This window comes from Nicoletella semolina (assembly GCF_004345745.1).
GTDB classification, from domain to species: Bacteria; Pseudomonadota; Gammaproteobacteria; order Enterobacterales; family Pasteurellaceae; genus Nicoletella; species Nicoletella semolina.
In genome coordinates, this window is sequence record NZ_SLXJ01000002.1 from 229,036 (window position 1) to 273,896 (window position 44,861).

At 38.8% G+C, this 44,861-nt stretch carries 43 protein-coding genes and 1 rRNA gene (1 of these 44 running past the window's edge); 20 read left to right on the forward strand and 24 right to left on the reverse strand.

What is annotated here, in order from left to right:
- Positions 1 to 237, reverse strand: partial view of an SDR family oxidoreductase gene (locus EV693_RS02515; protein ID WP_132500818.1) — the beginning only. The gene continues 609 nt to the left of window position 1, outside the view; the window shows 237 of its 846 coding nt (coding positions 1-237); the start codon lies at positions 235 to 237; the stop codon falls past the left edge of the window.
- Positions 238 to 305: 68 nt separating this feature from the next.
- A complete protein-coding gene (locus tag EV693_RS02520; RefSeq protein WP_243694552.1) occupies positions 306 to 1,238 on the reverse strand; it encodes a TRAP transporter substrate-binding protein in 933 nt (310 codons plus the stop codon).
- 309 nt (positions 1,239 to 1,547) lie between these two features.
- On the opposite strand from EV693_RS02520, the gene EV693_RS02525 reads away from it, so the two are divergent.
- The 4 genes from EV693_RS02525 (at position 1,548) to uxuA (ending at position 5,537) form a co-directional block, all read left to right on the forward strand.
- Complete coding sequence (locus tag EV693_RS02525; RefSeq protein WP_132500820.1) at positions 1,548 to 2,039, forward strand: TRAP transporter small permease; 492 nt, start codon at positions 1,548 to 1,550, stop codon at positions 2,037 to 2,039.
- 10 nt (positions 2,040 to 2,049) lie between these two features.
- The gene (locus tag EV693_RS02530) at positions 2,050 to 3,351 is read left to right on the forward strand and encodes a TRAP transporter large permease (protein ID WP_132500821.1); all 1,302 of its coding nucleotides are present in this window, start codon (positions 2,050 to 2,052) and stop codon (positions 3,349 to 3,351) included.
- Between the two features lie 215 nt (positions 3,352 to 3,566).
- Positions 3,567 to 4,322, forward strand: a complete 756-nt coding sequence (locus tag EV693_RS02535) for an FCD domain-containing protein (protein ID WP_132500822.1) — start codon at positions 3,567 to 3,569, stop codon at positions 4,320 to 4,322.
- A 30-nt stretch (positions 4,323 to 4,352) separates the two neighbouring features.
- A complete protein-coding gene (uxuA, locus tag EV693_RS02540) occupies positions 4,353 to 5,537 on the forward strand; it encodes a mannonate dehydratase (protein WP_132500823.1) in 1,185 nt (394 codons plus the stop codon).
- Positions 5,538 to 5,650: 113 nt separating this feature from the next.
- On the opposite strand, the gene EV693_RS02545 is transcribed toward uxuA, so the two are convergent.
- The 5 genes from EV693_RS02545 to sppA all read right to left on the reverse strand — a co-directional run bounded on the left by EV693_RS02545 (position 5,651) and on the right by sppA (position 11,905).
- Positions 5,651 to 6,271, reverse strand: a complete 621-nt coding sequence (locus EV693_RS02545; protein WP_132500824.1) for a YfgM family protein — start codon at positions 6,269 to 6,271, stop codon at positions 5,651 to 5,653.
- A 10-nt stretch (positions 6,272 to 6,281) separates the two neighbouring features.
- Positions 6,282 to 7,562, reverse strand: coding sequence for a histidine--tRNA ligase (gene hisS / locus EV693_RS02550; protein ID WP_132500825.1), 1,281 nt, complete (start codon positions 7,560 to 7,562; stop codon positions 6,282 to 6,284).
- Between the two features lie 51 nt (positions 7,563 to 7,613).
- Entirely contained in the window at positions 7,614 to 8,723 is a 1,110-nt protein-coding gene (ispG, locus tag EV693_RS02555) for a flavodoxin-dependent (E)-4-hydroxy-3-methylbut-2-enyl-diphosphate synthase (protein WP_132500826.1), read from the reverse strand.
- Positions 8,724 to 8,766: 43 nt separating this feature from the next.
- Positions 8,767 to 9,762: a RodZ domain-containing protein gene (locus EV693_RS02560; protein WP_132500827.1), complete on the reverse strand. Its 996-nt coding sequence runs from the start codon at positions 9,760 to 9,762 to the stop codon at positions 8,767 to 8,769.
- Positions 9,763 to 10,036: 274 nt separating this feature from the next.
- Positions 10,037 to 11,905, reverse strand: coding sequence for a signal peptide peptidase SppA (gene sppA / locus EV693_RS02565; protein ID WP_132500828.1), 1,869 nt, complete (start codon positions 11,903 to 11,905; stop codon positions 10,037 to 10,039).
- A gap of 110 nt (positions 11,906 to 12,015) precedes the next feature.
- Here sppA and EV693_RS02570 point away from each other — a divergent pair, with 110 nt between their 5' ends.
- Together EV693_RS02570 and EV693_RS02575 are read left to right on the forward strand one after the other, a co-directional pair.
- Positions 12,016 to 12,591, forward strand: a complete 576-nt coding sequence (locus EV693_RS02570; RefSeq protein ID WP_132500829.1) for a nitroreductase family protein — start codon at positions 12,016 to 12,018, stop codon at positions 12,589 to 12,591.
- Complete coding sequence (locus EV693_RS02575; RefSeq protein ID WP_132500830.1) at positions 12,588 to 13,154, forward strand: elongation factor P hydroxylase; 567 nt, start codon at positions 12,588 to 12,590, stop codon at positions 13,152 to 13,154. Before EV693_RS02570 ends, EV693_RS02575 begins: the two co-directional genes overlap by 4 nt.
- Positions 13,155 to 13,192: 38 nt before the next feature.
- On the opposite strand, the gene ispB is transcribed toward EV693_RS02575, so the two are convergent.
- From ispB to EV693_RS02615, 8 genes are all read right to left on the reverse strand, one after another.
- Positions 13,193 to 14,188, reverse strand: coding sequence for an octaprenyl diphosphate synthase (ispB, locus tag EV693_RS02580; protein WP_132500831.1), 996 nt, complete (start codon positions 14,186 to 14,188; stop codon positions 13,193 to 13,195).
- 183 nt (positions 14,189 to 14,371) lie between these two features.
- Positions 14,372 to 15,643, reverse strand: coding sequence for an HlyC/CorC family transporter (locus EV693_RS02585; protein ID WP_132500832.1), 1,272 nt, complete (start codon positions 15,641 to 15,643; stop codon positions 14,372 to 14,374).
- 96 nt (positions 15,644 to 15,739) lie between these two features.
- Entirely contained in the window at positions 15,740 to 16,543 is an 804-nt protein-coding gene (locus EV693_RS02590) for a cytochrome C assembly family protein (RefSeq protein ID WP_132500833.1), read from the reverse strand.
- A 273-nt stretch (positions 16,544 to 16,816) separates the two neighbouring features.
- Positions 16,817 to 17,674 carry a phosphoribosylaminoimidazolesuccinocarboxamide synthase gene (locus tag EV693_RS02595; protein WP_132500834.1) on the reverse strand — a complete coding sequence of 286 codons (858 nt, stop codon included), beginning with the start codon at positions 17,672 to 17,674 and terminating at the stop codon, positions 16,817 to 16,819.
- 131 nt (positions 17,675 to 17,805) lie between these two features.
- A complete protein-coding gene (locus EV693_RS02600; RefSeq protein WP_132500835.1) occupies positions 17,806 to 18,630 on the reverse strand; it encodes a Dam family site-specific DNA-(adenine-N6)-methyltransferase in 825 nt (274 codons plus the stop codon).
- A gap of 3 nt (positions 18,631 to 18,633) precedes the next feature.
- Complete coding sequence (aroB, locus tag EV693_RS02605) at positions 18,634 to 19,722, reverse strand: 3-dehydroquinate synthase (protein WP_132500836.1); 1,089 nt, start codon at positions 19,720 to 19,722, stop codon at positions 18,634 to 18,636.
- Between the two features lie 28 nt (positions 19,723 to 19,750).
- Positions 19,751 to 20,272, reverse strand: coding sequence for a shikimate kinase AroK (gene aroK, locus EV693_RS02610; protein ID WP_132500837.1), 522 nt, complete (start codon positions 20,270 to 20,272; stop codon positions 19,751 to 19,753).
- A gap of 235 nt (positions 20,273 to 20,507) precedes the next feature.
- The gene (locus EV693_RS02615) at positions 20,508 to 23,087 is read right to left on the reverse strand and encodes a penicillin-binding protein 1A (protein WP_132500838.1); all 2,580 of its coding nucleotides are present in this window, start codon (positions 23,085 to 23,087) and stop codon (positions 20,508 to 20,510) included.
- Between the two features lie 148 nt (positions 23,088 to 23,235).
- Between EV693_RS02615 and EV693_RS02620 the strand changes: the two genes are divergently transcribed.
- From EV693_RS02620 to EV693_RS02665, 10 genes are all read left to right on the forward strand, one after another.
- A complete protein-coding gene (locus EV693_RS02620; RefSeq protein WP_132500839.1) occupies positions 23,236 to 23,985 on the forward strand; it encodes a hypothetical protein in 750 nt (249 codons plus the stop codon).
- Positions 23,967 to 24,503, forward strand: coding sequence for a hypothetical protein (locus tag EV693_RS02625; RefSeq protein ID WP_132500840.1), 537 nt, complete (start codon positions 23,967 to 23,969; stop codon positions 24,501 to 24,503). Before EV693_RS02620 ends, EV693_RS02625 begins: the two co-directional genes overlap by 19 nt.
- A complete protein-coding gene (locus EV693_RS02630; RefSeq protein ID WP_132500841.1) occupies positions 24,484 to 25,002 on the forward strand; it encodes a hypothetical protein in 519 nt (172 codons plus the stop codon). The genes EV693_RS02625 and EV693_RS02630 overlap by 20 nt, the downstream gene beginning before the upstream one ends.
- Positions 25,003 to 25,018: 16 nt before the next feature.
- On the forward strand, positions 25,019 to 25,459 hold the full coding sequence (locus EV693_RS02635) for a pilus assembly protein PilP (RefSeq protein WP_132500842.1): 441 nt from the start codon (positions 25,019 to 25,021) through the stop codon (positions 25,457 to 25,459).
- A gap of 52 nt (positions 25,460 to 25,511) precedes the next feature.
- Positions 25,512 to 26,807 carry a type IV pilus secretin PilQ gene (gene pilQ, locus EV693_RS02640; protein WP_132500843.1) on the forward strand — a complete coding sequence of 432 codons (1,296 nt, stop codon included), beginning with the start codon at positions 25,512 to 25,514 and terminating at the stop codon, positions 26,805 to 26,807.
- Positions 26,808 to 26,873: 66 nt separating this feature from the next.
- A complete protein-coding gene (nusB, locus tag EV693_RS02645) occupies positions 26,874 to 27,287 on the forward strand; it encodes a transcription antitermination factor NusB (RefSeq protein WP_132500844.1) in 414 nt (137 codons plus the stop codon).
- Between the two features lie 53 nt (positions 27,288 to 27,340).
- Complete coding sequence (gene thiL / locus EV693_RS02650) at positions 27,341 to 28,309, forward strand: thiamine-phosphate kinase (protein ID WP_132500845.1); 969 nt, start codon at positions 27,341 to 27,343, stop codon at positions 28,307 to 28,309.
- A 5-nt stretch (positions 28,310 to 28,314) separates the two neighbouring features.
- A complete protein-coding gene (locus EV693_RS02655) occupies positions 28,315 to 28,779 on the forward strand; it encodes a phosphatidylglycerophosphatase A family protein (protein WP_132500846.1) in 465 nt (154 codons plus the stop codon).
- Between the two features lies 1 nt (position 28,780).
- Positions 28,781 to 29,401, forward strand: a complete 621-nt coding sequence (locus EV693_RS02660) for a LysE family transporter (RefSeq protein ID WP_132500847.1) — start codon at positions 28,781 to 28,783, stop codon at positions 29,399 to 29,401.
- A gap of 26 nt (positions 29,402 to 29,427) precedes the next feature.
- Positions 29,428 to 29,988: an anthranilate synthase component II gene (locus tag EV693_RS02665; RefSeq protein ID WP_132500848.1), complete on the forward strand. Its 561-nt coding sequence runs from the start codon at positions 29,428 to 29,430 to the stop codon at positions 29,986 to 29,988.
- On the opposite strand, the gene EV693_RS02670 is transcribed toward EV693_RS02665, so the two are convergent.
- From EV693_RS02670 to tal, 5 genes are all read right to left on the reverse strand, one after another.
- Positions 29,972 to 30,646 (reverse strand): chalcone isomerase family protein, encoded by a 675-nt coding sequence (locus EV693_RS02670; RefSeq protein WP_243694547.1) that lies wholly within the window; start codon positions 30,644 to 30,646, stop codon positions 29,972 to 29,974. The genes EV693_RS02665 and EV693_RS02670 overlap by 17 nt on opposite strands.
- A gap of 298 nt (positions 30,647 to 30,944) precedes the next feature.
- Positions 30,945 to 31,958 (reverse strand): biotin synthase BioB, encoded by a 1,014-nt coding sequence (bioB, locus tag EV693_RS02675; protein WP_132500849.1) that lies wholly within the window; start codon positions 31,956 to 31,958, stop codon positions 30,945 to 30,947.
- A gap of 37 nt (positions 31,959 to 31,995) precedes the next feature.
- A complete protein-coding gene (gene rluB / locus EV693_RS02680) occupies positions 31,996 to 33,042 on the reverse strand; it encodes a 23S rRNA pseudouridine(2605) synthase RluB (protein WP_243694548.1) in 1,047 nt (348 codons plus the stop codon).
- Between the two features lie 44 nt (positions 33,043 to 33,086).
- Entirely contained in the window at positions 33,087 to 33,704 is a 618-nt protein-coding gene (locus EV693_RS02685) for an L-threonylcarbamoyladenylate synthase (RefSeq protein ID WP_132500850.1), read from the reverse strand.
- 87 nt (positions 33,705 to 33,791) lie between these two features.
- Positions 33,792 to 34,742, reverse strand: a complete 951-nt coding sequence (gene tal, locus EV693_RS02690; RefSeq protein ID WP_132500851.1) for a transaldolase — start codon at positions 34,740 to 34,742, stop codon at positions 33,792 to 33,794.
- Positions 34,743 to 34,972: 230 nt separating this feature from the next.
- Between tal and EV693_RS02695 the strand changes: the two genes are divergently transcribed.
- Positions 34,973 to 35,986 (forward strand): galactose-1-epimerase, encoded by a 1,014-nt coding sequence (locus EV693_RS02695; RefSeq protein WP_132500852.1) that lies wholly within the window; start codon positions 34,973 to 34,975, stop codon positions 35,984 to 35,986.
- A gap of 74 nt (positions 35,987 to 36,060) precedes the next feature.
- Here EV693_RS02695 and EV693_RS02700 read toward each other — a convergent pair whose 3' ends face one another.
- The 4 genes from EV693_RS02700 to xylF all read right to left on the reverse strand — a co-directional run bounded on the left by EV693_RS02700 (position 36,061) and on the right by xylF (position 41,048).
- A complete protein-coding gene (locus EV693_RS02700; protein ID WP_243694549.1) occupies positions 36,061 to 37,242 on the reverse strand; it encodes a XylR family transcriptional regulator in 1,182 nt (393 codons plus the stop codon).
- A gap of 104 nt (positions 37,243 to 37,346) precedes the next feature.
- Positions 37,347 to 38,474 (reverse strand): sugar ABC transporter permease, encoded by a 1,128-nt coding sequence (locus EV693_RS02705; protein WP_132500853.1) that lies wholly within the window; start codon positions 38,472 to 38,474, stop codon positions 37,347 to 37,349.
- Positions 38,475 to 38,476: 2 nt separating this feature from the next.
- Positions 38,477 to 39,988 (reverse strand): D-xylose ABC transporter ATP-binding protein, encoded by a 1,512-nt coding sequence (gene xylG / locus EV693_RS02710; protein ID WP_132500854.1) that lies wholly within the window; start codon positions 39,986 to 39,988, stop codon positions 38,477 to 38,479.
- A gap of 61 nt (positions 39,989 to 40,049) precedes the next feature.
- Positions 40,050 to 41,048: a D-xylose ABC transporter substrate-binding protein gene (gene xylF, locus EV693_RS02715; RefSeq protein WP_132500855.1), complete on the reverse strand. Its 999-nt coding sequence runs from the start codon at positions 41,046 to 41,048 to the stop codon at positions 40,050 to 40,052.
- 251 nt (positions 41,049 to 41,299) lie between these two features.
- Between xylF and xylA the strand changes: the two genes are divergently transcribed.
- From xylA to EV693_RS02730, 3 genes are all read left to right on the forward strand, one after another.
- Positions 41,300 to 42,619, forward strand: a complete 1,320-nt coding sequence (gene xylA, locus EV693_RS02720) for a xylose isomerase (protein WP_132500856.1) — start codon at positions 41,300 to 41,302, stop codon at positions 42,617 to 42,619.
- A gap of 61 nt (positions 42,620 to 42,680) precedes the next feature.
- On the forward strand, positions 42,681 to 44,126 hold the full coding sequence (gene xylB, locus EV693_RS02725; RefSeq protein ID WP_132500857.1) for a xylulokinase: 1,446 nt from the start codon (positions 42,681 to 42,683) through the stop codon (positions 44,124 to 44,126).
- Between the two features lie 659 nt (positions 44,127 to 44,785).
- Positions 44,786 to 44,861 (forward strand): 16S ribosomal RNA (locus EV693_RS02730); the annotation flags it as partial.

Sequence of the window (44,861 nt, forward strand, 5' to 3'; positions counted from 1 at the left end):
ACGAGCTGCTTGAAGACTATCAAGATCTAGTACATTCGTTTGGTAGGCTTTAGCGAGATAGCCAGCTTGGTTAATTTCATCAGCATAATCCTGTACCGCTTCGACATTAATATCCAGTAATGCAACTTTCGCCCCTGTTTTGGCGATTTCCTTAGCAAAATAAGCACATAACACGCCACCAGCTCCTGTAATGACAACGACCCTATCTTTAAAATGATGATTGTTTGTTAATGACATTTCTCAATTCTCCAAAATAGACTTTCTTGTGAAAGTAGAGGGCGTGAGATACACCCAGAAAAGTGTGCTTATCTTTTTGCATTAATTTTTTCTACAAACGGACCAATAATCGTATCTGCAAGAGCCTTATCGTGCATCGGTTTTACTGCATCAACAAAAGGTTGTTTGTCTACTTTTACAAACTCAACACCCAGTGTTTCTTTTGCTTTTTTCACTTCCTCAGCAATCATTTTTGTCCAAAGTGCCTTATGACTTATCATTGAATTATTGATGGCTTGTTTAAGTGCTTCTTGCTGCTTAGCGGTGAGTTTTGCCCAAGATTTTTCACTGATTAACAAGACGTCTGGAATCATTGTGTGTTCATCTTCGCTAAAGAACTTAGAGACTTCGCCGTGTCGCATTAAAGTGAGTGCAGTTTGATTATTTTCGGCGGCATCAACAACGCCTTGTTGTAGTGCTGTGTAAAGTTCGCCAAATGCTAATGGTGTAGGAGAAGCACCCATTAATTTCACCATCTCTAATGCAGTTGGACTAGGTTGAACTCGTACTTTTAAGCCTTTCAGATCGGCTGGTGTGTTAATCGGTTTTGCAGCATAAAAGCTACGGGAACCTGCGTCATAATAGGTTAGACCGATAAATCCTTTCCCTTTAGTGGAATCTAAGATTTTGCCGCCAATCGCAGGATCTTGTAATACTCTGTAGTAATGTTCCCTATCTTTAAATAAATAAGGTACGTTAAATGCACCGTATGCAGGTTCAAACGCTTCTAATTCACTAGCATTGGACTTTGCCATATCAAGAGAGCCTGATTGGATCAATTCCATTGATTCACGTTGATTACCCAATTGGCTATTTGGGTAAATACGGATCACCACCTCACCATGTGTTAATTTCTTCACTTCATCTGCCATATTTTGCATTGAGATATGAACAGGGTGGGTTTTGTCATTATTATGACTTAATTTCAATGTTGTTTTGGCTGATACAGATAATGAAATCATCGTTGCAAATAAACTGCTGATTGTAATCGCTAAGAGATGTCTTTTTGTATACATAGTTGAATCCTCTATCTTGATGAGATGAAAAGCAAAATAACTCTACTACTGAAATAGTGAGATAGTATTATTTTTCGCCAATAATGTTAGACCAATTATTTAATCTGTTCTAGACAATTTTCTCAATTTTGTGAAGTTGTTCACAAAATTGAGAAAAAAATCTGTTTTAATATTCAATTTAGGGTATATTTGGTTTACCAATTTTAATAAGATATTAAAGTAAGTCGTATTTTATTGTCTTTCAAGGGGGAAATTATGACTCGGATTATCGCTTTACTTGATCGAATATTAGCGGCATTTTGTGTTGTGTTATGTATCGGATTAGTTATTTCTGTAGTCTGGCAGGTATTTTCTCGCTATGTTTTAAATGATCCTAGTACGGTTACCGATGAACTCGCTCGATTTTTATTTATTTGGGTTGGGCTTGTTGGGGCAGCGTATGGGCTGGGTAAGAAAAAGCATTTAGCCATTGATTTATTATCAATGAAATTAGAAAAAAATCCTAAAAAATACCTTTTACTTCAATTTGTTATTAATGCAATCAGTATTTTATTTGTCAGTGTCATTATGTGCTATGGAGGTAGTTCTCTAGTCTTAAATACAATTGCTGCAGGGCAAATATCGCCTGTTTTAGGTATTCAAATGGGTCTGGTTTATCTTGCTTTGCCTGTCAGTGGATTTTTTATGCTCGTCTTTTTAATTAGAGAAGTGTTCACGGATATTCATCAACTTTCAACTCAACATTAAGGAGGCTATGATGGAATGGACAACTATTATTACATTAGTCGGCAGTTTTTTCGTCTTTCTTGCTATTGGTGTACCAATTTCATTTGCGATTGGTATTTCCTCATTTTTGACTATTCTGCTGGTGATACCGTTCGATTCTGCCATTGCGGTAATTTCTCAAAAAATGGCATCTGGTCTAGACAGCTTTTCCTTGCTTGCTATCCCATTTTTTATTCTTGCTGGCAATATTATGAATCGTGGAGGTATCGCGATTCGGTTAATTGCGTTTGCTAAGGTTTTAGGTGGACGCTTACCAGGCTCTCTTGCTCATGTAAATGTCTTGGCAAATATGATGTTTGGCTCTATTTCAGGTTCTGCGGTTGCAGCCGCAGCAGCTGTAGGGGGAACAATGGCACCACTTCAGAAAAAAGAGGGTTATGATCCTGCGTTTTCTGCTGCAGTAAACATTACTTCATCGCCAACAGGCTTATTGATTCCACCAAGTAATACTTTTATTGTTTATTCATTAATTTCTGGAGGTACATCTATCGGTGCATTATTTTTAGCAGGTTATGTTCCTGGTATTTTAATGGGCTTAGGCATTATGATCGTTGCGTATTATTTTGCTAAAAAACATCAATATCCCGTGTCGTCAAAACCGACATTTAAAGAAGTGGCATATTGCACCTTAGATGCATTACCTAGCTTGGGACTAGTTGTTGTGATTATTGGCGGCATTGTTGGCGGAATTTTTACCGCTACTGAGGCTTCTGCAATAGCGGTCATTTATACGCTAATTCTTGCAGTAGTGGTGTATAAAGAAATTAGTTTAAAAGAGCTGCCGAGCATTATTCTTGAGGCGATGACGACAACTTCTATTGTGCTATTGCTTATCGGTGCATCAATGGGAATGTCTTGGGCGATGGCAAACGCAGATATTCCTTACACCATTAGTGATGCATTGCTTGGTATTTCAGATAATCCGATTGTGATTCTGTTGATTATCAACGTTATTTTGCTGATTGTAGGAACATTTATGGATATGACTCCAGCACTATTGATTTTTACCCCTATTTTTCTACCTATTGTAACGGAATTAGGTATAGATCCTGTTCATTTTGGTATTTTAATGGTGTTTAATTTATCGATTGGAATCTGTACACCACCTGTTGGATCTACGCTGTTTATTGGGTGTTCTGTTGCAGGGGTAAAAATTGATAAAGTGATTAAACCATTATTGCCGTTTTATATGGTATTAATCGTTACTTTATTCATTGTTACTTTTGTACCGCAGTTAAGCTTATGGTTACCGCAGACGTTACTTGGTCATTAATAATAATGGGTGTTTACAATTGGTGGTAAAATTATGGTGTTCAAACAGAACCATCTACATGGATATTCATAGAAAGTAATTGAACATTCCGTTTATATAGTATTAAAAATGATCCATTCATTACTGATGAAACAAGACAGCTAATTATGAACAGCACTACCTTCATAAAAGATGAACTATTTTCATCAAATAATATTCTTCAAGAGAGTTAAAAAATGACAAAAAATGCAGATTTACGTTCATATAAAAAAATTGGTTCTATTTTGAAACAAGAATTAATTGATGGAGTTTACCAAGTGGGAGATCGGCTTCCTCCTGAACGAGATCTCGCAGAAAAATTAAATGTCAGCCGAACAGTTATTCGTGAAGCAATTATTATGTTGGAACTGGAAAATCTTGTTTCAGTTCGTAAAGGATCTGGCGTTTATGTTATTCGCCAACCGCTGTTTGAAGCACAAAATGATGCGATTTATGAATATGAAGATGTTGGTCCATTTGAACTACTACAAGCTCGACAGCTATTAGAAAGTAGCATTGCCGAATTTGCCGCCATTCAAGCGAATAGAAATGATGTATTAAGATTAAAGGAAATTTTAAATCAAGAGCGTATTACGCTAGAAAAAAATGACGAGGATTATTCTGCCGATGAAGAATTCCATAGTGCGATAGCCGAAATGACACAAAATGAAGTGCTAATAAAAATGCAAAAAGAGTTATGGAAATATCGAACAAATTCAATGTGGAAAGGACTACATACACATATTTCTGATCAAAAATATCGCCAACAATGGTTAAAAGATCACGAAAATATTTTAAATAGCATTCAGCGTAAAGATCCAGCGTTAGCAAAAAAAGCAATGTGGCAACATTTGGAAAATGTTAAACGAAAACTCTTCGAATTATCCGACGTAGAAGATCCTGATTTTGATGGTTTTTTATTTAATGTTAATCCTGTTGCAGTTGGTCTTTAAATTACAGTAAAAAAGATTAAGGAGTTTCCTATGGAACAAACGTGGCGTTGGTATGGTCCTGACGATCCAGTTTCACTTTCAGATGTTCGTCAAGCAGGTGCAACGGGAATTGTGAGTGCTTTACATCACATTTCAAATGGACAAGTTTGGACAGTTGAGGAAATTAAAAAACGTAAGGAAATGATTGAGACAGCAGGACTTGTTTGGTCTGTTGTTGAAAGTGTGCCTGTTCACGAAGAAATAAAAACTCAAACAGGCAATTATCAAGTCTGGATTGATAATTATAAACAAACGATCCGTAACCTTGCTTTATGTGGCATTGATACAGTATGTTACAACTTTATGCCTGTATTAGATTGGACTCGCACCGACCTTGCCTACGAAGTTTCAGACGGCTCAAAAGCTCTTCGATTTGATTATATTGCTTTTGCTGCCTTTGAATTATATATCCTAAAACGCCCCAATGCAGAAAATAGCTATACTGAATCAGAACGTAGACAGGCAAAACGCTATTTTGAAAATATGACAGAGAGCAATATTGCTACATTGACAAGTAATATCATTGCAGGCTTACCAGGGGCAGAAGAAGGTTACACTCTAGAAGCATTTCAAATGCAACTTGATCGTTACAATGGAATTACACCAGAGATTTTCCGCACCCACTTAGCTTATTTTCTAAATGAAATCATTCCTGTTGCTCAAGAGGTTGGAATAAAAATGGCAGTACACCCTGATGATCCGCCTCGTCCAATTTTAGGATTACCTCGTATTGTCTCCACAATTGAAGATATGCAGTGGTATGTAGATACTCAACCGTTACCCGCAAATGGCTTCACAATGTGCACTGGTTCTTATGGTGTTCGCTCTGACAATGATCTTATCGAAATGACAACACGTTTTGCAGACCGTATTTATTTTGCACATCTGCGTGCAACCCAACGAGAAGAAAATCCGTTAAGTTTCTACGAAGCTGATCACCTTGCGGGAGATGTGGATATGTTCGGTGTTGTTAAAGCCCTATTAAATGAAGAATATCGTCGTAAAGCGAATGGTGATTCTCGCTTAATCCCAATGCGTCCAGACCACGGTCATCAAATGTTAGATGATCTACATAAAAAAACCAACCCAGGGTATTCCGCTATTGGACGCCTACGAGGCTTAGCAGAATTCCGAGGTTTAGAACTTGCATTGAAAAAAGTCTATTTTGAGAAATAATTTCTCCCCTTTGAAGTGGGATTAGACCAGCTTATCGATAAAAAAACCTGCATTAAATTTTAAAATGCAGGTTAGTAGTTGTTGAAATCTATTTTTGAATAGCGTTAATCAAGTTAGAGATTATTTAATTTTAGTTCAATTAAGAGGGCGTCTTGTGCGGTAGCGTGTGTTTTTGCTTGTTCGTAGGCACGTCTTGCGGCTGTTTTATCACCTTTTGCAGATAAAATATCGCCTGTGAGTACCTGTTTTTGTAAATCCCAAGCTTTACTTTGTATTTGGGATAACGTTTCCATAGCTGAGTCAAATTCAGTGAGTTGATAATGAATATTTGCTAAACGAAAACGAATGACGTCTTGTAAAACATTGTCATTTGTTAGGGCTAAGGCATTTTGCAGTGCTATCTTACTCGCTGTGAAATTATCTTGAACAGCGAACTGTTTTGCTTGTTCTAGCAGAGCAAATACGGAATAAGTCGAGTGTGCATTTTCAGCAACAAATTTCTCAATAAGTGGTGCGTTTTCGTTTGGATTTTGCAAATAGTATTCCATCGTTTGCTGATATTTTGCTGAAGTCTGTTGTGCTGTTTGTAATTGGCGATTCTGCCAGTAATTCCAACCGAATACTGCACTAGCCGCCAATAAAATAGCCACTAAAATCGGTACGCCATTTTGTTTAAACCAATTTTTAGCTTCTTCAAATTGCTGTTCTTCGGTTTTGTTTAAATATTCGTTCATTTTTATTTCCTTATGCAAGACGGGATTGTAGTTCGTTAATCAATTCAGATTGGGGGATTGTTATTTGTTCTGCCTCGCCAAATAAATCTTTGACTACTACGGTTTGGTTTTCTACTTCGCTTTCACCTAGCACTAACGCCAGCTTAGCACCTGATTTATCTGCACGTTTAAACTGTTTTTTGAAGTTTCCGCCACTGCAATGTAACATAATGCGTTGCTGCGGTAGTGCGTTTCGTAGTGTTTCGCTTAACTGAAAAGCAGCCTCGGTCGTTCCTTCGCCAGAATAGACAATATAGATATCCACTGGGCGTGGTAGAGTAACATTTGGATTAACTTCTTGGACGAGCAATATTAACCGCTCCAAGCCCATTGCAAATCCTACCCCTTCACTGGCGTGTCCGCCTAATTGGGCAACTAAGCCATCATAACGCCCACCGCCACACACTGTGCCTTGAGCACCCAGTGCCGTTGTTACCCATTCAAAGACGGTTTTGTTATAGTAATCCAGTCCACGCACCAATTTTTGGTTTATCTCATACTCAATCCCCATCTGATCGAGGATTTGGCATAATTTTTCAAAATGTGCTTTGGATTCAGGATCAAGAAAATCGTGTAATTTTGGTGCGTGATTTAATACGTTTTGTAGAGCTTGGTTTTTGGTATCTAAAATCCGCAGCGGGTTAGTGGTTAAACGGCGTTCGCTATCAGGATCTTGTTTAAGTACGTCTAAATGATTTTGTAAAAATGCAACCAACGCTTGGCGGTATTGTGTACGCACTTCTAATCCGCCAATTGAATTGAGTTGCAATTTAACGTGTTGGCGAATGCCTAATTTTTCCCATAAACGTGCAGTCAGTAAAATTAATTCAGCATCAGCTTCAGGATTTGCAATACCAAAAATTTCTACACCTGCTTGGTGAAATTGGCGGTAGCGTCCTTTTTGCGGGCGTTCATAACGAAACATTGGACCAATATACCATAAGCGTTGCTCTTGGTTGTAAATCCAACCATTTTGAATTGCCGCTCGTACACAGCCAGCTGTACCCTCTGGACGCATTGTGAGGCTTTCCTCATCACGCACAAAGGTAAACATTTCTTTTTCAACGATATCTGTTGCCTCGCCAACACCACGTTCAAACAGTGCGGTAGCTTCAAGGATTGGGCTACGAATTTCAGCATAGCCGTAGCTGGCAAATGTTTGACGAATTTGGGTCTCGACCCATTGCCATAAAAGTGTTTCTGTTGGGGAGCAATCATTCATTCCACGGATTGCTTGAATTGTTTTTGACACGTTATTTTCCTAATATTGCAAAATTATGATGAGATTTGACCGCTTGCAAAATTAAATTTGCTCAATTGCAATACGGTTATGTTGTGTGGCTACTTTTGCTCTGATTTTCGCCTCTAATTGGTCGATCAGCTTTTCATTATCAAATCGCTCTTTTTGACGAACACCATCAAGATAGTAACCGCTCATTTTGTTACTACCTGTTACGCCAAGATCAGAGACTAAAGCTTCTCCAGGACCATTTACCACGCAACCAATAATTGATACGTCCATTGGGGTAATGATATCTTCAAGGCGTTGTTCCAGTGCGTTCACTGTGCCGATAACATCAAATTCTTGACGTGAGCAAGTTGGGCAAGCAATGAAATTAATGCCTCGTGAACGAATACGCAAGGATTTGAGAATATCAAAGCCAACTTTAATTTCCTCAACAGGATCAGCGGCAAGCGAAACTCGTAGCGTATCGCCAATGCCTTCTGAAAGCAGTAGCCCTAAGCCTATTGCAGATTTGACTGAACCTGCTCTTGCTCCGCCAGCTTCGGTGATGCCTAAATGAATAGGTTGTTTAATTGCCTTTGCAAGTAAGCGGTAAGATTCGACCGCTAAAAATACATCAGAGGCTTTTACACTGACTTTAAATTGATCAAAGTTAAGTCTATCCAAAATTTCAACGTGTCGCAGAGCGGATTCTAACAACGCTTCTGGCGTCGGTTCGCCAAACTTTTCTTGAATATCTTTTTCTAGTGAGCCTGCATTGACACCAATCCGAATCGGGATATTTTTGTCTCTAGCACAATCTACCACGGCACGAATACGCTCCTCTTTGCCAATATTACCAGGGTTAATCCGTAGGCAATCTACGCCATATTCTGCGACCTTAAGGGCGATGCGGTAATCGAAATGAATATCTGCCACAAGCGGCACATTTACCTGCTGCTTGATCAATTTGAATGCTTCGGCAGCGTCCATTGTTGGCACAGAAACTCGTACGATATCTGCTCCAACTCGCTCTAATGCCTTAATTTGAGCAACTGTTGCATCGACATCAGTTGTACGAGTATTGGTCATAGACTGTACCGCAATAGGAGCATCTCCCCCTATAGGCACATTTCCTACATAAATTTTGGTCGATTCACGACGCTTAATGGGTGATTGGTGTAACATTATGTTTTTTGTCTTTATTTTTTGTCAATGTTGTGCTGGAAGGTTATTTAGCCAACGGTAATTTGAATCGGGCTACACGTCCATCAATTTGTAATGGTACATCTTGCCCTTGGTAATAAATTCTTACATTAATAGGGGCACCAATGATTAGCTGATATTGCTCATAATCATTAAAACTAAGCACGTCCCCCGCATTGTATAATTTTTCAGCTAGGCGTTTATTCTTGGTATCTTTAACTGAAATCCAGCTTTGCCCTTGTGTAATTTCAATGCGTAATTCATCAGTGATTACCGCTTTTTGAGTATCAACGGTATCCATTGTTGGTTCAGCCGTGGTTGATTGTTGTGGAATATCCTCAGATCTACTTGTCTCTGTTTGCGGAGTTTTTTCCTCTTGCACATTTTGCGAGGCATCTAGTGGTACAGATAAGGAGGGAGCAACAGGCGATACTTCATTGGTGTTAGCTGATGGAGCAGCGGTATCGCTATCTATCGTGTTATTGACCGATGAATCACCATTTGAGTTATTCACCAAGATATTGGAGTCTAGAATATTTACGCTATTATCAAGATCTACCATATTATATTCTTGGGTTCGTACGAGCTGATCACGGCTTTGTTGATCTTTTTGGTACTCTTGCCACCACCAAGTTAAGGTCATGCCCAGTGCAACAAGTAGCACTAAACTACTTAACCATTTTAACCAACGTGTTTGAGAACGGACATTGCTGATTTTAATTGGCGTGATTGGTTTCGCTTTTTTGGGAACTATAACCTCGCCATATTGCACAGAATGTATCCATTCTTCAGGCAGACGTAAAAAACGAAGATAGTTGCGAACATAACCTTTCACAAAAGCGGGTGGGACACGCTTTAAAATAAAAATATCATTTTCAAATGATTCAATGTGGCTTTTTTTTAGCAATGTCTTTTCAGCCACTTCTTCAACAGACAAATTAAGTACTTCACGAGCTTGTTTAAATTGCTGTCCGAGTGATAAGGTGTCTGTGAGAGGTGTATTGTCTGTTTCTTGAAGCATTTTGGTTCGCTCTAAATATTTAATAAAAGGGTGGAGCAAAGTTTAAAGAGGTCTAACAGCTTTTGCAATCATTGAATAATAAAAGAGAAACATAAATTATCCCAAAATTCCTCAATATGTTTGAATTTTGTCAGCATAGCGGTTGATTTTTGCAAAACATTTCCTTTTATCTTCAATCTTCCCCTACGGCGAGGTAGGGAGAGATCTATTTTCTCCTTCACGCCCTCGTTCACGGAAAAAGCATTAGTGGCTGTAGAGGGCGAAAAATCATAGCTTACTTAATTGTGCCGCAATTTAGGCAGTAAAGATAAGTCTGTTTTGGATCATTAAAGCGTGAAAGCAAATTGGCTGGCTTATTAGCTTGACTTAAAGATAATCCAGTCCATTCGCTAACGAGTGCTTGTAAGGTAGGGGCTTTGAATTGCAATTTCAAATCACGCATAATTTGTCCAAACACACTCTCATCTTCTTCAATAAACCACTGCACTTGATAGTTTGAGGCATTTTGAGGCTGTTCAGCTTGAAGCAGCTCAACGAGCATCTCGTAAGCGTCATTAAAATCCCCTAATTTATCTACTAGACCATTTTTTAACGCCATTTCTCCAAGCCAAACTTGACCTTGTGCAATCTTATCTACTGCAGCTTTATCCATTTTCCGACCACGGCTGACTAATTCTAAAAAACGATCGTAGCCATTTTCAATGCTGATTTGAATTAGCACACCTTGCTCTTTCGGTAAGGTTTTAAGTAAAGAGAGAGGGGCTAATTTTGAAGTTGAGATCCCATCTTGATTGACGCCAATCCCTTTAGCGGTTTTTTCAAAACTGACGGCTAAACCAAAAATCCCAATTGAGCCTGTCAATGTGCTACGGCTGGCAATAATTTTATTTGCCGTTGCTGCAATCCAGTAGCCGCCTGATGCAGCCATTCCGCCCATAGAGGCGACTACGGGTTTTCCTGCTTTTTGCAAGTTTTCCACCTCTTGGCGAATAAATTCAGAGGCAATCGCACTTCCACCAGGGCTATTAATGCGTAAAATTACCCCTTTTACTCTTTCATCTTGGTTTGCTCGGCGTAGTAAATGCACGATGGTATCGCTACCTGCCGTATCTTCACTACTTTCGCCTAACACAATCTCTCCTTCTACGTTGATGACCGCAATCTTGTTCGAGGCGTTGCGATAAAATCGACTTGGTAAATTTTCTAAATATTCAAAAAAGGAGATATGATTGTATTCGCCCTGGTGGCTTTTCCCAAATTGAGCGAGCAGAGCTTGATGGATTTGTTCATTGGTGGCTAAGTCTGTAACCAATTTTCGAGCCAAGGCGTATTCTCCATCATCACCTTTGGCTTGTTTATATTCATCAATATACTGCGATATGTTTGGAAGTACTCGCTCTGGTGTAATTTGACGATTGTCGGCGATGGTTTGGGTGATATTTCCCCATAGCGTATTGAGCCACAATTGTGCATTTTGGCGTGCTTCAGGCGACATATCATCACGGATAAATGGTTCTACTGCTGATTTGTAAGTACCGACACGGAAAATATGCGGAATGGCTTCAATTTTCTCAAACAATGTTTTGAAATATAGATTAGAGTAGCTTAAACCGTGTAGATCAACAAAGCCTGCCTTGTTCAGATAAATTTTATCAGCAAAACTTGCCAGATAGTATTGTGCTTGGCTGTAATATTCACCGATCGCAATGACAGGTTTTCCTGTTTCCTTGAAATATTGAATTTCTTTACCAATGAACTCCAAAGAAGGAAAATCGCCCCCTTCAAAATATTTTAGATCTAGCACTAATCCTGTGATTTGATCATTTGTTTTAGCGTGATGAATTGCGCGCACCACATCAAAAGTAGAGATTTTCAGGGGGACTTGGCGAGTGCCATTAAGCTCACTTTGCACAAAGCGGCTAAAATCGGCAAATTGATCGTGGTTATCTGCCAAATAGCCATCTAAATTAAGTGTTAACGCCCCTCTGAAATTAGGATCAAAGGTATTTTTTTGTGGTTTGCTCGTTTGTAGAAAACTTAATAATGATAAACAGAACAGCACAAACAAAATAAAAAATAGGTTAATGACACATTCACGAATACAGCGATAAATTCGATAAATTCCTTTAAATAAAGCTGACATTGCTTCTCCTTACAAAGCTAAAAATTGCGTGATAAACTACCACAAAATCACGAATAATTTAACAAAATATGCTATCCTTCCCCACCTTTTTTAGTGTGAGGAATTTTTTTATGGATGTGTTATCACTTCTGCCATACCGTCGATCAAGTAAAAAATTTGGTGAGATCGCCCCCAACGCAGAGCAGCTTAAAATAATGTTCCAATCCGCACTTAGAGTCCCTGATCATGGGCGTTTAAAACCTTATCGTTTTGTTGTCATTGAAAAGCAAGCGATGGGTTCACTTGAAGAGCTACTAAAGGCAAGTGCCAACGAATTTGAAATGGGCAAGGAAGCTCGACAAAAAGCGGAAAATCTATGTCAGCGATCGCCAATGATGATTGGCGTAGTGGCTAAAATTGCAGAAAATATCCCAAAAGTACCCGCTTGGGAGCAAATGATCAGTGCAGGGTGTGCAACTTATGCACTTCAGCTGGCAGCGAATGCACAGGGATTTGAAACCTGTTGGATAAGCAATCAATGGATCAAAGGCAGTGCGTTACGCCATGCGTTTCAATGTGAAGATGATGAGCAAATTATCGCTTTATTAATGATTGGCTCGCCTTGTGATAGCACTCAAATTAGCTTAGCGAGCCAGCCTGAAGAGATTGAAAATTTTGTCTATTATTTGAATGGAAGCCAACCATGAATCAAGATAACCACCATTATCAAGATCTAATTACTATTTTTAATCGCTGTTTTTTTGACAACTACAATACACGTTTAGAGCGTGGCGGCGATTACCCTATTTACTTGCCTGCATTCAGCCTTGAAGGCGGCATAAAATGTGAGCGTCCTTATCACGTCATTTTATTTGCACACGGTTTTTACAGCAGTGCATTACACGAAATTGCTCACTGGCTTGTAGCAGGTAAGGCACGCAGAGAGCTAGAAGATTTTGGTTATTGGTATGAGCCTGACGGACGTTCAGCAGAGCGTCAGCGTGAGTTTGAACAGGTAGAGGTTAAGCCACAAGCCATTGAGTGGATCTTAGCAATGGCAGCGAATTTCCGCTATTTTACTAGTGCAGATAATTTGACAGGGAACGTAGGCGATAATTCCGCATTTAAGCAAGCTGTCTATCAGCAGGTTAGACACTATGCTGAACACGGATTACCTAAACGTGCGGAAATTCTTCGTCAAGCATTAGCTGAGTTTTACCACACATCTAATAAAATCGAATTAGAAAAATTTGATATACACCGAATTTAAGCACAGAATGATTATAAAATGAGCATTCAATAAAACCATTAATAATGACGATCTACGGACAAATAGGCCAAGGAAATGAGAGCTTGTTTATAGTCGGAGTGAGGTAGAACCGCTAGACAATCTACTGCTTTTTGAGCCTCTTGTTTCGCTTTTTGCATTGTATAATCAAGAGATTGATGCTCAACCATCATTTCAAGCACCTTTTCCATCTCTTCACGCTTGCCTCCTTGCTCTATGGCTTGGCGAATAAAATTAGCCTGCTCTTGTTTATTGGCTTGCATTGCTGATGTCATCAAGTGAAGTAGAGGCAAGGTCGGTTTTCCCTCAACAAAATCATCGCCTATGTTTTTGCCTAATGCTTGTGCATTCGCTGAATAATCTAAAATATCATCAATAAGCTGGAAGGCTGTACCGAGATAGCGTCCATAATCACGCAGTGCATTCACTATTGTTGTATTTGCATTAGCGACTAGGGCAGCACATTGAGTGGCGGCTTCAAAAAGGCGTGCAGTTTTGCTATAGATAACCTGCATATAGCTTACTTCAGTCGTGTTTGGGTCATTACAATTCATCAATTGTTGCACTTCACCTTCTGCAATCACATTTGTTGCATCAGACATCACTTTTAATATTGGCAGATTATCAAGGCTTGTCATCAACTGAAATGCCCGAGTATAGATAAAATCCCCTACCAGTACACTTGCAGCGTTACCAAACAATGCATTAGCCGTTTCTTTACCTCTACGCATTTCAGATTCATCAACCACATCATCGTGCAGTAGAGTTGCAGTGTGAATAAACTCCACAAAAGTTGCACAAGTAATATGCTCACTTCCTTGATAACCTAATGCTTTTGCCGCCAGTATCGCAATCAGTGGGCGAATGCGTTTTCCACCACCGCTAATAATATAATGCCCCAATTGATTAATCAGCACTACATCGGAATTCAATTGCGAGAGAATAGCTTGATCAACGAGTTTCATCTCCGCCTTAACTAAAGCGGAAATTTGTTCCATAGAATATTGCGTAGTCATCAGAATATCTTAAAGTTAAAAATAAGATTGAATTCTACCTGAATGTGCCGTTCGCTTCAAAAGAAGAATGCTCCAAGCGGTCTATTCTATTTAGAATTTTGCAAAATTTATCCATAAAAAATGAGGCAAGCATCACACTTCCCTCATTTGTTCAATCTTACTTTAAACTTAGATGTTCAAGATTTAGCTTTCCCCAGACTGAGGCGGCTCAACTTTTGCGAGTTTGACCATATTTTCAGATACCTCAAGTACCGTAATATTTAAATCAAAGAGCTTAAATTGCGTATCTTCATCGGGAATTTTCTCAAGATGCTCTAAAATAAGTCCATTAAATGTACGCACTTCATCAACAGGCAAATTCCAATCAAATAACTTATTAAGATTTCGTAAGTTCGCTGATCCCTCAATCAACACCGAACCATCAGATTGCGGTTTCACTTCTTCATCAAGGGTTGGAGCGGAAGAAGTCGTAAACTCTCCAACAATCTCTTCTAAAATATCTTCCAGTGTAATTAACCCTTTAATATCACCATACTCATCAACTACCAAACCAATACGTTCTTTATTTGTTTTAAAATTCATTAATTGGGTAGTTAAAGGAGTCGATTCTGGAATGAAATAAGGGGCATCAACGGCGCGTACCAACATCTCTTTGGTAAACTCATTTCGTTCTAACATCAAACGAAATGCCTCACGCACACGCAACATACCAAGAATATTTTTATCCATATTCTCTTTATAGATCACCACTCTTGCGTGAGCTGCTCCTGTGAGCTGACGCATAATCGCTTTCCAATCATCATTAATATCAATACCACCAATATCATTGCGAGGTACCATAATGTCATCAACGGTGACTTTTTCCATATCCAAAATAGAAACTAGCATTTCTTGGTGGGAATTTGGAATAAATTTGCCTGCTTCAAGTACCACACTACGCAGTTCATCACTGTTTAATCCCATTTTTTCTGAAGGACGAATGCGTAATAATTTCATCAAACCACTGATGATGAGGTTCATCAAAAAGACCACAGGCATAAAAATTTTAATCAATGGCGTAAGAACATAGCTAAACAAAAAGCTAATCTTTTCTGGGTAAATTGCAGCAATCGTCTTCGGCAAAATTTCAGAAAACACTAACATTACAAGCGTCAATAATCCTGTTGCAATCGCAATACCCGCCTCGCCAGACAGTTGCATACCAATCATTGTTGCAATTGCTGATGCCATAATATTGACAAGATTATTACAAATCAAAATAAAGCTAAGCAATACATCAGTCCGAGTGAGAAGTTTTTCGGCAAGCTGTGCACCACGATGACCTTTTTCTGCGAGATGACGCATTCGATAGCGATTAAGAGATATCAGCCCAGTTTCAGAGCTAGAGAAAAATGCGGAGAGAATAAGAAGAAAAACAAGTGCAATAAATAAGCTACTCAGGGGGATACTTTCCAAAGTCAAATTCCTATACAAATTAATCATCAAGCGGTCAATTTTGCATAAAATTTTGCAAAATTATCACCATATCTGACCGCTCTCCTTATGGTGTAATCACACCATTCGACTACCAAAATAGGCAACCGTAAGCAGCATCATACCTGAAATCGAATAAATAAGCACTCGTTTTCCACGCCAATGTAGTTTCCATAGCCCTAATAATAAAATACCGTACACAACCCATGCGACAAATGAAAATACCGCCTTATGGATATGCTCAGAGGCAAAAAAATCGTGCAGATAGATCATACCCGTTATCAACACAAGCGTTAATAATCCTTGTGCCATTAAAGTGAGATAGAAAAAATGACGCTCGACTGTCATAAGCGGAGGCAAAAGAGGTGAAAACATCAACTGCTTAGTTTTCAACTTATAATTCAACCAATTAAGTTGCAACGCATACAACAAGGCAATGAAAAATAACGCATAAGAGAAAATAGCAATCGCAAGATGAAATAATAAGCCTGCATTTTCTGACAACTGTTTTATTACTGCTCCTGAGACAAAACTGGATACCGCAATATTGACCATACTTAAAATATAAATAATCGATAATGGAAACCAAATTGTTTTCCATCTAGGCAACGCAATTGTAACAAGCAAACTCATACTCAATGCCATCATCGACGCCACATTGGCAAGCGTAAAATTTTGTCCAGATTGTAAAAAAATAAGATGAGAAATATTCACCAAATGCAAAGCACAAGCTATGAGCCCCACGATAACGACAATATTTAGATTGATATTACCCTGAAAATTACGTTGCTTTTGAGAATAGCGAACAGGATTAATCCACAATAACGCTCCCAAATGTAGTGCAGCTAAATAAGCAATAATGGCCAACACAGCGAATAGCATAAAGTTCTCTTATTTAAGAATAATTTGCAATGCACATAAATTAGCAGTTTTAGATATTTTTTTCTATGAAAAATCACGCACTCCACACAATTTTCACTGAATTTATAATTTGGGCTAATTTATTATGTTATTTTTTACAAAAATTTGCTTATTTATTCGCTTATTTCTAGGAAACTTACGACTTGGAGCATAAGTTTTTTTATGTTGCTAAAGCTTCTTAATAAAAAACCACCTAAAAATGGGTGGTTTTCTGTCAGGAGTGAATCGGGGACGTTATTGCGTGAGTAAATCCAATGCTTCTTGGTATTTGGCAACGGTTTTTTCAATTATCTCAGTGGGGATTTTGGGGGCGGGGGCTTGTTTGTTCCAACCGCTATTTTCTAGCCAATCACGGATAAATTGTTTATCGAAAGAAGGGGGATTTGTACCTTCTTGATAACTGTTTACAGACCAAAAGCGACTGGAATCAGGTGTTAATACTTCGTCCATCAGTGTGAGTACACCATTTTCATCTAACCCAAACTCAAATTTTGTATCGCAAATGATGATGCCTTTTGTCAGTGCGTAATCGGCTGCTTCTTTGTAAAGGGCAAGTGCTGCCTGTTTTACTTGTTGAGCCAATGTTGCACCAATTTGGCGTTCGCATTCGGCATAGCTAATATTGATATCGTGGTCGCCCACTTCAGCCTTACTTGATGGGGTAAAAATAGGCTCGGGCAATTGGCTGGCTTCTACTAAGCCTTGCGGTAGTGCTAGACCGCAAATGGTGCCTGTTTGTTGGTAATCTTTCAGCCCAGATCCTGTTAAATAGCCACGCACGATAGATTCAATTTTTACTGGGGTTAAACGTTTACAGACAACGGCTCGGTATTGGATTGTTTGTGCTTCTGCTTTGGGAAGGACATCAAAAACAGACTCTCCTGTGAGATGATTTGGCATAATATGAGCTAATTTATTGAACCAAAAATGAGATATTTGCGTTAAGATTTCGCCTTTCTTAGGGATTGGGTCATCTAAGATGACATCAAAAGCGGACAGTCGATCTGTTGCCACCATTAGCATTCGTTTGTCGTCAATTTCATAAAGATCACGCACTTTACCTGAATAGATTTTTTTTAAACTAATTTGCATAAGACAATCCCATAATCAATAAAATAATATTGGTTGCGATTATAGCAAACTTACGCAAACGTTTGCGAATATGTGGAAATAATTTGTGTAAAATAGTGATGAAAAAAATGAGAGAAATTGACCGCTTGGGACTAGTCAAAGATCGCCATTAACTCATTTACTTTTAAACGAGCCTGTGATTTTTGGGCGATACTGCGTTGTACTTGGAATGTTTTAAGGGTTGCCCCTTGATAAAGCTCACGAGTTAATGGTGTATCGTGATTGGATATGATCACAGGGATATGGTGTCGTTGGGCTTGCTTGGCATAATTGGCAAGCTGTTGCTGTTGTAACAAGCTAAATCCTCCACCAGCATATTGGGTAAAATTGGTTGCTTGTATGAGTGGTGCATAAGGTGGATCGCAGTAGACAACATAATCATCAGACTGCTGGAAAATATAATCAAAAGTTTGTTGGAAATTGAGGCAAACAAAAGTCGCTCGTTGTGCTTTTTCGGCAAAAAAACGAAGCTCTTTTTCAGGGAAATAATGTGTGCGGTATTGACCAAAGGGAACATTATACTGCTGTTTACTGTTATAACGGCAAAGTCCATTAAAGCCAAAACGGTTTAAATAGAGAAATAAGACTGATCGTTGAAACATATCCTCAGAGAGGTTAAATTCTTGGCGGCGTTTATAATAAAAACTCGCACTGTTGGCTTCGGGGTGTGTGAAAAGCCGCTGGGTGGCTTGAATATAGCGATCGACATCAGTTTTGATGACGTTAAAAAGCTGGATTAAATCAGCATTAATATCTGCCAGTAGGTAGCGGTCAAAATCAGTATTTAAAAAAACTGATCCTGCACCAACAAAAGGCTCAACTAAACACGCTTTTTGGGGTAAATAGCAGTTAATTTCATCAGTGAGGCGATATTTCCCTCCCGCCCATTTTAAAAAGGCTCGCTGTTTAGTTGTCATAATTTATTGCTGTGTAATGCAGCGAATCGCACTCAGCACCTGTACTTCACTAGCTTGTGAGCTAACATAAGCCTTGCCAAGCGTTTTGAGTAGAACAAGACGCAATTCGCCATTTAGCACTTTTTTATCACGCCACATATAAGGTAAGTATTGTTCTGGCTGCATTCCATCGGGTGAAACAGTAGGTAAATTTGCTCTAGCAATGAGAGCTTCTAAACGTGCAACATCTTTGGTTTTGAGATCGCCGAGAAGATGTGAAAGAGCTGCTGCTTCTAGCATTCCAACAGCAACAGCTTCACCATGTAGCCAATTACCATAACCTAGGTGTGCTTCAATGGCGTGTCCGAAGGTATGCCCCAAATTGAGTAATGCTCGATCGCCTTTTTCGGTTTCATCACGCATCACGACATCAGCCTTTAATTGGCAGCAGCGTTGGATACAGTACTCTAGACTTGCTTGGTCTAGTTGAACTAAATGATCAATGTGTTGCTCAAGCCATTCAAAAAAAGCCAAGTCAAGAATTGCTCCATATTTGATCACCTCAGCCAAGCCTGCACTGACCTCACGCTGAGGTAGAGTTTGAAGCGTATTGGTATCAACAATGACAGCAATTGGTTGGTAGAAAGCCCCAATCATATTCTTCCCTAGTGGGTGATTAACTGCGGTTTTGCCGCCCACAGAGGAATCAACTTGTGCGAGTAATGTTGTAGGAATCTGAATGAAGCGAATGCCTCGCTGGTAAGAGGCGGCTGCGTAACCAGCCACATCGCCAACCACACCGCCACCAAGTGCAATCAGTACACTATCTCTGTTATGATTTTTTTCGAGCAGAGCGGTGAAAATGAGATCGAGGGAATCAAGGTTTTTGTACTGCTCGCCGTCAGGAATAAGGACGTGATCAACTTGACAGCCTAATTTGAGCAAGGTATTTGTCAATGTTGTTAGGTAATATTGGCTTACGGTTGGATTAGATACAATCATTACTTTATCCCCAGCTTTCAGTGAATGGAAGCTGCGAGGATCGGCAAGTAGCCCACTGCCTATTGAAATGGGATAGCCACGCTCTTTAAGACACACATCGACTTGCAACATTTTACCCTCTTAATCTCTAAATATTTTGTTATTGTAGGTTATCCATCATATCAATAATCTGCGTTGCAACTACTTTTGCACTCTGTTCATCTGTTTTCAGTGTGATGTCCGCGATTTCTTCATAGAGAGGATTGCGAATTTTGGCTAATTCTTGCAAAGTTTGATATGGATCTTCGGTTTGTAATAATGGACGTTTTCTATCTCGCTGGGTTCGTTCAAATTGTTTATTGATAGTGGTTTCAAGATAAATCACAATGCCTCTTGCGGAAAGCAAATTGCGGTTTTCTTTTGAAAGAATTGAGCCGCCCCCTGTTGAAAGCACCAAACCCTGTGATTGAGTGAGTTCATTAATAATGCGTTCTTCACGCTTACGAAACCCTTCTTCACCTTCAAGATCAAAGATCCAATCAATATCGGCACCTGCTCTCTCTTCAATGACAGTATCGGAATCTAGGAAATCCATATTCAGCATTTGTGCAAGCTGACGACCAATCGTGCTCTTGCCTGCTCCCATAGGACCAATAAGGAAAATATTACGTTTTTCAGCCATTTTATATCTATCTATAGTCTATTTAAAATTTAATGATTTGATTTGTGTAGAATTTTTGAAAAAACAGACCGCTTGTATATAAGCGGTCTGTTTGGCGTTAAATTTTACAAAAAGTGATGAGAGATCATACACCTATTACAATCTAATACACAAATTATACACAAATCGCCCAAAAGTAAAATTGGGGGGTATTATCTCAATAAATCGCCCCATTTTTCAACCTAAAACCGCATATTTAAAATAATTCTCTCATTTCATCGTTTGATCTTGTTGGTGACGATGGTTCAGATGGGGGTTGAAATGGATTTAAATAGCCTCTTTCGATAATATATCGCTTAGTAGGCTCTGTACCTTTAATGAAATATTCATTTAATGAATTGCCAAGTAAGCCACTACTTGAATCAATTTGAGCGATGATGATATTCGGTGGCAATTCCTCTGTTTGTATTGGTTTATTTTTAAGGGCTGTTTTCATATAGTTTATCCACGCAGGCAACGCTGTCTGTGCTCCTGCTTCTCCACGCCCTAATTCTCGTTTGTTGTCATCAAATCCAACGTAAACCGTGGTGGTGATATTCGCACCAAAGCCTGCATACCAAGTTACTTTCGCATTATTTGTTGTCCCTGTTTTTCCGCCAATATCTGTTCGTTTGATTTCCTTTTCTACTCGCCAGCTTGTACCACGCCAATCTTGATTTGGCTCTCCTGTAATCGCTGTTTTCAGCCCACTACGCATTAAAAAAGCAATCTCGCCACTGATAACACGAGGTGCATAGCGTATTTCATTACTATTAGACGACGCTTCTTCAGACATTAAACTTGGGACATCTTCTTTTTGAGTGATTTGAATATCTAACTCTGGCAGATAATCATCATCGTTTGTTATAGAATCTGTGGTTTTCTCTGCTTGGTCATCTTCTTCAATTTGAATAAAATCGGAATAACTTGGTTCATCGTAAACCACGGGAATATCGTGGCAGGTTAAACATGCAATAGCTGGGTTAGCTTTATATAACTCGTTTCCTTGACTATCTAAAATGCGATTAATAATAAAGGGTTCAATCAGGTAGCCTCCGTTATCAAACACTGCATAACCTCTTGCCATCTCAAGTGGTGTGAATGAGGCGGCACCCAATGCAAGAGCTTCAGTGGCTTGGTATTGATCTCGTGTAAAACCAAAGCGTTGTAAGTAATCAGCAACATATTCAACACCAGTCATTTGTACTGTGCGAACCATCATAACATTCTTGGATTTACCTAAACCCACCCTTAATCTTAGAGAACCCTCGTACACATTTGGAGAATTTTTTGGCGACCAAGGTTTCTGACCATATTTAGAAATAGTGATTGGTGTATCACTTAATGTGGTGGCAAGGGTTAATCCTTTATTCAATGCAGCGGCATAAATAAAAGGCTTTATCGATGATCCAACTTGTACCATTGACTGTGTTGCTCGATTAAATTTACTTTGCTCAAAACTAAAACCGCCCACAATGGCTTCAATTGCCCCATTATCACTATTGAGCGAGACGAGGGCGGAGTTTACTTCAGGAATTTGTCCTAACTCCCAATCGCCTTTTTTATTTTGACGTACCCAAATTTGGTTACCAACATCAATCACTTCTTTTACGGTTGTGGGTGCTTTTCCTTGTGCGGAGTCGTGAATAAATTTTCTTGCCCATTTCATTTCTGTCAGTTTAAGCTCAGCTTTATCGCCGTTCGCTAAGAGAATAGTCGCATTTTCTTTTTTTATATTTAGCACAGCAGCACTTACAAAAGGGTCGGAATAGGGTAATTTACTTAAGTGGTCAATAATTTTTTCTTCGTCCCAAGCCGTACCTTTTGCTTCCCATAACTTTTTTGCCCCTCGCCAACCGTGGCGACGGTCATAATCAATTAAGTTTTCACGAAGGGCAATTTGTGCTTCACGTTGATCGCTAGAAAGTACCGTGGCATACACTTGAAAACCTTTAGTATAAGCCACCTCTTCGCCATAGCGTTTAACCATCTCTTGTCGCACCATTTCAGTAACATAATCTGCTCGGAATTCAAGAGCAGAGCCGTAATATTTAGCTTTGATTGCTTCTGATTTTGCTTTTTCGTACTGCTCTTGCGTAATTTTGCCTACGGTGAGCATTCGATGTAATACCACATTACGGCGATTTTCAGCACGTTTTATCGAATACAATGGGTTCATTGTTGAGGGTGCTTTAGGCAGTCCCGCAATAATGGCGATTTCTGAAAGTGTTAGTTCATTTAAGTTCTTGCCAAAATAGGTTTTCGCAGCGGCTGCAACGCCGTAGGAGCGATAGCCTAAGTAAATTTTATTCAGATACAACTCAAGAATTTCTTGCTTGGTGAGATTTTGCTCAATTTCTACAGCAAGAATCATCTCTTTTAATTTCCGTTTAATTTTGCGTTCAGGAGAAAGAAAAAAATTTCGAGCAAGCTGCTGGGTAATGGTGCTTGCTCCTTCTCGATCACCTCGCATTGAGTTAATCATTGCCCGTGCGATCCCTTTTGGGTCAATCCCTTTATGCTGGTAAAAACGAGTATCTTCGGTGGCAATAATGGCATCAATGAGAGCTTGCGGCACATCATTTAATTTCACAGGAATGCGACGTTGCTCACCGACTTCACCGATTAATTTGCCATCAGCTGTGAAAATTTGCATTGGCTGTTGTAACTCAATATTTTTTAATTGATCCACATTTGGGAGATCTGTCTTTAGATAGGCATAGAGTAATCCGAGTGCAATTACACCTAAAATACATAGGGACAGTAAAGTGCTAAATATCATTTTTGCGATCTTCATCGAAAAATTCTCTTTATGTAAATGACGAAATGTTCATTTAAGGTCAAGATAGCCTTAAACACAAAATAGCCCAGTATAAGCGAAAAAACATAAAAAAACGATTTAATCTAGCGTGTCTTACGATAGAAGAGAAAATTAGAGGAGGAAAATGAGATTTTTGGGTCGAAAAGTTCTGTTTGGTAGAAAAAAGCAGCGTATACAGATAGGAATCAGTCAAAATGACAGGTATATCTGTCTAGTTTGTCAAGATGAGAGCGGTTTTCATTCAACTTGGTATGAAAAAATAGGAAAAGCAGAGCGTAAAAAATACGATCTTGACACACTAGTAAACAAAATAAGACCGCAAGCGGTGCGTTTTACTGAAAAAATTGCAATAGTCCATTGCATACCTTATGAATATATTTGGCGAAAGACATTATTTTTTCCAGTAAATCAGTCAAATGAAACATATTATCGGCAAATTATTCAATATTTAAAACAGGAAGTACCATTGAATATTGAAGATCTTTATTTTGATTATTACATGGAAAAGCTAGAAGAAAATAATGTAATAAAAGTCATTGTGTATGTTTTAAGAAAGGGATTTGCTGATAGTTTAAAGAATACGATTGGTGAGATCGTTTTAGATTGTGAAGCCTATTGCTTTATTCGTGGTATTCATTATTTACTTAGGAAAAATATTGAGTTTGATTTCAATTCAAATACAGAAGAGCGTTATTATAAATTTGGTGGAAAAATCATTCAGATTAATCACAATGGGGTAAAGTTATCTAATTGTACCAGTATTCGAAAAGGGGAATTAATTTCAATTGAGAAATATGCTTTTGAAAAAGACATCTTAGATCCACATCTTTACACTTTAGCACTAGGAGCGTGCTTATGGAATGGCAAGGGATAAATCTTTCTCATTATTACGAGAGAAAATGGGTAAGGAAAAATACGCTTTATTTATCAGGAGGTGGGCTAGTGTTGTTATTTTCTACTCTGCTCTTTTTTTTCTTACAAGTTATTATCGATGAGCGTGTCGAACAGATTCATCAACAAACTAAAATAATAGCAGAAAGACGTAATTTATTGTCTAAGCATAAAATAAATATTGAGCAATTGCAGCAGAAATATGTAAAGCAGAATAGCGATAATCAGCTACTATCACTTTCAAGTGTAGATTTCTTTATTCATTATTTAGAAAACTTTCCAGTTAAAGGCGTGGTAAGTTCTGTATTACTCTTTCATCAAGATGCAACAAAAATTAAAATTTCGGGTTCGTTTATTCATCAACAACAGCTGCATCTATTAGAAAATCAACTAAAGAAGAATATGCAAAAATACCATATTGATTATTTGCAAGGTAATCAAAATCATAAAATGGATTTTGGTGTAACTATTGAGGTTAATGATGAAAAAGTGGTTAATTAGCCTATATATTTCTCCTTCATCTATAGGGTATGTTTTTCTTATTTTTTTACAAAAATATTGGTGGGGGGTGTATGGTGTTTTGTGTCTTGTTATTATCTCATACCCACTTTATCAATCTATTTCTTATAGCCATAATATAGTGATAAATCAACAGGCATTAGATCAGTTAGAACAGGATATTCAACGAGAAGAGAAGCGACTTTTGGCATTAAATAAACATTATGTTAAAAATATTGATCAAGATAAGAATGTGGCAGATCTACATCATACAATTAATGAAATTATTATAAGAAATAACGCTAAAATTGAGCAGGTACAATGGTACGTAAACCGTAATTTAGAGGTGCAAATAAATGTACAACAAAAAAGTAAATTAATTTTAAATTTAATTCGTGATCTAAATCAGGTAGAAAATTTATCTTTTAAAGAGATTACTATCATAAGATTAAATAATCATCACCTTGTTCAATTAGATGCAATTTTAGTGGTTGCTGATTAATTTATGGAGAAATTCAATGAGAGTTATTTATTTACTAATCTTTTCCTGTGTAATGGGATCGACAAGTTATGCTTCTCCATTTTATGATGAAGAAGAATTAATTGAATTTTCTGATCAAACTACAACTAACCAAGAAAGCATTCGTCATAATCATTCTGTCGAACCTGCAGAAAAACAGAAAAAACTCACCGCTTGTAATTTACCTGATAATGTGAACATAAGGCAGATAAAAGATGATTTTGAGAGTCTAAGTTTAGTGGGAGTAGCAAAAATTAATCATATACCTCAAGCATTGTTTATTAATATGAAAGATAGACTAATTGGATTTAAAGTAGGTGATTATATTGAGAATGCATTTATTCAAATCGTAGATATCAATCTAAAACAAATCACTTATATTGATTGGGCTAATACACAAGATTGTCAATCACCTGACACGGTAACGATCAAATTATAGTGCTTTAGAAAAATGTGATTGGATAGGGAATAAAAAGGTATTGGAGAGATGTATGCGTTATTTTATCGTTTTATTGTTAATTTTTACTAATATAGTGAATGCAACACCGATTGCTTTAGTTTTGCGTAATGCACCCACTGCAGAGGTGATTTCTTATTTAAGTAATGAGCTTGAGAAAAATCTGATTATTGTTGATGAGATACCTGAAACAAAATTTATGCGAATAGAGGTCAATGATTTTAATGAAATGCTACATTCTTTTGCTAAATTACATAGTCTAGAGCTTAAGCAAGATAAAAATATCTATTATGTCCATCACAAGATTAAACAAGATCTAACAGAGATGGCATTTGAACCTGAACTTATTACAAAAACGATTCCTTTATATTATGCAAAAGCCTCGGAGCTAATTCATTCGCTGACAGAAGGTCAGGGAGGGGTAATTTCTGATGGAGGTTATATTCATTTTGATAACCGTAGTAATCGCTTAATTATACGAGATACGCCATATACAATTAAAAATATAACGGAATTAGTGAAACTTTTGGATAGACCGACAGAGCAAATTGCGATTGAGGCGAGAATTGTAACAATTAGTAGTGAAAATTTACAGGAATTGGGGGTAAGATGGGGTATTTTTTCACCTTCAGAATCACAACATAGATTTGCAGGCAGTTTGGAAGGAAATGGACGTGCGATAAATAATTTAAACATCAATTTTCCTGTTAGCCAAGCGGCTTCTGCGGTATTGCAAGTTGCGACAATAAATAGCCGTGTTTTAGATTTGGAATTAACTGCACTTGAAAGGGAAAATAGCGTTGAAATTATCGCTAGCCCTAGGCTATTGACGACGAATAAAAAGCAAGCCAGTATCAAGCAGGGTACAGAAATTCCTTATGCACTTTTAGATAAAAAATCAGAGATCAGTGATATTCAATTTAAAGAGGCGGTATTAGGTTTAGAAGTAACGCCACATATTGCAAAGGATAATCAAATTTTATTGGATCTGCTTGTAACACAAAATGCACCGAATAACCAAAATGGTATTAATCAATTAACGACAATTGATAAGCAGGAGTTGAAAACGCAAGTATTAGCAAAACACGGTGAAACCATTGTATTAGGTGGCGTATTTCAGCATTTGATTGCAAAAGGAGAAGATAAAGTCCCTATTTTGGGTAGCATTCCTGTGATTAAATATTTATTTAGCCAAAGTCGAGATAAAATTTCTAAGCGTGAATTAGTTATTTTTGTAACGCCTTATATTATTAAGCCTGATTTGCCAGTTTCCACTGAGAAAAATCAGCAAAAAGCTCGCCAACAAAGCTTACAGGCGAAACAAAAATAGTATGGAAAACTATAGGTGTATGCTAGAATTCTCGACTAACTTTGTTCTTTGATAAATTGAGGTTTTATGAAAATTTCTCCACGCCGCAGAGCTCGTGAATGTGCATTACAAGCACTTTACTCTTGGTATATTTCAAAAGATAGTGTTGAGCAAGTTGAGCTCGTATTTGTTGCTGATCAGGATATGAAAGGGGTGGATATGCCGTATTTTCGTAAATTATTGCGTGGTACGATTGAGAACATTGAGAGTGTTGATGATTTGCTACGCCCCCATTTTGATCGTTCAGAGACAGAAGTTGATCCGATTGAACGTTCATTGTTGCGTTTATCTGCTTATGAATTACGCTATGAGCTAGATGTGCCTTATAAAGTCGCCATTAATGAAGCCATCGAGGTCGCAAAGGTATTTGGATCTGACGATAGTCATAAATACATTAATGGTATTTTAGATAGACTTGCTCCAGCGTTAGGACGTAAGTAATTGCTTTTAGAAAAAGCAAAGAGGCAGAAGAAAATAGAGAACAGAGGTGAAAAATGGGTGAATTTGAACTAATTCGTACTTATTTTAAACAGTATGCAAAACAGCATTCTGATGTTATGTTGGGGATTGGCGATGATTGTGCGATTACATTGCTAAAACCTAATCAACGCCTTGTGACAACAACAGATATGCTTGTTCAAGGGACGCATTTTTTCCCTGATATTTCCCCTGCTGATTTGGCCTATAAAAGTGTTGCGGTAAATTTGAGTGATTTGGCTGCCATGGGGGCGAGGCCTCGCTGGATTTCTCTCGCTTTGTCTTTACCTCGAGTTGATTCGGTTTGGCTTGAGGCTTTTAGTCGTTCGTTATTTGAAATTTTAACGCAATATAATGTGGCATTAATTGGGGGAGATACCGTTAGAGGTGAATTATCTTTAACAATTACAGCCCAAGGCGTATTGCCGCAAGCGGTCGGATTATTGCGAAAAAATGCAAAAGTAGGCGACTGGATTTTTGTTTCTGGCTCGTTAGGCGAGAGTGCGGCGGGTTTAGATATTCTATTTCAATCGCCTCCGAAGCCACTGAGTGCCAGCCAGCAATGGTTAGTGAAACGTCATTTATCGCCTACGCCGAGGGTAGAGCTCGGGCAATTCTTAACTCAATTCTCTCAGTGTGCAATTGATATTTCCGATGGATTGCTTGCGGATTTAAGGCATATTTTGGAGCAAAGTCAGGTAGGCGCTGAAATTAGGCTTGAACAATTGCCACTGTCTGATGAGCTATTGGAAAATTATTCATTGGAACAAGCTGAAAAATTTGCTTTAACAGGGGGCGAGGATTATGAACTCTGCTTTACCGTTTCTGATGAACAAATGGCTTTATTTTCGCAGGCTGTGAAGCATTTTGATGTGTCTTGTCACTGTATTGGTCGAATCACGGCTAAGACAGGTAAGCTTGAGCTAACTAAGCAAGGAAAAGTGGTTTCAATTTCTTCTCAAGATGGTTTTCATCATTTTAATTAAAATCTATGAATTTAAAAAATCCTTATCATTTTCTAGCCTGTGGTTTTGGAGCAGGCTTGATTAAACCTGCTTCAGGTACTTGGGGATCATTGGTTGGTGTATTGCTTGCAATTTTATTGTGGAAACTCACCGCTTCGACATGGTTTTTTGTGTTATTAACAGCGTTATCTTTTTTATTCGGTTGCTATATCTGTCAAAAAGTGAGTGATGATATAAATAGCTATGATGATGGGCGGATTGTATGGGATGAAATCGTGGCTATATTCCTTATCTTCAGCTTTTTGCCAGAGCATAGTGGGCTGTTTTATTTACTCACTTTTATCTTCTTTCGGTTATTTGATATTGCGAAACCGTTTCCCATTCGCCGTGCAGATTTATCTCTAAAGGGCGGATTTGGCATTATGTTTGATGATATTTTAGCTGGCATATATACATTATTTTCTCTTTATCTGATTACTTGGTTAATTTAGTATGTGGACAATTTTTCTTTTACATATTGTAGGGCTAATTAGTCCTGGTCCTGATTTCTTTTATGTAACTCGCAAAGCAATGTCTGAAAGCTCTCGGAGTGCATTTTTTGCAAGTTTAGGTATTACATTAGGTGTTGGGTTTTGGACGCTGATTGTACTTTTTGGATTAGCTTTTATAAATAAAGTATTGCCTTCATTCCAATCTTTTTTGATGGTATTGGGGGGCGGCTATTTGGCTTATTCGGGACTAGGTATGGTACAAGTAAAAAAGAATGCAAAATGGGATAACAGTAGCTACACCGTCAAACATTACTCTGCTTGGGAGCAAATTCTCAAAGGACTAATGATTAATTTATCCAATCCTAAAATTGTTGTCTTTTTTAGTAGCGTGTTGGCAGGATATACTGCTCAATTAACTACTTTTTCTGAACTATTTGCTGTTTTATTTTTGCTTATATCAAGTTCATTGGCGTATTTTAGTTTGGTTGGCGTGTTATTTTCTCGCAAACCGATTCGAGATTTTTACGCTAAAAACAGCCGTTACCTAGATAATATTGCAGGTGTAATATTTATTTTATTTGGTTCAAAATTAATTTATGAAGGCTTTATCGCACTGATATAAAAAAGTAAAAATAGCAGGAGTTAAATGTGTTATTAATTATAGATAATCACGATTCGTTTACCTTTAATTTAGTCGATCTATTTCGGCAAATTGATGTCAAAGCACAGATTGTTTCTGTTGAGCAGCTAAATTTAGATGATGTAGATCAGTTTAGCCATATCTTGATCTCACCAGGTCCAGATGTGCCGAGAGCCTATCCGCAGCTATTTCAAATGTTAGAGCGTTATCATCAAAGTAAATCCATTTTAGGCGTATGCTTAGGGCATCAAACATTGTGCGAATTTTTTGGTGGTACGCTTTACAACCTCAATCAGGTACGCCACGGACAAAAGCGTCTGATTACACAGCACCAGCCTTTTCTCTTATTTAAGGGATTACCAACTCAATTTGAAGTGGGGTTGTATCATTCTTGGGCAATTTTGCAAAATTCACTCGAGAACTCACCGCTTACCGTAACTGCTACTTGTGATCAAAATGTCGTGATGGCGGTGAAGCATGATGAACTGCCGATTTATGGTGTTCAATTTCACCCTGAATCTTTTTTAACGGAATATGGTAAGCGTATTTTGCTTAATTGGTTAGCTTGAGCCTTGAAGCGTGAGGGATAAATGGTTGTGGATCGGCATTGGGTATAATTTCCATTTCAGGAATATCCCATTCCAGTCTTTCTAATTGACTTTCCTTTTTCTGTTCGTTTTTTGTCTCTTCTGCTTTTTCTTTCTCTTTTTCCAGCTCCGAGTGGCGAATTAAATCAAGTTGCTCTGGAGTAGGTTGATTAATAAGTAATTTACGTCCAATCTCTACACGAGGGTCGAGCCAAATAGCAAGAACGGCATCATTGAAATCTTGGTTAAACTCTTCTGGTATGACAGTATCATTCAAAATGAAATAGCCTTTTTCTTTGAGTGCGATGTAACTTAATAAATCATCTTTTTTGATATTAGGAATAATTTTGCGTAATCGATCAACAATATCGTCTTGCTCAGGCAATGTGATGCCTAGATTTGACCAAGAACGAGCAAGTGAAATAGCAAAATCACGTCCATCAACAGGTTTAGCATATTTTAACGTTAGCATTAAGGGGCGAGTATTCGGAGTATAACGCCCATCTTCGGAAAAGAGGGTGATATTGTAAATGGTGAATGGTCCCCAACTGTAGTCGGCGTCGTTAATTTTTTTCCAATTTGCAGAGACAATGCCGCTGCAAAATAGTAGGCATATTGCGATAATATTTGAATGAGACATTGTGAATCCGTTAGCAGAAAAAACAGAAAATGGGCGACCATTATAACGTGAATAATCGTTTTATTTTATTTCTTTTTCGGATTTAATTTTTTCTTTTGTGCCTTTCAGTAGATACAGGGAGGAAAATTTTTTGCAATTTTTTTCGTAAATTTTGACCGCTGCTGCTTGACAAAATGCGGGGGGGGGGGGGGATAATCTCCAGTTAAATCGGTATGTATTTGAAATACTGATTTTGTTTTTTCATAGAGTAAACCTGAAGCTCTCGCAAGTTTTCGCTTGTGAGAGCCTTTTTTCATTTTTAGCGGTTAGTTTTTTCAGTATTTTGCAGTGGTCTAAGATCGAGTTTTTTCATTAGCAGTTGGTCTTTATCCTCTTCTGGGTTTTCTGTGGTCAGCAGTTTATCACCATAGAAGATAGAGTTTGCCCCCGCCATAAAACAAAGTGCTTGCATTGCTTCAGGCATATCGCTTCTGCCAGCAGATAATCTGACATAACTTTTTGGCATCGTGATTCTTGCGACTGCAATCGTACGGACAAATTCTGTCCAATCTAAATTTGCGGCTTCCGCCAACGGCGTTCCTTCTACCTTGACTAATTGGTTGATTGGTACGCTTTCAGGCTGTGGGTCGAGATTGGCGAGGCTGGCGATAAGTCCTGCTCGCTCTGGACGTGTTTCGTTCATGCCGACAATCCCGCCGCAACAGATTTTTAAACCAGCATTTCGGACTTTGCCTAAGGTGTCCATTCGGTCATCGTGAGAACGTGTATGTACAATTTGGTTGTAACGTTCTGGGTCGGTATCCAAATTATGGTTGTAATAATCTAAGCCTGCGTCTTTAAGATTTTCTGCCATACCTTCTTCAAGCATACCGAATGTGCCGCAAGTTTCTAAGCCGAGATTTTTAACCGCGGTGATAATTTTTGAGACAACTTCAATATCTTTCGGTTTTGGTCCACGCCAAGCGGCTCCCATACAGAAACGGCTGGCTCCACGTGCTTTAGCAATCAGGGCTTTCTCAATAATTTCTTCGACTTCTAGCATTGTTTGGCGTTCCAGCCCTGTGTCATAGCGTGCGGATTGCGGGCAATATTCGCAATCTTCTGGGCAGCCACCTGTTTTAATCGAGAGTAGGGTTGAAAGCTGAATTTCCTGCGGATTAAAATGTTCACGGTGAATCTGTGCGGCTTTAAAAACTAATTCCATAAAAGGCATCGCAAATAGCTCTTCTACTTGGCATTTACGCCAGTATTGTGCGGTTGGGTGAGGGGTGAGTTCACTTTTTGCTTTAAGGCGAAGATTAAAAGTTGTCATTTTTTATCCTTTTCTTAGCAACACTTACCATACATCACTAGCTTCTACGGTATTTTGTATGCTGTTTTACTGCTTTTTTTATTTGGCGTGTGTTGGTGCGGCGGCGATTTTTAGATACATCAACTTTAGTTTCTGTTTCTGCATTTAAGCCAACGAGTTGTCGTAAATAGTTTACTTGCTCTAATCCCATTTCTTCCCAGCCGCCACGAGGTAAGCTTTTTTCTAATTTAATATTGCCGTAACGAATGCGGATCAGACGGCTGACCTGAATGCCTTGTGATTCCCACAAGCGGCGAACTTCACGGTTACGCCCTTCGGTTAAGGTCACATCAAACCATTGGTTAATGCCTGTTCCGCCCACCGCTTTAATTTGTTTAAATTGTGCAGTTCCATCTTCAAGTTGAACACCTTTGCGAAGGCGCTGCAGCATCGCTTCATCAACTTCTCCGAAGACACGGACGGAATATTCACGTTCGACTTCACGACTTGGGTGCATTAGGCGGTTAGCTAACTCACCGTCGGTGGTGAAAAGTAATAAGCCAGAGGTATTAATATCCAAGCGACCGACGGAAATCCAGCGTGATCCTGTTAAGCGAGGTAGACGATCAAAAACTGTTGAGCGTCCTTCAGGATCGGAACGGGTGCAAAGTTCTCCCTCAGGTTTGTAATACATTAATACTCGGCAGATTGCTTTTTGGGTTGGAATGAGACTAATTAGATTACCATCAATGCGAATTTTGGTGCTGGAGCTGACTTGAATTCGGTCACCGAGTGTCGCCATTTTTCCATCAACGCTAACACGTCCTTGTGCAATGACTTGCTCAATTTCTCGACGTGAACCTTGCCCTGCTCTGGCAAGGATCTTTTGTAATTTTTCACCAACAGGGCTTTTTTCTGTTTTTATATTCTTTTCCGTTTTTATATTTCTTGCTGCCGTTATTTTTTTCGCAGTCTGCACATTTTGCGAAGAAATTGACCGCTTGTTAGCCGTTCTTGATTTTGTGCTGCTGCGGCTGGCATTGTTGCTGTTACTGTTGGTGTGGTTGCTATTCGTGTTGTTAGTGTGATGACGAAATGTTTTCATTATAAAATTTCCTTATGTCGCTTTCACAAGCGTCAGATTTATGGTTATTCAAAAGGGCTTGGATCGCCAGAGCCTATGCGAATAATGTCAGGGTGAGATTGAGTGAGATCGATAACTGTAGTTGGAGATTGTCCTAGATAGCCGCCGTGTATAATAAGATCTACGGAATGTTCTAGACTCTCTCGAATTTCATCAGGGTTGGATTGTGTTTGTTCTTCGTTAGGTAAGATGAGTGAACAAGATAAAATCGGTTCGCCCAGTGCCTTTATGAGTGCTAATGCGATTAGGTTGTTTGGGACACGCAATCCAATTGTTTTACGCTTGGTGAGTAATCTGCGAGGGACGTCTTTTGTCGCAGGCAGAATAAAAGTGTAAGGATTAGGTACGTTATTTTTTATTAAGCGATAGGATTGGTTATCAACCAGTGCATAAGTTGAAAGCTCAGATAAATCACCGCAAATTAAGGTGAAATTATGGTTTTCAGGGAGCTTACGAATTGCCACTATTCTATCCATTGCGTGTTTATTGCCTAAGGCACAGCCTAGAGCATAACCAGAATCGGTAGGATAAACGATGACACCACCTTGCTTAATGATCTCGATTGCTTGGTTTATTAGACGCACCTGCGGATTGTCTGGGTGGATATAAAAAAATTGGCTCATAATTTAAGGTTGAAGATGACAAACAAATGGGAGAAAAATCAATGAAATAAGGACTAAATCAGCATTTAGTCCTTATTTGTTGTGATATTAAAGTTTTGCTGACAACATAGCTTCTAATTTTTCTTGATCAATCGCAAACTTGCGAATGCCTTCGGCTAATTTATCAACAGCCATTGGATCTTGGTTATGTTCCCAATAAAATTCGGCTTCTGTCAGTGGCGTTGGGCGAGCTTTTACTTCGCCTGTGTAGCTGAGTTTACGCTCAAGCGGTGCGTCGTTTTGTTGAAGCTCTTTTAATAATGCTGGTGCGATAGTGAGGCGATCACAGCCTGCAAGTTCGGTAATTTCACCAACGTTACGGAAACTTGCACCCATAACAATAGTGCTGTAGCCGTGTTGCTTGTAGTAGTTATAGATAGAGGTAACAGAAATTACACCAGGGTCTTGTGCAGGTTCATATTCTTTTTTATCGCTGTTTGCTTTATACCAGTCTAAAATACGTCCGACGAAAGGTGAAATTAAATAGACCCCAGCTTCTGCACAGGCACGAGCTTGTGCTTGTGAGAATAATAAGGTGAGGTTACAGTTAATGCCTTCTTTTTCAAGGATTTCTGCCGCTTTAATGCCTTGCCACGTTGAAGCGATTTTGATCAAAATGCGATCATTGCTGATACCAGCTTCGTTGTATAACGAGATTAATTTGCGTGCTTTAGCGATCGTTTTTTCCGTGTCGTAAGAGTAGCGAGCGTCCACTTCGGTTGAGATACGTCCAGGTACGATTTTCAAAATTTCTAAGCCGATATTCACGGCTAATTTATCTTCCGCATCAACTAATTGCTGTGCTTTGTCATCGCTCTTTGATTTTGCGTAAGCAATGGCTTCGTCAATTAATGAGGCGTATTGTGGCAATGATGAAGCACTTAAGATAAGAGATGGGTTAGTTGTTGCATCTTCGGGTTGATATTGTTTAATCGCTTCAATATCACCAGTATCAGCAACTACGACAGTCATTTGGCGTAATGTATCAAGTTGGCTCATATAATTTCCTCTTTGTATATGTAGAAAAGTTGGACACTATCATACCAGTAATTGCTTTAAAAACTCTAGAATTTTATGTCCTCAAATACGTTTTTGTTTCGTTTTCACTTTCTTTTTTCCCTGAAGAATGGCGAAAATGGTTGAAAGACGTAATTTGGGGGTAAAAAATAGTGTTGAGATAATATACAATGCCAGTGTGAATATTGGCAGCGATATGGCAGGAGGTGATGATGAATATCTTTGTCCTTGAGAATAGTTTTCTGCAATTAACCCTTTCTGATTTTGGTGCATCTTGGCTTTCGTGCAAGCTGAAGTTAGCCGCTGAGCAGCGAGAGGTGTTAGTGACGACCTCTGCAGAATATTGGCATAAACAGACCGCTTATTTTGGTGCGACGATTGGGCGTTATGCCAATCGTATTGCTCACGCCCAATATCAGTTAAATGGGAAGTGTTATAGGCTTGCTAAAAATAATGGTGAGCATAATTTGCATAGCGGTGGGCTGCATCTAGATAGCGGTCAGCAAGGGGCGGATCGCTGTGTATGGACGGTGCTGGAGCGATCCGCACAAGCGGTGAGATTTGGCAAAATTTTTGCAGAGGGTGAGCAAGGTTTTGGTGGAGAGGTTACAGCTACGGTGGAATATCGCCTTAATGGTAAGCAAGTGGAGATTTATTTCAATGCGGATACTAATGCCGACACGCCATTGAACTTGACCAATCACGCCTATTTTAATTTGCAAGGTTCGCCGACTGTACTGGAACATCAGCTTCAAATTTGGGCAGATTATTACTTGCCAGTGGGAACGGACGGCATTCCCAATGCTCCCCTTAGGGCAGTGGAAAATACTAGCTTTGATTTCCGTAAGGCGAAAAAAGTGGGAGCGGAATTACTTGCTGATGACGATCAAAAGGCGGTTAAGGGATACGATCACGCTTTTTTGCTTTCAAAGGTGGAAACATTTTCTGAAAATTCAACCGCTAGCCCTGCAAATGCGGTGTTGTCAGTGGCTGATTTAAGTCTTGAGCTTCGTACCTCAATGCCTGCGTTGCAGCTTTATACAGGCAACTGGCTGGCAGGGCAGCCAACACCAGCAGGTAAGCAATATGGTGATTATGCAGGTTTGGCACTTGAGCCTGAATTTTTACCCAATTCGCCAAATCAGCCTGAATTAGCCCAATTTGGTGGAATCACTAAAGCGGGTGAGCCTTATCAACATTTTATTTTTTATCAATTTAATTTCTAATTTTATTTTGCTCTCTTCGTTATGTGGCATTCTATTCGTCGATCTAGAGGAGAAGTGGTTTTTTATTCGACTTATTATTCAACGAACAAATTGCGAAAATCTTTAGGTGTGCCTAGATTTTCTTTGTGAAAAACAGCGTAGAGGTATTGTACTGATGGGTAGCCACAACTGTTGGAGACTTCTTGGATAGGCATATTGGTAAATTGCAACATATATTTGGCTTTTTCAAGTTTTTCTTCGTGGATTACCTGATGAATGGTTTTGTTCATTTCGGTGCGGAAGCGTTGTTCTAAATTGGAGCGGGAAACTCGCAGGTGATCTAATACTTGTTCGGTTTTAATCCCTTGGCAGGCTCGATGACGGATAAAGTGCATTGCCTGAATGACAAGTGGATCTCTTAATGAGCGGTAGTCGGTAGAGGCTCGTTGTTCCACTTTGTGCGGTGGTACGATAATAGATGTTTTACTAACCATTTTACCATTGAGCAACTGGTGCAGTAATTTTGCTGCTTGATAGCCGATTTGTTTCGTGCCTTGTGCCACTGAAGAAAGTGATACTCGAGAAAGAAATTGGATCAGTTCTTCGTTATCAATGCCAATTACACAAAGTTGGTCGGGAACAGCAATATTGAGGGCTTCGCAAGCTTGCAATAAATGTCTCGCTCGGGCATCGGTAACAGCGATAATACCTGTATGTGGCGGAAGAGATTTGATCCATTCGCATAGTTTGGCTTGCGTTTCGTCCCAATGGCTAGATTGAGTCTTTTCGCCTAAGTAAACAAAGCTCGGTAAATCGTGTTTTTGTATAAGTTGATTGAATGCATTAAGACGTTCATTCGCCCAATGCTTTTCGCTGTGAGTTAGTAAGCCATAAAATGCAAATTGGGTAATCCCTTTTTCTTTTAAATGCTGAAAAGCAAGTTCGACTAAGGCATAGTTATCGGTTGCTACATAGGGTACGGGAGGATAGTGGTTCGGATTTTGGTATGAACCACCTACAGCAACGGTTGGCACGTTAATATGCTTTAATTTTTCTACCGTTTCGAGATCGTCAAAATCAGCGATAATGCCATCAATTGCGAGACTTTCGATATTTTCTTTGTGGTAAACAAAATCATCTTCCACAAAAATATCCCACATACATTGCGAAACTTGAATATATTGCCCTATTCCTTCAATGACGCCACGATCGTAAACTTTATTTGCGTTAAAAAGTAAGGCAACTCGGAAAGTCGGGTTGTGAGCTTTTTCTCGCACGGCACGATTCTCCTCATTTATTTTATTTGTGAGATAACGAGAAAAATAGATAAAAGACTGCTCACCACAAAAAGAGCGGTCAGATTTTCCCTCATTTTTGCATATTAGGCTTTTTTCTTGCTCATCGTATCAGCCCATACTGCGAGCAACAAAATGCCACCTTTGACAATATATTGCCAAAAGGTTGGGACATCAAGCATACTCATTCCATTATCTAATAGGGCAATAATTAATGCCCCAATCACGACGCCATAAACAGAGCCGATACCGCCTGCTAAACTTGCTCCGCCGATGACACAAGCTGCAATCGCATCTAGTTCAGCATTTTGCCCAGCTGATGGAGCACCAGCACCAAGTCGAGAAGTTAAGATAAGTCCTGCAATAGCAACCATAAAACCGTTAATTGCAAAGATCATTAATTTTACTTTTTCAACATTGATACCTGATAATTTGGCTGCTTCAATGTTTCCACCAATAGCATAAATATGACGACCAAATGCGGTTTTTCTTGCCATAAACATTCCTGCTACAGCGAGAATCGCAAGAATTAGAACAGGGAATGGAATACCACGATAATCATTAAGTAAGTAAATTGCACCTAAAACACAAATTGCAAATAAACCATACTTCATAATTTCTTGGTTAATGGCTGGTATATTTAAATTTAAACGCTGGCGAGCTTTACGTTGGTAATTGCCCCAAAGAACGAAACATAAAATTGCCACGCCACCAAGCATTAAACCTATGGTGTCTGAGAGGTAGCTTTGCCCGATAGTTGTCATATCACTACTTACTGGTGAAATGGTCGTACCGTTGGTTAAACCAATGAGCATTCCCCGAAATGCGAGCATACCTGCTAAGGTAACAATGAATGATGGTACTTTTCGGTAAGCAACCCACCAACCATTCCACGTCCCGAGTAAGAAACCTAGTGCAAGTGTTATGATAATCGTAAGAGGTAAAGGCCAACTCCACCAAACATCAGCAATTGCAGCAAAACCGCCTAATAATCCCATCATTGATCCAACAGAAAGATCGATTTCAGCAGAAATGATGATAAACACCATGCCAATCGCCAAAACTCCTGTAATGGACGTTTGGCGAAGTAGATTTGAGATATTTCTTGCACTGAGGTAAGCCCCGTCGGTTGAGATTGTGAAAAATGCCATAATGACTACAATCGCAATCAGCATAATATAAACTTGCAAGTTTATTGATTTTAATTTTGACATAATTACTCCTTGAGTGCGACTTCCATCACTCTTTCTTGAGTGAGGTTATCGTTAATTAAATTCGCCTTTATCCGACCTTGGTGCATAACGAGTACTCTATCGCTAATGCCAAGAACTTCAGGTAATTCTGATGAAATGACAATAATTGCCACGCCTTCTTGAGCAAGGCGATTAATCAGTTTATAAATTTCATATTTTGCTCCCACGTCAATCCCTCGTGTGGGTTCATCTAAAATCAGAATTTGAGGTTTGAGTAATAGGCATTTTGCCAAGATAGCTTTTTGTTGATTTCCACCACTCAGTCGTCCAATAGCCAAATCAGGGGATGATGTTTTTACCTTTAATTTAGCAATGGATTGTTCAATAATGGTTTCTTCCAAGGCTTCATTAATCAATTGTTTACCAAAACAGTATTGCTTCAGTGAGGCAAGAGAGATGTTTTTGCCTACACTCATAATTGACACAATGCCGTGTTTTTTACGATCTTCTGGCACCATCACAATGCGATGAGCAATCGCTTGTGTACAGTTTTGAATGGTAATTTCTTGTTGGTTGAGGTAAATTTTTCCTCGCCACTTCCCTTGGTATGAACCAAATAAGCATTGCACCATCTCAGTGCGACCAGAACCAACAAGTCCTGCTACACCAAGTATCTCACCTGAATGTAGTGAAAAATTAGCATTGTCTACCCGCTTTATGTGAGTATTCACAGGGTGCCACGCTGTCAGATTTTCCACTCGAAAAATTTCATTACCAATTTGATGTGGTGCATGTGGGTAAAGTGAGGTAATTTCACGACCTACCATCATTGTGATGATGTCACCTTCACCCATTCCTGTCGCAGAACGAGTACCAATATGTTCCCCATCTCGAATAACACAAATTTTGTCAGAAATGGCTTTTACTTCATTTAATTTATGTGAAATATAGATACAGGCAATATTGTGTGCTTTTAAATCTTTAATGAGATTAAGTAAAATCTCCGTTTCTTTTTCGGTAAGTGAAGCCGTTGGTTCATCAAGAATAAGCAATCTAACTTGCTTATTAAGAGCTTTGGCTATTTCAACTAATTGTTGTTGCCCTAACCCTAATTCACCCACTTTGGTATTTGGATCAATATCAAGCTGTACTTGTTGTAATAATGTTTTACAACGTAAGTACATTTCATTGTCGTCAGTAATCCCCGAACGAGTCATTTCATTACCAAGGAACATATTTTCCAGAACACTCATATTCTTAACTAATGTTAATTCTTGATGAATGATTGAAATACCTTTTTCTTCAGTTTCCTTGATATTTTTAGCGGTCAGTTTCTCCCCTGAGAAATAGATTTCACCTTGATAATCTCTATGAGGGTAAATGGCACAAAGTACTTTCATTAAAGTTGATTTTCCAGAACCATTTTCACCACATAAAGAGAGGATTTCACCCATTTCTAAGGAGATAGAGATATTATTTAATGCGACAACTTCACCAAATTTTTTAGTGATTTGTTTCATTTCGAGTAAAGCCATATCTGACTCCTATTGGAAAGAGAGGACAGTGCGGTATTCCAGCCGCCCTTAATTTTGAAGATTATTTTTCAATTGCTTCTTTGGTATGGAAGCCATCTTTAATAATTGTGGCATCTACATTTTCTTTTGTAACTGCAATAGGCTCTAATAAGTATGATGGCACATCTTTTGAACCATTGTCGAGTTTCGCATTGCTTTCAGGTGTTTCACCTTTACCAAGCTGTACTGCTATTTCTGCTGCTTTATCGGCTAATTTCGTAATCGGCTTATAAACAGTCATTGTTTGTGTACCTGCTATAATACGTTTAATTGCGGCTAGGTCGGCATCTTGACCTGAAATAGCGACTTTACCAGACAAACCTTGGGCAGAAAGAGCTTGGATTGCACCGCCTGCAGTCGCATCATTAGATGCCACAACAGCATCAATGTTATTTTTGTTAGCGGTTAAGGCATTTTCCATAATTTGTAGTGCTTTTTCGGCTAGCCAAGAATCCACCCATTGATCGCCTACTACCTTGATTTTTCCGCTATCAATATGTGGCTGAAGCATATTCATCTGACCTTTACGGAAAAGTTTGGCATTATTATCAACGGGGCTGCCGCCCATCAGGAAATAATTGCCTGTCGGTTTTTGTTCAATGATACTTTTGGCTTGTAATTCGCCGACTTTTTCATTATCAAAAGACACATAAAAATCCAAATCCGCATTATTGATCAAGCGGTCGTAAGCTAACACTTTAATGCCTTCTTGTTTTGCTTCACTGATGATGTTACTTAATACATCGCCATTGAAAGGAATAATAACAAGTACATCAATGTTTTTATTGATCATATTTTCAATCTGAGAGATTTGGGTTGTGGCATCACCATTTGCAGATTGTACAAATACTTTTGCACCAAGACTTTCTGCTTTTTTCACAAAAATATCTCGGTCTTTTTGCCAGCGTTCTAAACGTAAGTCATCAATTGATACCCCAATAGTGAGATCTTTAGCTAATGCTGGTGTGCTGAATAAACTTAACGTAGTGATAGCTGAAAGTAAGGCTGTTTTCAGTTTCATAGAAATACTCCTTTCGAATATGCCATAAGAATTTGGGTGAGGATTAAAGATTAAACTCAATAATAGTTTGCAAGGGATAAATCACTTATTCAATTACGAGATTTTCTAATCTAATTATGTTTTTTCGTTTTTGTGAGCTAGCTCACATTAACGAATTAAGATAATCCAAAAAACAAAATTACATAATTGAACACAAAGTGAGATTGTTTGAGGATAACGCTGAAATTTATTTTGAATAGAGGAGAAAAACGATGGCTAGTTACTTCAATAATATTGCAAAAGTGAACTACGAAGGGGAAAGTTCTACCAATCCTTTTGCGTATAAACATTACAACTCAGAGCAAGTGATTCTTGGCAAAACAATGGCACAACACTTACGTCTAGCGGTCTGTTACTGGCATACTTTTTGCTGGAATGGGAGTGATATGTTTGGTGTAGGGGCATTGGATCGCCAATGGCAAAAAGTAGCAGATCCATTGGGCGGTGCAAAACAAAAAGCAGAGATTGCTTTTGAATTTTTCAGCAAATTAGGCTTGCCTTACTACTGTTTCCACGATGTAGATATTGCCCCAGATGCACCAACATTTAAAGAATATCAATATAACGTGAACACCATTGTGGATCTGTTGGCTCAAAAACAAGCAGAAACGGGCGTGAAATTATTATGGGGAACAGCAAACTGCTTTACTAATCCTCGTTATATGTCTGGGGCTGCAAGTAATCCAAATCCAGAGGTATTTGCGTGGGCTGCGGCTCAAGTTGTTAGTGCAATGGAAGCAACCAAAAAATTAGGTGGCGAAAACTATGTATTATGGGGTGGACGTGAGGGCTATGAAACTTTATTAAACACGGATTTAAAACGTGAACGTGAGCAGCTCGGTCGCTTTATGCAAATGGTGGTGGAACACAAACATAAAATTGGTTTCAAGGGAACCTTATTGATCGAGCCAAAACCGCAAGAGCCAACCAAGCACCAATACGACTATGATGTGGCAACGGTGTATGGTTTCTTAAAACAGTTTGGTTTAGAAAAGGAAATCAAGGTAAATATTGAAGCAAATCATGCGACATTAGCAGGACACACTTTCCAGCACGAAATCGCTTCTGCAGCGACCTTGGGGATTTTTGGTTCAATTGACGCTAATCGAGGGGATCCGCAATCAGGTTGGGATACTGACCAATTCCCAAATAGTGTAGAAGAAAACACGCTTGTGATGTATGAAATCCTCAAAGCAGGTGGATTTACCACAGGTGGTTTCAACTTTGATGCGAAAATCCGCCGTCAAAGTATTTATCCTGACGATCTTTTCCACGCACATATTGGGGCAGTTGATGTGTTAGCTCTCTCGTTTAAACGTGCAGCGAAAATGATTGAAGATGAAACTTTGCAAAAATTAGTCAATGCGCGTTATTCAGGTTGGGATTCTGATTTTGGTAAAAAAATTCTTTCTGGTTCAGCATCATTGCAAGATTTAGCGAATAAAGTGGCTGCGGAAGAACTTAATCCTCAACCTGTTTCAGGTCAGCAAGAATACTTAGAAAATCTAGTAAATAGCTATATTTATCGTTAATTGACAAGCGGTGTGATTTTTGCAAATTTTTACCAAAATCACACCGCTTTAAGGAGTACTTATGTATATCGGGATTGATCTTGGCACATCGGGCGTGAAAGTGGTGCTATTAAACGAGGAACAACAAATTGTGGCGAGTGCTAGCCAAAGTTTACCGATTTCTCGTCCTCAACCTCGTTGGTCGGAGCAAGATCCGCAAGATTGGTGGAATGCAGTTGATACGGCAATGTTGGCGTTATCACAGCGAACAGATTTGTCAGCGGTAAAAGCGATTGGCTTAACAGGGCAAATGCACGGTGCAACGTTACTCGATAAGGCTGATAACGTGATTTCACCCGCTATTTTATGGAATGATGGACGCAGTGATGTTGAATGTGCAGAACTGGAACAACTTGTACCAACCTCTCGTCAAATTACAGGCAATGTAATGATGTCAGGTTTTACTGCCCCAAAATTAAAATGGGTAGCGAAAAATCAACCTGCTATTTTCAGCCAAGTGGCAAAAGTGCTATTACCGAAAGATTACTTACGCTTAGCAATGACGGGCGAATATGGTTCGGATATGTCAGATGCTTCAGGTACAATGTGGCTTGATGTTGGCAAACGTGATTGGAATAAAGATTTATTGAACGCTTGTGGACTGGATTTAGATAAAATGCCTACATTATTTGAGGGAAATCAAATCACAGGCTATTTACGCCTAGAACTTGCGAGTCATTGGAAATTAAATACCGTGCCTGTTGTGGCTGGTGGTGGTGATAATGCAGTTGGAGCAATTGGCATAGGTTTACACCAAGCAGGGCAAGCAATGCTTTCGCTTGGTACTTCAGGGGTTTATTTTGTCGTGACGGATCAATTCCACGCAAATCCAGAAAAAGCGGTACATAGTTTTTGCCACGCTCTACCAAATCGTTGGCATTTGATGTCGGTTATTTTAAGTGCTGCATCGGCAGTGGATTGGGCAAAAAATATGACAGGTATGCCTGATGTGGCAACATTGTTCCAACAGGTCGAAAAAAATACCGCTTATTCTGAGGCAATTTTCCTACCTTATTTATCTGGTGAGCGAACACCGCATAATGATCCTTATGCGAAAGGTATTTTCTGGGGATTAGGGCATAATGATAATGCGATAACACTTACACAAGCGGTCGTGGAAGGCGTCAGTTTTGCAATGGCAGACGGTATTGATGTTCTGCACGAAACAGGTGTAAAAGCGGATAATATCGCTTTAATTGGTGGCGGTGCGAAAAGTGCCTATTGGCGACAGTTGTTAGCAGACATTACTGGGAAAACGTTTGAGTACCGCACAGGGGGCGATATAGGACCTGCATTAGGGGCAGCGAAATTAGCTCAAATCGCTTTAAATCCGAGTGTAGACATTGTCACTTTATCCCAACATCTCAATTTAGAAAGTGTTTATGAACCAAACTTGGTAAAAACGGCAATCTATGCAGAGAAACGAGCAAAGTATCGGGAAATTTATGCTAGATTAAAAGGGTTATAACCAAAGCGTTCTAAAATAAAATCCTTTTTACAAATAAAAATAGTCGAACCTTAGAATAGTGGTTCGACTATTTTTTATCAAGAATTAGGGTGCCTTCCATAAATTAGATAATTTTCGTAAAGCAATATATTGTTTTTTGTTAGTACTACAAAGGAAAAATAATTCTATAAATTATAATAGGAGGGATTTAGCAGGATTAGCATACCTAAGTATGCACGTTTCTTGATAGGAAAAAAGTAGCATAAGGGAGTTAAAACAGACTGCTTATAAAGCACCAAGCGGTTAGTTTTGTGTTAAAAGTTGTCAATTTGCTCAAAAATTGTATGAACAATAAATTTTTAATGTTTTTTTGCAAAAATAGGTTGCATAGATTTTGAATTTACCTATAATGCACGGCACACAACGACGCACTGTTGTGCTTGATGAGATTTGAGATAGCGGTGCGTCGTTGTTTTTTGCTCTTTAACAAAGAATCAGACAATCTGTGTGGGCACTTGTTTGGGTTAGTTTAGATATATAATTGAATATTTTGAATATAACTTAATAGGTGCTTGAACTAGAAATTCATATTTTATGTATGTTTATTGGTGTGTTTATACTATTGATAGATAATACATAGAAAAGATAATGTCAGGCAGATATTGAGCGATTGAACTTTTAAATTGAAGAGTTTGATCATGGCTCAGATTGAACGCTGGCGGCAGGCTTAACACATGCAAGTCGAACGGTAACAGG

Bases quoted from the DNA above. Each gene is read 5' to 3' on its own strand.
- EV693_RS02705 (WP_132500853.1), bottom strand. From the start codon at position 38,474: ATGTCAAAATTAAAATCAATAAACTTGCAAGTTTATATTATGCTGATT.
- EV693_RS02615 (WP_132500838.1), bottom strand. From the start codon at position 23,087: ATGAAGATCGCAAAAATGATATTTAGCACTTTACTGTCCCTATGTATT.
- EV693_RS02685 (WP_132500850.1), bottom strand. From the start codon at position 33,704: ATGAGCCAATTTTTTTATATCCACCCAGACAATCCGCAGGTGCGTCTA.
- EV693_RS02590 (WP_132500833.1), bottom strand. From the start codon at position 16,543: ATGCTATTCGCTGTGTTGGCCATTATTGCTTATTTAGCTGCACTACAT.
- aroK (WP_132500837.1), bottom strand. From the start codon at position 20,272: ATGGCTGAAAAACGTAATATTTTCCTTATTGGTCCTATGGGAGCAGGC.
- EV693_RS02620 (WP_132500839.1), top strand. From the start codon at position 23,236: ATGAGATTTTTGGGTCGAAAAGTTCTGTTTGGTAGAAAAAAGCAGCGT.
- nusB (WP_132500844.1), top strand. From the start codon at position 26,874: ATGAAAATTTCTCCACGCCGCAGAGCTCGTGAATGTGCATTACAAGCA.
- EV693_RS02600 (WP_132500835.1), bottom strand. From the start codon at position 18,630: ATGACAACTAAACAGCGAGCCTTTTTAAAATGGGCGGGAGGGAAATAT.
- xylA (WP_132500856.1), top strand. From the start codon at position 41,300: ATGGCTAGTTACTTCAATAATATTGCAAAAGTGAACTACGAAGGGGAA.
- EV693_RS02535 (WP_132500822.1), top strand. From the start codon at position 3,567: ATGACAAAAAATGCAGATTTACGTTCATATAAAAAAATTGGTTCTATT.
- aroB (WP_132500836.1), bottom strand. From the start codon at position 19,722: ATGTTGCAAGTCGATGTGTGTCTTAAAGAGCGTGGCTATCCCATTTCA.
- EV693_RS02635 (WP_132500842.1), top strand. From the start codon at position 25,019: ATGAGAGTTATTTATTTACTAATCTTTTCCTGTGTAATGGGATCGACA.
- EV693_RS02545 (WP_132500824.1), bottom strand. From the start codon at position 6,271: ATGAACGAATATTTAAACAAAACCGAAGAACAGCAATTTGAAGAAGCT.
- EV693_RS02660 (WP_132500847.1), top strand. From the start codon at position 28,781: ATGTGGACAATTTTTCTTTTACATATTGTAGGGCTAATTAGTCCTGGT.
- xylB (WP_132500857.1), top strand. From the start codon at position 42,681: ATGTATATCGGGATTGATCTTGGCACATCGGGCGTGAAAGTGGTGCTA.
- sppA (WP_132500828.1), bottom strand. From the start codon at position 11,905: ATGTCAGCTTTATTTAAAGGAATTTATCGAATTTATCGCTGTATTCGT.
- xylG (WP_132500854.1), bottom strand. From the start codon at position 39,988: ATGGCTTTACTCGAAATGAAACAAATCACTAAAAAATTTGGTGAAGTT.
- EV693_RS02560 (WP_132500827.1), bottom strand. From the start codon at position 9,762: ATGCTTCAAGAAACAGACAATACACCTCTCACAGACACCTTATCACTC.
- ispB (WP_132500831.1), bottom strand. From the start codon at position 14,188: ATGACTACGCAATATTCTATGGAACAAATTTCCGCTTTAGTTAAGGCG.
- EV693_RS02530 (WP_132500821.1), top strand. From the start codon at position 2,050: ATGGAATGGACAACTATTATTACATTAGTCGGCAGTTTTTTCGTCTTT.
- xylF (WP_132500855.1), bottom strand. From the start codon at position 41,048: ATGAAACTGAAAACAGCCTTACTTTCAGCTATCACTACGTTAAGTTTA.
- rluB (WP_243694548.1), bottom strand. From the start codon at position 33,042: ATGAAAACATTTCGTCATCACACTAACAACACGAATAGCAACCACACC.
- EV693_RS02520 (WP_243694552.1), bottom strand. From the start codon at position 1,238: ATGATTTCATTATCTGTATCAGCCAAAACAACATTGAAATTAAGTCAT.
- EV693_RS02630 (WP_132500841.1), top strand. From the start codon at position 24,484: ATGAAAAAGTGGTTAATTAGCCTATATATTTCTCCTTCATCTATAGGG.
- bioB (WP_132500849.1), bottom strand. From the start codon at position 31,958: ATGACAACTTTTAATCTTCGCCTTAAAGCAAAAAGTGAACTCACCCCT.
- pilQ (WP_132500843.1), top strand. From the start codon at position 25,512: ATGCGTTATTTTATCGTTTTATTGTTAATTTTTACTAATATAGTGAAT.
- EV693_RS02625 (WP_132500840.1), top strand. From the start codon at position 23,967: ATGGAATGGCAAGGGATAAATCTTTCTCATTATTACGAGAGAAAATGG.
- EV693_RS02695 (WP_132500852.1), top strand. From the start codon at position 34,973: ATGAATATCTTTGTCCTTGAGAATAGTTTTCTGCAATTAACCCTTTCT.
- ispG (WP_132500826.1), bottom strand. From the start codon at position 8,723: ATGTTACACCAATCACCCATTAAGCGTCGTGAATCGACCAAAATTTAT.
- EV693_RS02595 (WP_132500834.1), bottom strand. From the start codon at position 17,674: ATGCAAATTAGTTTAAAAAAAATCTATTCAGGTAAAGTGCGTGATCTT.
- tal (WP_132500851.1), bottom strand. From the start codon at position 34,742: ATGAGCCAACTTGATACATTACGCCAAATGACTGTCGTAGTTGCTGAT.
- uxuA (WP_132500823.1), top strand. From the start codon at position 4,353: ATGGAACAAACGTGGCGTTGGTATGGTCCTGACGATCCAGTTTCACTT.
- EV693_RS02670 (WP_243694547.1), bottom strand. From the start codon at position 30,646: ATGTCTCATTCAAATATTATCGCAATATGCCTACTATTTTGCAGCGGC.
- thiL (WP_132500845.1), top strand. From the start codon at position 27,341: ATGGGTGAATTTGAACTAATTCGTACTTATTTTAAACAGTATGCAAAA.
- EV693_RS02575 (WP_132500830.1), top strand. From the start codon at position 12,588: ATGAATCAAGATAACCACCATTATCAAGATCTAATTACTATTTTTAAT.
- EV693_RS02525 (WP_132500820.1), top strand. From the start codon at position 1,548: ATGACTCGGATTATCGCTTTACTTGATCGAATATTAGCGGCATTTTGT.
- EV693_RS02570 (WP_132500829.1), top strand. From the start codon at position 12,016: ATGGATGTGTTATCACTTCTGCCATACCGTCGATCAAGTAAAAAATTT.
- EV693_RS02655 (WP_132500846.1), top strand. From the start codon at position 28,315: ATGAATTTAAAAAATCCTTATCATTTTCTAGCCTGTGGTTTTGGAGCA.